Origin of the sequence: Bradyrhizobium sp. HKCCYLS1011, assembly GCF_051167795.1 — a bacterium.
Classification (GTDB): domain Bacteria; phylum Pseudomonadota; class Alphaproteobacteria; order Rhizobiales; family Xanthobacteraceae; genus Bradyrhizobium.
The window spans coordinates 57,672-112,697 of record NZ_JBNPTT010000009.1 but is presented as its reverse complement, the minus strand read 5'-3'; the positions used below and the strand labels follow the sequence as shown (position 1 = coordinate 112,697).

Here is a 55,026-nt window from a genome sequence, read left to right as displayed (position 1 = left end):
CGTCGACGGGTTCCTTGGTGAACTGCCGGTGCTCTAGAGCACGGGGCACGCCGATGCTTCAGCTATTCCACGATCTCCTGAGGGACATTGCCGCAAGGAGGAAACTCATTGTTGCAAGCCCTTCGATTGCTTTGAGGAACGCAAAGCGATCGAGCTGCAATATCACCGCACCAGCGCAACTGCCGTCTTCAATGCCGACTCGAGCGCCTGATCGGCGGCAGGGCCATCGGGCATGGCGCGTGAGATCGCGATGGCGCCGACCATCATGGCAATGATGCTCCACGCGCGCTTCTCGCGGTCCGGCGCTTCGCCATCCATGACATTCGCCATCTTGCGGACGAGCTCCAGCATCTTGCGCTCATAGGCGGCACGGACCTGCGGGTTGGCACGCCCGACATCCGCGCTCAAAGTGGGCATCACGCAGCCGGATGCCGGGTCTGCGCGATGCGCGGCACTGATATACATCGCCAACCAATCTCGGAGACGGTCCTGCCGTTCGGCGCGGCTCCCGCTTTCGGAGTCGATGAACGGTTCGCCCACGCAGGTCTCGATGACCTGTTCCAGCAGAGCCTCCTTGTTTGCGAAGTTCGAATAGAAGGCGCCGGAGGTGACACCGGCGGATGCGGCCAAGCCGTCAACTCCAATTCCATTAAAGCCGTTGGTCCTTAAGGCGCGGGCGCCGCTCTGCAGGATGGCCGCCTTGGCCTTTGCTTTCTGGTCGGACGGATATCTCATCACGAGCCTCTGACGATCTCTTGATTGCCGCTTGTCCATAGAATAACGAACGATATATAACGATCGTTATTCTATCGGCAACCTCTCGCGATTGTGTCTAAGGTCGCGACAAACCAAGAGAAAATCGATGAACACCAGCTTCGTCAATGCAGTGACCAAATCGGTTGATGTGAACGGCACCGCGTTCGTTTATCGGCAGGTGGGCAAGACGGACGGCATTCCTGTGGTATTTCTGCACCATCTAACAGCGGTGTTGGAGGACTGGGACCCGCGGGTGGTGGACGGTTTGGCGGCGAAGCACCGGGTCATCCTGTTCGACAATCGCGGGGTCGGCAGATCCGGCGGCTCGACCCCAAAGACGGTCGAGGCGATGGCCCAGGATGCCGTCGCCTTCATTCGCGCCCTGGACTTGAGCAAAGTCGATCTGTTGGGTTTCTCGCTCGGCGGCTTCGTCGCTCAGGTCATTGCGCAGCAGCACCCCGGTCTGGTGCGCAAGATCATTCTCGCGGGCACCGGGCCGGCCGGTGGCGAGGGGAAGGCGAATGTTGGTCCTGTCCTCCAGGACGCGTTCGCCAAGGCAGCCGCCAGCAACAAGCATCCGAAACAGTTTCTGTTCTTTACTCAGACTGCCAACGGCCAGGCGGCCGCCGAGGACTTTCTGCAGCGTCTGAAAGAGCGCACCAAGGATCTCGACCCGCCCGCCAGCAACGACACCATTCAGGCGCAGATTGCGGCGATCCAGGCCTGGGGGCAGGGCGATGCCACCGCGCTGGGGACAGTTCAGCACCCGGTCCTGGTCGCCAATGGCGATCACGATGTGATGGTGCCGTCGGTCAAATCGTTCGAACTGGCGCGCAGGTTGCCGAATGCGCAGTTGAGCATTTTCCCGGACGCAGGGCACGGCGGCATCTTCCAGTACCACGCCGCCTTCGTCGTGCAGGCCCTGACCTTCCTCGCACAGTAAGCAGGCCGAGCATCATGGTCCGGCGCAACGCAGGCGCCGGACCGCGATGCGGACTCTTCGGACGAGGTCATTTGACCTGCCAGAGCCCTGCGGCTCGCTGTGATCACCACAAGAAAAGGCGCCCCGCAAAGGAGCGCCTCTAATAGTGCGATGATCGGCCGATCTTTCGCTCAGGCTTGGCCCGAATAGTACATGTCGAAGCGTCGGTGCTGAATCTCGACCGATGCTTACAAAATCAGTTGCCGCCGAGTTCAAATCGGCCATTCTTCTCGGCATCCGGTTCGCAAGGACGTGCGATCAGGGATCCCGACCAGTTATTTCCACCCTGACGCTCAGGAAAGACGATATTCCAACAAAGATCGTTGCTGGAGCGGATGGTCTTGTTGTCCTTGTCGTAGATCCATCTGATGGCAATGCGTGCGCAATCTTCGACGACGAGCCTCATATCCTTCCCGCCGGCTGCCGATTTCGCGTCGATGCAAAGCTCTGGCTTGCCATCAACTGTGAGATGATTCTCTGTGAGCCGGAATACGTGCTGGCGCACGCCCCAGAAATAGTCGCATCGATCAATCGCCAGGGTCGCGCCTGGCACAAATCGATAGCCGGCCGTGGAAACGCAGGCGTAGTCCATATATTCCGGTGAGATGAGGAATCCTTTCGCGCGGCGGCCCATGATTGCGTCAAGTCGAGTCGCTTCTATGGTGAGCGCGCAGATCCGGACACGCGAACCTTCCCAGCATCCTCCAGCCTGGTGAACCCCGCCAAGAGCAGCTTGGGCGTGGGTGGCGCCAGGCATCGCATTCCAGAACGCCTCACCTCTCCCGTTCTCGACGTTCACCATGGCCCAGTACCTGTCGCCGTATATGGAGAACGAGCCGCCTTTGTCCCGAGAAAATTCGCAGACGCCGGCAATATAGGACTTACCATCCACAGTCAGCGTGCAATCCACCGGATGTGTCGCAGCCAGAGCGGGGCACAGCGTCCCCAGGGCGAAAGCGATAGAGATAATTGCGAGACGTAGGAACATGCGTTGTCTTCCGTCGTCAGTTCGCGGCAAAAAAGGCGCCCGCGAGGGGCGCCTTTCGTCGTTGCATTGATCCGCCGATTTTCGTTCGAGCTTAGCCCGAATAGTACATGTCGAACTCGACCGGGTGCGGGGTCATTTCGAAGCGCTCGACCTCGGTCATCTTCAGCGCGATGTAGCTGTCGATGAAGTCGTCGTCGAACACGCCGCCGGCCTTGAGGAAGGCGCGGTCCTTGTCGAGATTCTCCAGCGCCTCACGCAAGCTACCGCAGACGGTCGGGATCTGCTTCAGCTCTTCCTTCGGCAGGTCGTAAAGGTCCTTGTCCATCGCCGGGCCGGGATCGAGCTTGTTCTTCACGCCGTCGAGGCCCGCCATCAGCATCGCGGCAAAGCCGAGATACGGATTGGCGAGCGGATCGGGGAAGCGCACCTCGACGCGCTTGGCCTTCGGCGAGGCGGTGTAGGGGATGCGGCAGGAGGCCGAGCGGTTGCGCGCGGAATAGGCGAGCAGCACCGGCGCCTCATAGCCCGGGACCAGCCGCTTGTAGGAGTTGGTCGAGGGGTTGGTGAAGGCGTTGATGGCCTTGGCGTGCTTGATGATGCCGGCGATGTAGGACAGACAGGTTTCCGACAGGTCGGAGTACTTGTTGCCCGCGAACACCGGCTTGCCGTCCTTCCAGATCGACTGGTGGACGTGCATGCCCGAGCCGTTGTCGCCGTAGACCGGCTTCGGCATGAAGGTGGCGGTCTTGCCGTAGATGTGCGCGACCTGGTGGATGCAATACTTGTAGATCTGCATCTGGTCGGCCATCAAAGTGAGCGTGTCGAACTTCATGCCGAGCTCGTGCTGGGCGGAAGCCACCTCGTGGTGATGCTTCTCGACCTTGACGCCCATCTTGGCCATGGCGCCGAGCATTTCCGAGCGCATGTCCTGCACCGAGTCCTGCGGCGGCACCGGGAAGTAGCCGGCCTTGGTGCGGATGCGGTGGCCGAGGTTGCCGCCCTCATATTCGGTGTCGGAGTTGGTCGGCAGCTCCGAGGAGTCGAGCTTGAAGCCGGTGTTGTAGGGGGTGGTCTGGAAGCGGACGTCGTCGAACACGAAGAACTCGGCCTCGGGGCCGACATAGACGGCGTCGCCCACGCCCATCGACTTCACCATCGCCTCCGCTTTCTTGGCGATGCCGCGGGGGTCGCGGTTGTACGGCTCGCCGGTGGTCGGCTCAAGCACGTCGCAGGTGATGATCATGGTGGTTTCGGCAAAGAACGGATCGATCGTCGCCGTGACCGGATCGGGCATCAGGCACATGTCGGACTCGTTGATCGCCTTCCAGCCGGCGATCGAGGAGCCGTCGAACATGAGGCCTTCGGCAAAGGTGTCTTCCTCGATCATGCTGACGTCGAAAGTCACATGCTGCCACTTGCCGCGCGGATCGGTGAAACGCAGGTCGACGTATTTGACGTCGTCATCCTTGATCGATTTCAGGACATCTTTGGCGGTCTTCATAAATACCCCTCTTGGCTAGAGCGTGATCCGGACGAGTGCCGAGCGGCTTTCCGAAAGGCCATGCAGTCAAAAATCGAGAGCGCGACGGCGTTCTCCCTGGCCGCATCGCGCCCTTTTTACTCTTGTCACGGCCCGGCCGCGGGACGGCGACTGCGGGTCATGCTCCATAGCGTTGGGCGGGGCGCAAGACAATATCGGAAACGCCAAAATGGCCGCCTGCAAGTGCCTCGCTGGGACACCTGTGCTGCCTGGCGAGCTGCTCGCATTGCAAATGTGCTCGAGGGGCGAAGGCCGCGCGGCCGTCCAAGCCCCTCTCTTGATCTCCGGCCAGCGACCTTAGATTGCGTCGAGCCCGGATTCGCCGGTCCGGATCCGGATGGCTTCCTCGATGTTGGATACGAAAATCTTGCCGTCGCCGATACGGCCGGTCTGTGCGGCGCGGCGGATCGCCTCGATCGCGCGCTCGACCAGATCGTCTCCGATCACGATCTCGATCTTCACCTTCGGCAGAAAGTCGACGATGTATTCGGCGCCACGATAGAGTTCGGCATGTCCCTTTTGCCGGCCGAATCCCTTGGCCTCCGTCACGGTGATGCCCTGCAATCCCACTTCCTGAAGCGCTTCCTTCACCTCGTCCAGCTTGAATGGCTTGATGATGGCTTCGATCTTCTTCACTGAGCGCCTCCCGGGCATTCCGATATAAAAACAGTAAGGTCATCGCCAGGCTGCGCGACGCAGCGCAGATCGTTTGATCACTCGGGTACCGGGCCTGACATGCTTCGGCGGAGGCTTGGTTCTTTACAGCCCGTCTTGCCAGCGCCGAAGTGGCTCCACAAAAGCAGGGTCTATGCCAAGTCGTTAACAGGCCCAAATCGAATGATAATCAGGCTCTTAGCATGAGCCTGACGACTCCCTCTTGGAAGAGCCAGAATACCGGAGCCTGCGAAATAGGCAAACAGGTGAAATGGTGTGCAGAAGCGGCTGCGGCGTCCGCAGTGCGGCCGAAATGCCTCAGGATAAGGCGGCGCGTTAACCGCCGCGCGCGATGCCTGCTTGGAACTTCGCCGCGGTCACGGCAATAGAGGCTGTGTAGATATCGGCTGGCGCCTTGGCCTGCGATATCGGCGCCGTGGGGGCGGCGAGACGGCATTGGGCTGGCGTGAGCGGGGACAAGAGCGGATGGAAGTTCTGACCACGAGCGAAATGGAGCGCGCTGATCGGCTGACCATTGCGGCCGGCACGCCCGGCTTCTCGCTGATGCTGAGCGCCGGTCAGGCCGTTGCCGAGGCGGCCATGGACCTGGTGGAGGAGGGGCCGATCCTGGTCATCTGCGGGCCCGGCAACAATGGCGGCGACGGCTTCGTGGCCGCCGCGGAGCTGGCCGCCCAAGGGCGCGAGGTCTCGGTCATCCTGATGTGCGAGCGCGACGCGCTGCAGGGAGATGCGGCATCCGCCGCCAAGGGCTGGAAATATCCGGTGCTGCCGTTCAATCCGCAGGCGATCGGCAAGCCGGCGCTCATCATCGATGCGCTGTTCGGCGCGGGCTTGAGCCGCGCGGTGAGCGGCGAGCCGCACGACATGATCGCGGCGATCAATGCCAACGGCGCCAAGGTGCTCGCGGTCGATCTGCCGAGCGGCATCAATGGCACCACGGCCGCGGTGATGGGCATCGCGGTGCGCGCCACCGAGACCGTGACCTTCTTCCGCAAGAAGCCCGCGCATCTGCTCCTGCCGGCGCGGATCAATTGCGGGCGGGTCCGCGTCGCCGATATCGGCATCGATCCGCAGGTGCTGGCCGAGATCAAGCCGCAGGCGTTCGAAAACGTGCCGGAGATCTGGCACAAGCAGTTTCCGGTGCCGCGCATCGACGGCCACAAATATGCGCGCGGCCATGTGCTTGCAGTGTCCGGCGACATCAGCGCAACGGGGGCTGCGCGGATGGCGGCACGCGCTGCGCTGCGGGCCGGAGCGGGGCTAGCCACGCTGGCCAGCCCGCGCGATGCGCTGGCTGTGAATGCCACGGCGCTGACGGCGGTGATGGTGCGCCCGGTCGACACGCCGATCGAATTCGGCGACCTGCTCGGCGACAGACGTTACAACACCTGCATCATCGGCCCTGGCGCCGGCATCGGCGAGCGCACCCGCGACTTCGTCCATACCGCGCTCGCAGCACAACGACACCTCGTGCTCGATGCCGACGCGCTGACGAGCTTTGCCGATGCGCCGGAGCGGCTGTTCGAGCAGATCAGGGGGACGACGGCGCCAGAGGTGGTGCTGACTCCGCATGAAGGCGAGTTTCCGCGGCTGTTCTCCGATCTCAGCAACAAGCATCCGGGGCGCTCCAAGCTCGAGCGCGTGCGGGATGCCGCCGCCCGTTGCGGCGCGGTCGTGCTCCTGAAGGGCGCCGACACCACGGTCGCCGCGCCCGACGGCCGTGCCACCATTGCTGCGAATGCACCGCCTTGGCTTGCCACCGCAGGGGCCGGTGACGTGCTGTCAGGCATCATCGCAGGCCTGTTGGCCCAGGGCGTGCCGGCGTTCGAAGCCGCCAGCATCGGCGTCTGGATGCACGGCGAAGCCGGTACCGAAGCGGGGCCGGGCCTGATCGCGGAAGATCTGACCGAGACGCTGCCGGCAGTGTTCCGGCGCATCTATGACGCGTTCGGGATCGCGTATTGAGCGCGGCCCTTCAACAGTCTCGGGCGCTCCTTCTGGGATAGCGCCGAATAGCAAAATCGTCATGCCCGCGCAGGCGGGCATCCAGTACGCCGCGGCCTTTCGTCCTGATCGCAGGCGTCTCGGAGTACTGGATCGCCCGGTCGAGCCGGGCGATGACAGTTGAATTTGAGGCGGCTGCAGAACGTCGATCGGGCTTAGTGTGCAATCGAGCCGGCGGGGGTCTCGCGAATGCAAAGGCTGCCGTTCACTGCACCTGGTACTTCGCCACCGCGCTCTCATTCCAGACGAGGCCGAGGCCGGGTCCGCGCGCTGTCAGCGTGCCGTCGATGATCTGAAGAGGCTCAGCCAGGATTGCGCCGGCGAAATCCAGCACCTCCAGCCAATGCGCGGTCGGCGTCACCGCCAGCACATGCGCGCTGGCTTCGGGCAGGATGTGGCTCGACATCGGGATCGAGGCGGCATCGGCTTGCCCCGCGACGTTGAGCCAGCCGGTGATGCCGCCGACCTTCAGCAGGTCGGGCATGATGAAGTCGGTCGCTCCCGCGGCGATCGCCTCGGCGAAGCCGCGCGGAAACCACCAATTCTCACCGGCCTGGATCGGAACGGTCGAGCGCTTGCGCACCTTGGCGTGGCCTGAGAGGTTCTCCTGCGGCACCGGCTCCTCGATCCAGGTGAGATCATAAGGGGCAAGGCGCGCAATGCGCCTGATGGCCTCAGCCGGATCTAGCGACTGGTTGAAATCGAGCATCAGCTCGACGTCCGGGCCGAGCAGGGCGCGCAGCCCCCTGACCATCTGCTCATCGGTCGAGAGATCGCCGTGGCCGCCCTTGGTCTTGATGGCGCGGAAACCCAATTCGACGATCGACTGGCGCAGCACGCGTTCGTCCGAGACGGGATCGAGTACGCCATAGCTGTCATAGGCGGGAACCGGGAGCGCCGTGCCGCCGAGCAGGTCGACCACCGGCTTGCCTGCGATCTGGCCCAGCGCATCCCAGAACGCCATGTCGAGGCCGGACACGGCCATGCCGACCAGGCCCTGCCAGCCAAGCAGGCGGAATTTGGCGTCCAGCATCCGCTGCAGCTCGAACGGCGCCACCGGCTTGCCGACCAGGTCGTCGCCGATCTCTTCGATCAGCAGCACCAGCGGCTTCAATGCCAGCCGCGTGTAGGCGAAGAGATAAGCGTGCCCAGTGACGCCTTGATCGGTCGTGACATCGATCAGCACCAGCGGGCCGGAGTCGATGACGCCGAATGCATTGCGCAAGGGACGCTTGAGTGGGGTGACGACGGCGCGCGCGGTCACGCCGGTGATGGCGGGAACGGTCATTGGTCTTGTCCCTGGGGCTTGTTGTCTCACCTGATCTCATACCATCGCACAAGCCGCGGTGCCGCCCAGTCGGTCCCCATGCTCTCGATCAGGAACCTGCCGGCGGTCTCGGCGGCAAACGCGATGCGCTGGGTCTGCCCGCTCTGCAGCGCGAGCGTATCCAGCCAATAAGGCTTCCAGCCATCGTCGAGCCGGTCAAGCAATCGGAACGGGTAGCCGTGGAGATGAAATGTCGCACCCGTCGGGCTGCGGTTGGTCAGCGCCAGCACCACGGTGCGTCCGGCCTTGGCCTGGAAGGCGGGGCGGCTTGCGGCCGTGAACCTCGGTGGGGCAAGCCATTCCGGCCCGTCCAGCGCCAGTTCGATCCGAACGGCAGTCTTGAGATCGAGTTGCTCCGGCAGGCCGTTGGATGGCAGCGGTGCCGCCGGCGGCAGCGGCGCGGCGCGCACCGGCGGTTGGTCGGACAGGACGATCTGGCCGATCGGTTGGGCGGCCGTGCCGTCATGCAGCAGGATCGGCAGCGGCGCCTTGGCCGCGGCCGGCATATCGATCAAGACATCGGCCCGTCCGCCCGGGGGCATCACCACGGCGCCGTTGCGGGCCAGGAATGGTTCGGCCGGCTGGCTGTCGATCGCCATCACGCGGACGTCGACGTCGGCGATTTTCACGGCGATCACAGCCCGCTGGCAGCCATTGATGAAGCGGAGCCTGATCCGTTCCTGCCCGCGTGCGCGAATCTCCGGCAGCCTCGCGCCGTTGACCGTCAAGGCGACCTGAGCCTGCTGCGGGTCGCGGCCCGGCGCCAGCGCGCTCCCGTCGGGCGTGAGGCGCCAGTCCTCGATCAGGAAAATCTCGTCGCGATCGACCGTTACGGGCTGAGCCTCATCGATAATGACAGGCAATACCCGCGCCGGCGCGGCGCCGTCCGCGAGCAGCCTGAGGTCCACGGTGCCGGTCCCGGCGCTGCTGGCCCCGATATCGAAGCGCGCGGTTGCCGCGGGTGCCAGCCCCGGTTGCGCGAGCAGGGGCTCGACTGTGGCGGCTGAGCCCGGGCCGCGAAAGGCCAGTGTGGTGGGCACCGGCAAGTCGTTGACCAAAGCCAAGGACAAGGTGCCACCTTGCCGGGTCCGGAGCGCGGCCTGAGGACCGACGAGGCCCCACGCCGAGGTCGCGGGCTGGCCGGCCAGCAGCGGCAGAGATTCGGCGCGGGCGCGCAGCTCAAGCGGCGGCGCTTCGGCTGCGCGCGCGAGACGAAGAGCGGGCACTCGCAGCAGGCCTGCCCCAAATCCGGCCAGGATGATCCGCCGGCTGAGTTTCTGACCGGGCGTCATGAACTCGCCATGATGAAAAAAGATTGAGCGCTGAGGGGGATGCGAGTCATCCTTGTCTCCCTATCTTGACTGCAATGCATTAACAGCCCGGCTGGGGCCAAAGCGCTGTTGACGGTCCATTTTTTTGCTGCGGCGAGGTTCGCGCGTGGTATAAGCCGCGCCGCCCGCGGCATCGCGGCCGGGCTTACGATGCAGTTCACGCGGGCGTGGCGGAACTGGTAGACGCGCTGGATTTAGGTTCCAGTGACGAAAGTTGTGGGGGTTCGAGTCCCTCCGCCCGCACCAAGCGCTATTCTGGCGTTTGCCCTGAGATTTACCGGCGAAGCCGTTCTCTCACCAGGAGAAAGCGGGGTCGCTGTCCACCGGCGCAAGGCCTCAAGGCCGCGCGTCGATCACAATTTAGATGGTCTGGCTCACGGATGAGCCGAAGCGGAAGAAGATTGACGCCATGCAGGTCACCGAAACCTTGTCGCAAGGGTTGAAGCACGAATTCCAGGTCAGCGTTCCCGCCGCCGATCTCGATGCCAAAGCGGACGCCAAGCTGTTCGACCTGAAGGACAAGGTGCGCATCAACGGTTTCCGTCCTGGCAAGGTGCCGGTCGCACACCTGAAGAAGATCTACGGCAAGTCGGTGATGGCCGAGACGGTCGACGAGACCATCCGCGACACCAACACCCAGATCTTCAGCGAGCGCGGCTTCCGCCTTGCGACTGAGCCCAAGGTGACGATGCCGACCGAGGAGAAGGACGTCGAGAGCATCCTCTCCGGCAAGTCGGACCTGACCTATACCGTCTCGGTCGAGGTGGTGCCGCAGATCGCGCTGGCCGATTTCAAGAGCTTCTCGGTCGAGAAGCCGGTTGCCGAGGTGACCGATGCTGATGTCGACGAGGCGATCAAGCGCCTGGCCGACAGCAACCGCAGCTACACGCCGAAGGCGGACGGCGCCAAGGCCGAGAACGGTGACCGCGTCACCGTCAACTTCACCGGCCGGATCGACGGCACGCCGTTCGAGGGCGGCACCGGCGAGGGCATCGATGTCGTCATCGGTTCCAACACCTTCATTCCCGGTTTCGAGGACCAGCTGGTGGGCATCGGCGCCGGCGAAACCCGTACGCTGAGGGTGACGTTCCCGGCGAACTATCTCAACGACAAGCTGGCCGGCAAGGCGGCGGAGTTCGAGACCACGGCGACCGCGATCTCCGCACCGCAGGAAACCACTGTCGACGACGAATTCGCCAAGACGCTCGGCCTCGAATCGCTCGACAAGCTGAAGCAGATGATGCGCGACCGGCTGGCGAGCGAGTTCAATGGTGCATCGCGCCAGCGGGTCAAGCGGGCGCTGCTCGACAAGCTCGACGAGGCGCACAAGTTCGAAGCGCCGCCGTCGCTGGTCGATGAAGAGTTCAACCTGATGTGGAACTCGATCAAGGCCGAGATGGCCTCCTCCGGCAAGACCTTCGCCGATGAGAACACGACCGAAGAGAAGGCGCGCGACGAATATCGCACCATCGCCGACCGCCGCGTGCGGCTCGGTCTCGTGCTGTCGGAGATCGGCGAGAAGAACAAGATCACCGTGACCGACGACGAGGTCAGCCGCGCCGTGATCGAGCGCGCTCGCTCGATGCCGGGTCGCGAAAAGGAGATCTGGGACTATTATCGCAACAATGCGCAGGCGCTGGCGCAGCTGCGCGCGCCGATCTACGAGGAGAAGGTCGTCGACTTCATCCTCGAGCTCGCCAACGTGACCGAGAAGAAGGTCGCCAAGGACGAGCTGTTCAAGGACGACGAGGACGAGAAGGCGGCCTGATCAGGCCGTCTTTCAGCCGCGCCTCGCGCGTAAGCCTGCAATTAAGGTTGACCGGCGAAACCGCCGGTCTTGCCGGTTCCGGCCGCTAGGCGGGGCTGCGGGAATCAGCTTCAACGTCATTGGCCTTGTTCGAAGACGACCTTCGTTGCCCGGTCTTGTCACCGGGAAATTGGTCTATATCTGTGGACGCGGTCTTTGAAGTTCTGCATCACGGGATGTCCGTCCGCCGCTTGCTCTCCACCCGCTGTTCTCGGCGCAGGAGTGATCCGTCAAAGCGGCAGGCAGTCGTCCCAAACGGCTGGTCCAACTCTTGGGTGAATCATGCGCGATCCCGTCGAAACCTATATGAACCTGGTGCCCATGGTGGTCGAACAGACCAACCGCGGTGAGCGCGCCTATGACATCTTCTCGCGCCTCTTGAAGGAGCGCATCATCTTCGTGACCGGTCCGGTCGAGGACGGCATGTCGACGCTGATCGTCGCGCAGCTGTTGTTCCTGGAAGCGGAGAATCCGAAGAAGGAAATCGCGATGTACATCAACTCGCCGGGCGGGGTGGTGACATCGGGCCTGGCGATCTATGACACCATGCAGTTCATCCGCCCGGCGGTGTCGACGCTCTGCACCGGGCAGGCGGCCTCGATGGGCTCGCTGCTGCTCGCGGCGGGTCACAAGGACATGCGCTTCTCGCTGCCGAACTCGCGGATCATGGTGCACCAGCCTTCCGGCGGGTTCCAGGGCCAGGCCACCGACATCATGCTGCACGCCCAGGAGATCCTGAACCTGAAGAAGCGGCTCAACGAGATCTACGTTAAGCATACCGGCCAGTCCTACAAATCGATCGAGGATGCGTTGGAACGCGACAAATTCCTCACCGCGGAAGCGGCCCAGGAATTTGGTCTGGTCGACAAGGTCATTGATAAGCGCCCTGAGGATCCGGCGCCGCTGGCCAAGTAGGCGCTGTCGGTCGGGCAGGACGGTATTATCGCACGGCGGGCTATGGCCGCCGGAGCCCTGCCTCTGGTGCAGGCCGCCGTGGCAAGGGCGCAACGATCGGCCGATTTCATGCGCTTTGACCGTGTCAAGCCCGAAAATCACGGTATTGTCACGGTCTAGGGTATGCCCTCCGATTAGCGAATTCTTGATAGTCGGATGACAGCATGGTTGGCTAGCATCAGTGGTTATGGTTCGTGGGGGATTCGCGTAGGCTGTGATTCACACGGCAGGCAAAAGGCAAGGGCTTAATTTTGGTACGAAATTTGCTCTTTCACCAGTCCGGCCCGGCGATTGCCGGTACGGTACGAATGAGCGGACAAGATCGAACCGCGGACGGAGACAGGAATGAGTAAGGTCGGCACGGGCGACTCCAAGAACACGCTATATTGCTCGTTCTGCGGCAAGAGCCAGCACGAAGTCCGCAAACTGATCGCGGGTCCCACCGTCTTCATCTGTGACGAATGCGTCGAACTCTGCATGGACATCATCCGTGAGGAGAACAAATCCTCACTGGTGAAGTCGCGTGACGGCATCCCGACCCCGAAGGAGATCTGCAAGGTTCTCGACGACTACGTCATCGGCCAGAGCCATGCGAAGAAGGTGCTCTCGGTCGCGGTGCACAACCACTACAAGCGGCTGAACCACCAGACCAAGCATTCCGACGTCGAGCTCGCAAAGTCGAACATCCTGCTGATCGGTCCCACCGGTTCGGGCAAGACGCTGCTCGCGCAGACGCTGGCCCGCATCCTCGACGTGCCCTTCACGATGGCGGATGCGACGACGCTGACTGAGGCCGGTTACGTCGGTGAGGATGTCGAGAACATCATCCTGAAGCTGCTGCAGGCCGCCGACTACAATGTCGAGCGCGCGCAGCGCGGCATCGTCTATATCGACGAGATCGACAAGATCAGTCGCAAGTCGGACAATCCCTCGATCACCCGCGACGTGTCGGGCGAGGGTGTCCAGCAGGCGCTGCTCAAGATCATGGAAGGCACGGTTGCTTCGGTGCCGCCGCAGGGTGGCCGCAAGCATCCACAGCAGGAGTTCCTGCAGGTCGACACCACCAACATCCTGTTCATCTGCGGTGGTGCGTTCTCGGGGCTCGAGAAGATCATCTCCGCGCGCGGCCGCTCGACCTCGATCGGCTTCGCGGCCCAGGTGCTGGCGCCGGAAGACCGCCGGACCGGCGAGATCTTCCGTCACGTCGAGCCTGAGGATCTCCTGAAGTACGGCCTGATCCCGGAATTCGTCGGCCGTCTGCCGGTGGTGGCGACGCTCGAGGATCTGGACGAGAACTCGCTGAAGAAGATCCTGACCGACCCGAAGAATGCGCTGGTGAAACAGTACCAGCGGCTGTTCGAGATGGAGAACATCGAGCTCACCTTCGCCGACGAGGCGCTGGGTGCGGTGGCCCGCAAGGCCATCGAGCGAAAGACCGGTGCACGCGGTCTGCGGTCGATCCTCGAGAGCATCCTGCTCGAGACGATGTTCGACCTGCCGGGTCTGGAAGGCGTCGAGGAAGTGGTGATCTCGCGCGAGGTGGTCGAAGGCACGGCACGCCCGCTCTACATCTACGCCGATCGATCGGATCGCGCCGTGGAAAGCAGCGCCAGCGCGTAATCCTGCGCTGGCCACTCGAAGCTACGGTCGCGATTTTTGCAAGTGACAGTCGCTGCGGAAGACCTTCCGCAGCGACCAAATTGTTTCAGCGTCCCGCTGCGTAAAGCCTTAATTGGCGGGTGTTTTCCGAGACTTGACACCCCCCGGGTCGATAGCCACCTTATGTGCGTGGCGGAAAAATTCTCGATCCAGGGATTCGCCTCAACAACGATCCGAAACAAACGGGCGATACCCACGCGTCAGTGAAGTCCGGATCAGATCGCACCTTGTGGCGGTCGCGCAAGCGAGCGGGCTGCGTGCAAGGGGGCTAAACAAAAGGAACAGGCCATGACGACCCCTAAACCTCGGCCAACCATTGTCTACGGCGAAAGCCACGCTTATCCGGTGCTTCCGCTCCGTGACATCGTCGTCTTTCCGCACAACATCGTGCCGCTGTTCGTTGGCCGCGAGAAGTCGATTCGCGCGCTCGAAGAGGTCATGAAGAACGACGCGCTGGTCATGCTGGCGACGCAGAAGAATGCGTCCGACGATGATCCGGCTGCGGACGCGATCTACGAGACCGGCACGCTTGCGAGCGTTCTGCAGCTGCTCAAGCTGCCCGACGGCACCGTGAAGGTGCTGGTCGAAGGCTTGGAGCGCGCGCGCGTCGAGAAGTACACCGATCGGGCCGACTACTACGAAGCCACTGCCGTTGCGCTGGCCGACACCGATGCCAAATCGGTCGAGGCGGAAGCGCTGGCGCGCTCGGTCGTGTCCGATTTCGAGAGCTATGTGAAGCTCAACAAGAAGATCTCGGCTGAGGTCGTCGGTGTCGTTCAGTCGATCACCGATTTCGGCAAGCTGGCCGACACGGTCGCCTCGCATCTCGCGGTCAAGATCGCCGATCGCCAGGGCATCCTGGAGACGCTGTCCGTCACCACGCGCCTGGAGAAGGTGCTGGGCCTGATGGAGAGCGAGATCTCGGTGTTGCAGGTCGAGAAGCGGATTCGTTCTCGTGTCAAACGACAAATGGAGAAGACCCAGCGCGAGTACTACCTGAATGAGCAGATGAAGGCCATTCAGAAGGAGCTGGGCGACGAGGACGGCCGCGACGAGCTCGCCGATCTGGAAGAGCGGATCAACAAGACCAAGCTCTCCAAGGAAGCGCGCGAGAAGGCGCAGCATGAGCTGAAGAAGCTGCGTCAGATGTCGCCGATGTCCGCGGAAGCGACCGTCGTGCGCAACTACCTGGATTGGCTGCTGTCGATCCCGTGGAACAAGAAGTCCAAGGTGAAGAAGGATCTGGAGGCCGCGCAGGCGGTTCTGGATGCGGATCACTATGGGCTGGAGAAGGTCAAGGACCGTATCGTCGAGTATCTGGCGGTGCAGTCGCGCGCCAATAAGCTGACCGGCCCGATCCTGTGCCTGGTCGGACCTCCCGGCGTCGGCAAGACCTCGCTCGGCAAGTCGATCGCGAAGGCCACGGGCCGCGAATTCGTGCGCGTCTCGCTCGGCGGCGTGCGCGACGAAGCGGAGATCCGCGGTCATCGCCGGACCTATATCGGTTCGATGCCTGGCAAGATCATCCAGTCGATGCGCAAGGCCAAGACCTCGAACCCGCTGTTCCTGTTGGACGAGATCGACAAGATGGGCTCGGACTTCCGGGGCGACCCGTCGTCCGCGCTGCTGGAGGTCCTGGACCCCGAGCAGAACACGACCTTCAACGACCACTATCTCGAGGTCGACTACGATCTGTCCAACGTGATGTTCATCACGACCGCGAATACGCTCAATATTCCGGGACCGCTGATGGACCGCATGGAGATCATCCGGATCGCGGGCTACACCGAGAACGAGAAGCTCGAGATCGCGCGCAAGCATCTGATCCCGAACGCGCTGTCCAAGCACGGTCTGGATTCGAAGGAATGGTCGATCGACGACGACGCGCTTCTGCACGTCATCCGGCGCTACACCCGCGAAGCGGGCGTGCGCAACCTGGAGCGTGAGATCTCCACTCTGGCCCGCAAGGCCGTGAAGGAGCTGATGATCTCGAAGAAGAAGTCGGTCAAGGTCACCGAGAAGACGGTCGAGGAATTCTTAGGGGTTCCGAAGTACCGCTTCGGCGAGATCGAGCAGGACGACCAGATTGGCATCGTGACGGGCTTGGCCTGGACCGATGTTGGTGGCGAGCTGTTGACCATCGAAGGCGTCATGATGCCCGGCAAGGGCAAGATGACGGTGACGGGCAACCTGCGCGACGTCATGAAGGAGTCGATCTCGGCTGCGGCATCTTTCGTTCGGTCGCGTGCGATCAACTACGGCATCGAGCCGCCGTTGTTCGACCGGCGCGACATCCACGTCCACGTGCCTGAGGGGGCGACCCCGAAGGACGGCCCCTCGGCCGGCGTGGCCATGGCGACGACGATCATCTCGGTGATGACCGGAATCCCGGTCCGCCATGATGTCGCGATGACCGGCGAGATCACGCTGCGGGGACGCGTGCTGCCGATCGGCGGCTTGAAGGAGAAGCTGCTGGCCGCGGCCCGCGGCGGCATCAAGACGGTGCTGATCCCCGAGGACAACGCCAAGGATCTTTCGGAGATTTCCGATGCCATCAAGGGCGGTATGGAGATTGTGCCCGTCGCCCGCCTCGACGACGTCGTCGCCCGCGCCCTGGTGCGTAAGCCGGTGCCGATCGTCTGGGAGGAGGATACCAAGGTCCCCGTCAGTTCGGCGGAGACCGAGGAAGCTGCCGGCGGTCTGACCGCGCACTAACAGCGACCGACTATCAAAACGAAGCGGCGTCCCGCCACCGGGGCGCCGCTTTTTTTGTGAGCGCGTGACGCTTGCGTTTCGGTCCGGCAGCCAGCCGGGACCTGCGCTCGTGGACCCGTTTCGTGCTACGCCGTTGCGGCCGTCCGGCGCGTTCGGATGTGTCAGTCGGTATCGGGGCAGCTGAGCATCCCTCGCCATGACGCCGCGTGGGGGCCGGTTGGGCTGTTCAGCTTCTTGAAGCTGTCGTGATCTGCAGAGATTTCGAGGGTGACCTGGCCGGCATTGGTCGGAAATTCATGGTCGGTGAGGGGAACATCGAGCCAGCCGCCGGTCAGAATGTTGCCCTTGATCTGGCCATGAAACACGTTTCTGACGCGCTGGTCAGCACTGTCGCCGCTCCACCAGACGTCATTGCCGATCTGCCTGACGTGGTAGATGCCACCGTCATTGGCCTTGTTGACGCCATAGAGCTGATCGCTGAATTGGGTGACGCAGATTGCCTGGGCCGAGCTCGAAGCGGCCAGCAACGCGATGAATGTTCCTGCTGCTAAAATCGATTTGGTCATATCTTGCTCCCTATGCGGTGTGCTCGTTCGAGGATCGCGCGGTCGGAAGGCTTTTGCGGCGCTGCCGACCTGTCGACGCACCCGCGGGAAGGTAGTTGTCATGGATGAATGCGTCTTTAAGTTGCTCTTACGTTTCGCTTAGCTTTGCCTTATCCTTCGAGCAAATGCGCGGCCCGGTTCGGAGGCTCCCCATGCAGATCGACGGTGGTTGCCATTGTGGGCGGGTGACATTTGTCGCCGAGATCGATCCGGAGCAGGTCTCGATCTGCCATTGCACGGACTGCCAATCCCTGACCGGCTCGCCGTTTCGGGTGACCGTGGTCTGCTCGGCCGAGCAGGTCCGGCTCACGGGCGGCACGCCCAAGCTCTATACCAAGCTCGGCGACAATGGCCGGCCGCGGCAGCAGCACTTCTGCGGCGATTGCGGTGCTCCGCTGTTCACGAGCGGCGAGGGCGCGCCGGGAGATTGGGGCATTCGCTGGGGCAGCATCCGCCAGCGCGACCAGCTCAAGCCTCGCCGCCAGAAATGGTGCCGCTCCGCCGTCCGCTGGATCGATGAGATAACCGGACTGCCGGCCCGTCCGGGCGATTGATTGGACGGCGGGCAAGGGGTAAAGAGGCGGCGTTCGGGCGGTTAGCTCAGCTGGTTAGAGCATCTCGTTTACACCGAGAGGGTCGGGAGTTCGAATCTCTCACCGCCTACCATTCCGTTGCCCGATGTTCCTCCCATTCCGTTGTTGGATTTCGATCGGTTGTCTGCGTGCGCGATACGGACGCCAGGCCAATATGGCTGCGTCCTTGGTGTAGGAGCCGCGCCCAGTTCGTCATGTGATGGTATTTGCCCCATGAGACAACGTGCGCGCAAATCGATGTCGGTCAGCTTCATCCGAACTGGCGAGCGCCGCTACCCGGTGCGGGCGACATTGGATGATGGGCGGGTGCTCGAGATGAATCCGGCGCCCGGCTTCGATCCCTGGATGCCGCATGATCTGCAGCACTTCATTGTCGAAAAATGCCTCGGGCTCTGAGGCGCCATTTTCGGGCGGCTCGCCATGGGCGGCACAGCCAGGACCTTTCATGCGGTTGCAGCGGACGCGTCCAGCCGTACCGCCTCGCGCTTGCAGCGGAAACATGCGGCGAAGGACCGTCGGCAGATGCCGGAGCAGACCGAGGATTATGGTCGATCCGAGCGGGCCACCTATGTGTGCTGGCACGACTGGCTGCAGCACGCGGATGATCCGGCGCTGCGCGCGCGTGCTGCGGCGATGGCCTCGTCCGCAAGCAGCATGCTGGCGCGGATGGGGCCGAGAGAGCGGGCGCAATTTACGCCGCAACGGCTTGCCGAGATTCGAACCGAGTTTCAGCGCCTGAGTCACCGCTGGGCTGCGCTTGGGGTCGGCGAAAGCATCTCCGAGCGTTGGTGACACGCGCCGAGACCTATCCTTGCCGCACCTTCATGGGTTTGGCACGCTCCAGAGCTTGCGAATTCCGCATTGTGATCGGGTTTTATTCAGCTAGGCTGATCGTTGCGTGACGGTCAGTTTGGACGAGCACATGAGCGAATTCCTGCGCCACTGCACGGGTGGAAGCGAGCGGACCATTCCGGCAGGCTCGGACCTGCTTCAGGAAGGCATCGGCACCGGACACCTCTACATTCTGCTGGAAGGCCGCCTGGAGGTGATCAAGGCTGGCGCAACGGTCGCGGTCGTCTCTGAGCCAGGTGCGCTGTTCGGTGAGATGTCGCTGCTGCTGGATCAACCGCACACGGCCACTGTCCGGGCCTGCACCGAATGCCGTGTCTACGAGGTCGTCGATGCCGGGCGCTTCTTGGCGGAAACGCCAGAACTCGCACTTTCGGTCGCTCGGATGCTGGCGCAGCGCCTGAACGTTGCAAACACCTATCTTGCCGACCTGAAGCGCCAATATGCCGGGCACGGGACCCACCTCGCAATGGTCGGCGAGGTCCTGCAGAGCATGATCAATCTGCCGCCGCAGCAGGTTTCACCAGGAACGGATCTGGAATCCGATCCACGGCTTTGAGCCAATCGGGTGGATCTGCGACCGGCCGCGCCGGCCTCTGCAACGGCGCGTTGAGATCGATCCACTCGGCTTGACCTGCAGCGAGCCAGTAGGCCCGACGAGCGGAAGGCTCGACGACGATGTAGGTCGGCGGACGCCCGGGCTGCCGGCCGGTATTGAACACCCATGTCGAACCCAGCCTGTCGAACCAGGAGCCCTCCTCGATGAAGGGTGACTGGTGGACATGACCCGAAATGACCATTGAGGGCTGATAGCGAGTGATCCAGTTCAGGAGCTCGGAATCGCCGAAAAAGCGCTTGCCGCCCCAGCTCACCGGCGAATTCGTCGGCGGAGCGTGATGCACCCAGACCCAGTTCGTCGCGCGCTCGGCGGTCGCGTCGCTGAGCTGTCGCTCGATCGAGGCCTTGACCAAGGGGCCATCCCACCAGGGACAGATGGTCAGGGTCAGATCGCCAAGCCGCAGCGTATCGCCATCGCAGGCGATCCCAAGCTCTCGGACCTCGCGTATCCAGCTTGCAATCTTTTCTCCCTCGGGGCTCCTGTTGTCGAGGTCGTGGTTGCCCGAGCAGAGGGCAACGCGGGTCCTGGCTGCGATGATCGACAGGTATTTTCGAACCACGACGATCTGAGCTCGGTAGTCAACGATCGAGCCGAGATCGAGCGCGTCGCCCGCGAAGATGACGAGATCGAAATGAACGGCGGCCGCTACCAGCCAGTCGAACTGCGGCAGTGTGTAATGAAGATCGGCAACGACGAGATATCGCATGAAGTCACTCGGGCTTGCTGCATCAGCAAGCAAGAGAGAGGCCATTTGCGCCAGCGTGGCGACCCGCGCTATTCGGCCGCGCGCTTCTCAAGGCTGATCGCGATCCGCTCCAGATGCGCGTTCATGCGCCTGCTTTCAATGATCTGCTGCTCGTAAAGCTGCACCAGCCTTGCGGCGGAGCCGGCTGACCATCGACGGCTGAGCCAAAGCCAGACACCGATCAGTATGATAAATGGAAGCCACGAGACGAACAGCTCCACCAGCCATCGATTTTGCACGCCAACCCCCGCAATCCCAAAGCGCTGTCATCGGTAGTATGAGAGGTATAGCGCAGCCCTGCAGCGGCATGTAGCTGCACCGCTTTGGTTCGTTAGGAGACGGTTTACAGTCCCTTCAGCAACCGTTGCGCACCTGCCGGGGAGCCGCAGATTGCCAGTCTCTGCAATAGGCGGAAGCGGGAACATCTATGACGGGCCTGCGTTATGGGGTCATTTCGGCTGGGGCTTTGTTTTACTTATGCTGTTGATGTCAGACGGCGCCGGGGTCTCCTTTCGGCCGCCGGCGCCGGTGCCGCCGGCAGCCCGGTTGGGGCTATTCAGGTTGTTGTCCACGCTCAAGCGCAATCCGCTGGAGTGCTGGAGCGCAGATTTTTTCGAGCTGCCGATCGCGCGGGTGACGCTGCCCTTTGCCGATGCGGTGCTGGTCCACGAACCCGCCGCGATCAAGCACGTGCTGGTCGACAACGCCGCCAATTACCGCAAGGACCCGATCCAGCGCCGCATCCTGGCGGTCGGTCTCGGCGACGGACTCTTGAGCGTGGAGGGCGAGCGCTGGGAGGTGCAGCGGCGCACGCTGGCGCCGGTGTTCGCGCGCAGGACGGTGATCGGGCTCACCGCCGCGATGCTGTCGGCCGGGCAAGGGCTGGTCGAGCGATGGCGCCGATTTGCGCCGAGCGACGTCGTCGATGTCGCGACCGAGATGACGCTGCTCACTCTCAACGTGCTGGCGCTCACCATCTTCTCGGACGGCGTGGCCAGCGATCTCGACGAATTCCGCCTGGCCATGAACGCCTATTTCGCCACCATCGGTAGGATCGGAGCGCTGGATCTGTTCGGCGTCCCGGAGATCGTGCCGCGACCGGGGCGGAGGCGGCTCAAGCAGACCATGAGCTATTTCGAGGGCGTCATCGACCGGATCATCGCCGCCCGGCAGCGGCGCCTTGGCGCCTGTCCACAGTCAGAACCGGCAACCGACCTGCTGACCCTGCTGCTGCGCGCGCTCGATCCCTCGACCGGCCGGCCGATGAGCCTCACCGAGGTCCGCTCGAATATTCTGACCTTCCTGTCCGCAGGCCATGAGACCACCGCCAATACGCTGGCCTGGTCGCTCTTCCTGTTGTCGCAGGCGCCGGAATGGGCCAAGCGGGTGCGAGACGAGGCGGATCGCGAATTGGCCGGCTCGCATGAGGGGCTCGTTGAGCGGCTGGTCGTGACGCGCGCGGTGGTCGAGGAGGCGTTGCGGCTCTATCCGCCAATTGCCGCGCTCAGCCGGTCGGCCGAACGGGTCGATGAAGTCGGAGGAGTTACGATCCGGCCGCGGGCGCTGATCGTGGTCGCGCCTTACGTGCTGCATCGCCACCGCACCTTGTGGGACCGGCCGGACGAATTCGATCCCACGCGCTTCATGCCGGGGGCACGCGCCAGGATCGCCCGCTACGCCTATCTGCCATTCGGTGCCGGTCCGCGCACCTGCATCGGTGCGTCCTTTGCGCTGCAGGAGGCCACCCTGGTCCTGGCGATGCTGATCCGACACTTCGACCTGACGCTCGCGCCAGGCGCCGAGGTCTGGCCGCAGCAGAAGATCACCTTGCGGCCGGTGAACGGCCTACCGATGCTGATCACGCCGCGCCGCGCGAATTGAAAATGCGTCAAAGCCTCGTGGCTTGACATCGGGGTCGCGCACGTGCGCGGATTGCGCCCTGTCATTGTCAGAAGCGCAGATCCCGCCATGCAAGTCACCTCAGGCCACGAACGAAATGCCGATCAGATCGCCTATTGGAACGGCCCCGGCGGCCAGCGCTGGTCAGACCGTGAGGCCGCACAGGAGATCCTGCTCGCACCGGTCTCGCAGATCCTGATCGAGCGGATCCAGGCCAGGCCGGGCGATCGCATCCTCGATGTCGGTTGCGGCTGTGGTGGCCTCGCGCTCGCGCTCGCCAAACAGGTGGCACCCGGCGGCTTCGTGCTCGGCGTCGACATTTCGGTCCCGATGCTGGCCCGCGCGCAAGCGGCCGCGACCGCCGAGCTCCCGGTGCAGTTCGAACTCGCGGATGCGACGGTCCACCCGTTCGAGCCTGCAAGTTTCGATCTTCTGGTGTCGCGCTTCGGCGTGATGTTCTTCGCCGAGCCCGTGGTCTCGTTTTCCAATCTGCGCCGGGCTCTCAAACCATCCGGCCGCGTTGTCTTTGCCTGCTGGCGTGAGCCCAAGCAAAATCCCTGGATGATGGCGCCGCTCCAGGCGGTGTATCGCCATGTGCCCAAAATGCCCGAAGTGGGGCCGGAAGAGCCAGGTCCGTTCGCGTTCGCGTCAGAGGAGCGGGTCAGGCGCATCCTGAGCGAGGCCGGCTTTGCTGACATCGCCATGGAGGCATGTGCGCTGTCGCTCGATGTCGCAATCGGCAAGGGGCTCGATGCGGCCGTGGACTCTGCGCTGGGGATCGGCCCGGCGAGCCGTGCCTTGCAGGGGCATCCTGAGGAACTGCGCGAGGCGGCGCGCCAGTCGATCCGCGAGATGCTGGCGCCGCATCTGCACGGCGACAGCGTGATCTTGCCGGGCTCGATCTGGCTGGTCACCGCCCGCGCCTGAGCTGCCTCGAGAGGCTTCAGCTCCGGTCAGGCTTGGTCGTGGACTGTCGTGCCGGCACATCGCCGGACTTAGTGGCCTCATGCGGATCGGGCCGCGGTGTCGGCTTCGGCACGCCGGCCTGGCCGCCATGCTTGCCGCCCATATCCGGCGGGCCTTCGAGATCGTTCTCTTTGGGCATCGTGTCCTCCGCCTGCTGTTAGCAGAAACGACGCAATACGAGGCGGGGGGTTCCCGGTTAATGGGGCTGTTCGACACTGCAGACCAGAGTGCTCCCAAGCAACTCGATCAGCGCGCTGCCGAGACCATCGGGTGCGTCGACGCGGGTGGAGACGGGAGAACTACCTTCTTCCGTCGGACCGATACCGATTGTGATGAGCCGAATGTCTCTGGCTGCGTTGATCGTCTCGACGACGCGCTGAAGATGATCAGCAAGATAGGTTGGACCGTTGGCCAGGAGGGTTGAATCGTCAACCGGAGCGCCGTCCGACAGGAAGATAAGGAACTTCCGGTGCTGTGGTAATCTTCGAAGTCGATCCGCGGCCCATAGAACGGCCTCGCCGTCGATATTCTCCTTCGGCAAGTCGGGCCTTAACATTTGTCGGAAGGCATGGTCGCCGCTGCTCGCACGCTGGTTTTTCGCGTCTTTATAAATGATGTGCAGAAGATCATTGAGGCGGCCGGGACGGCGCGGTCGGAGGTACCAGCGCCATTGTGCCCGCGAGCGTCCCCCGCGCCAACTGCTCGTGGTGAAGCCCAGCACCTCGCAGCTCATACCAAGGTTTGCAAGGAACTCCTGAGCAATGTCGGCGCTTGCAGCGGCGAATATCATCTTCTGACCACGCATCGAACCCGACTGGTCGACGAGCAGTGTCACGGTCGTATCGGCCCTTTCCTGCTCAGACAGACGGGCTCTGATTTCTGCGGCGATCTCAGCGGCACGAATATGCAGCCGTGTCCTCCACGGGAGCAGGTCGGTTTGAAACACGTGCCAAGCCTCGTCCAGCGCAGCACGATCCTTCTTACTCAACGGCCCGAGCACGTTGTCAATGCCGGCTGCGTCGACTTCCCGATCGAACCGCGTCGTATAGGCGCGGTATTCCGGCTGCGATCGATCCGCGGTTCGCGCCCCGAAGAGAAAAGGCCAAAGAAACGGCATTGTTCGGAGGCTAACCTGAGGCCCGCTCTTCCCAGATCATGGCGAGGTGCACGATGGTCTGCACCGCCTTCTCCATGTCCTGCACGCTGACCCATTCCTGGCGCGAGTGGAAGGCGTGCTCGCCGGCGAAGATGTTGGGGCAGGGCAGTCCCATGAAGGACAGCCGCGAGCCGTCGGTGCCGCCGCGGATCGACGTCCTGATCGGATCGAGCCCGGCGCGCCGGATCGCATCTTCGGCGTAGGTGACGATCTCCGGGTGGCGATCGATCACCTGTTTCATGTTGCGATATTGCTCCTTGATCTCCATGCGATAGCTGGAGTGCGGGTAGCCCTTCATCACGTCTTTGACGATCGCTTCGAGCAGCGCCTCCTTCTGCTTCAAGCCCGCTTCGGCGAAATCGCGCACGATGAAATCGAGCCGCGCCTGTTCGAGCGCGCCGGAGATGCCCACCGGATGCAGGAAGCCGTCCTTGCCCTCGGTCGTCTCGGGCGAGCAGCTGTCCTTCGGCAGGCGCTCGACAATCGCCGCGGCGATCTTGATGGCGTGCTCCATCCTGCCCTTGGCGAAGCCGGGATGAGCACTGACGCCGGTGATGGTGATGCTGGCGCCGTCCGCTGAGAAGGTCTCGTCCTCGATGTGACCGGCGGTCTCGCCATCCATCGTGTAGCCGAAATCGGCCCCGAGCTTCTTCAGGTCGACCTTGTCGACGCCACGGCCGATCTCCTCGTCCGGCGTGAACAGGATCTTGATGGTGCCGTGCTTGATCTGCGGGTTTCTTACGAGGAAATGGGCGGCATCCATGATCTCGGCGATGCCGGCCTTGTTGTCGGCCCCGAGCAGCGTGGTGCCGTCGGTCGTAATGATGTCGCTGCCGATCTGGTCCTTGAGGGCCGGATGGTCGGCGGCGCGGATCACCTGGGTCGGATCGCCCGGCAGCACGATGTCGCCGCCCTGGTAGTTGCGCACGATCTGCGGCTTGACGTTGGCGCCGGTGCAGTCCGGCGACGTGTCCATGTGCGAGCAGAAGCAGATGACGGGCACGCGCTTGTCGGTGGTGGCGGGAATCGTCGCGTAGACATAGCCGTGCTGGTCAAGATGCGCGTCGGTGAGCCCCATCGCCTGCAGTTCGGCGGCGAGCACGCGCCCAAGGTCCTTCTGCTTTTCCGTGGATGGGCAGGTCGACGAGTTCGGGTCCGACTGGGTGTCGATCACGACATAGCGCAGGAAACGCTCGGTCACGGTATGGGTGAAGGCGAGGGGAGATTTGAGCATGCTGGCCACGGCGGAATGGGGTGAAGCTGGGCCGACGGTATAACAGACGCGCGCCCGGCAGGGTTAGACCGGAACCGGCTTTGTGAAGGGCTGCGGCCGGCTGGGCCCGCTTGGACGGGTCGGGTGGCCCTGGGTCCGGTGCGGGAATTCGAGCCCGGCGAGGGGGGACAGACCGACTTCCCACAGGGCATCTCATTGTCCTTGACTTCGAAAGTTGGCCCCTTTAAGTCCCGGCTCTCCGCGGGTTTCGCGATCGCGCGGGAGTAGCTCAGTTGGTTAGAGCGCCGGCCTGTCACGCCGGAGGTCGCGGGTTCGAGCCCCGTCTCTCGCGCCATGTTTTCAATGGCTTAACATTCCATCCTCGATAGCGGCCGGTTCGGGCGCGCACGCTGCTTGGCGCGCCCTTTGGCGCGTTCCACTGTGTTCAGCACCTCCGGTCTGTCAGACACAAAAAAAGGCCGCCTAAGGGGCGGCCGCGGCTGGGCTGATGCCGTATGCCAGGAGGACTCAGCGGACCATCGGGGTGTCGGAACTGGTGACGACGACCGGCTTGCCGGCTTTGACCACGCGCGCGGATGCGGTCTGGCTGTCGTCAACGGAGGAGCGGGCGGCGATCCCAAAAGCGGCCACCGCGATACCGGCCACCAGCGCCACCACCAGGATCTTCAGGTGGGTCGCACGATCGGCGGAATGGAATGTGTGGTTCATCTCAGCCTCCCGGCGTCTCAGTGCGCCATTTGGTTGCCTGCACCATTAATCGGTGTTTGTTTCGAACCGGTTTCTTCGCTTCCTCGAAATGGTTTCGTTCGGTTGCAATATTCCTAACTTCAATCGGGCTGGAGGTGCCGGGCTGCCGGTCAGCCAAGCCGACGGTGATGACGCGCTCCGTGCGCGCCTCCTTCGGGGGCTGGAAGTCGTCCTGGACAGTTCCGAATTCCAGCGTCTCGCCCGGAGACATTGAAGCCGCCAAAGCCGGAGACGCGCACCGCCTGCTGCGGATTGTAGGTCACGATGACGGTCGCATGATCCTGCCGGAGCTCGACGATGGTCTGCTCGATCTTGGCGGACGAGATCGGATCGGCGCGGCGCGCAGGGCTCGCCCAAGAGCAGCACCTCGGGTTGGACCGCGACGGCGCGGGCCATGCCGCTGACCGGGACCTCGCCCTCGGCAGCGGGCCTCGGCGGGGCGGCTGCACCAAGTAGGATAGACGTTCAAGACGTCCATCGATCGAAGCGCGTGACATGGAGAAAACCTCGTGATCTCGCGGTTTGTGTTGAGGCGAATCAATCCCTAGATAGCGGATAGAGGCGAGGGGGTTGGCCAAGGCGACCTGGCTGCGCGCGAGCTCGCGGACCTATCGCGACAAGCGCAGGCGCCTCGAGGGTGGTGACGCCGCCGCTCGCTTTGTCATTGCTCAGATCCAACAGTGGTGGGGGGACTGCCGGCGCAGCACGCGACGCAGGTCGGATGCAGGCGCAATCCGGCTCTGTCGTCTGCGCAGGGCCAAGGTGTGTCGGGCGGACCGCAATGTGGGGAGGGCTGACGGCGTCAAGATAGCTTGTCTTGCGCGGCTTAGTGCGCTGCGCTAAGGCTCAGAACAATTCCAATGCAACGAGTCTGCGGCCCGGTCCCGAAAACCGCAGAAGAAAGTCACGCCGATGACCGGCATTCTCCAGAATTATCTTCCTCTTGTGGTGTTTATCGGTGTCGCGACCCTGATCGGGTTGGCGCTCTTGATCGCCCCCTTCCTGGTCGCCTACCAGCAGCCGGACCCCGAGAAACTGTCGGCCTATGAGTGCGGCTTCAATGCGTTTGATGACGCCCGGATGAAGTTCGACGTTCGCTTCTACCTGGTTGCCATCCTTTTCATCATCTTCGACCTCGAAGTGGCGTTCCTGTTTCCGTGGGCGGTGGCGTTCGGCAAGCTCGGCGCGGCCGGCTTCTGGTCGATGCTGGTGTTCCTGGCCGTGCTGACAGTCGGGTTTGCCTACGAATGGAAGAAAGGCGCGCTTGAATGGGATTGAGCCCGACCACGCCCGGAACCGGGCCGGCCATCGCTCCGGCTCCGAAGGGCATTCTCGATCCTGCGACCGGCAAGCCGATCGGTGCCAACGACCCGTATTTCCTCGAGGTCAACCACGAGCTGTCCGACAAGGGATTTTTCGTTGCTGCCGCTGACGACCTCATCACCTGGGCACGCACCGGCTCGCTGATGTGGATGACCTTCGGTCTGGCCTGCTGCGCAGTCGAGATGATGCAGGTCTCGATGCCGCGGTATGATGTGGAGCGCTTCGGCTTTGCGCCGCGCGCTTCGCCGCGCCAGTCAGACGTGATGATCGTCGCAGGCACTCTGACCAACAAGATGGCGCCGGCGCTGCGCAAGGTCTACGACCAGATGCCTGAGCCGCGCTACGTCATCTCGATGGGCTCCTGCGCCAATGGCGGCGGCTACTACCATTTTTCCTATTCGGTGGTCCGCGGCTGCGATCGCATCGTTCCCATCGATATCTACGTGCCCGGCTGCCCGCCGACCGCGGAAGCGCTGCTCTACGGTGTTCTGCTGCTGCAGAAGAAGATCCGGCGCACCGGCACGATCGAACGCTGAAGGTTTTTCGAATGGACGACGGCAAGCTCGACGCCCTTGGGCAGACGATCGTTGGCGCGCTTCCCGGCGCGGCGACAGGACATTCGGTGGCTTTCAATCAGCTCACGGTCCATGTTGAGCCGAGCCGGATCGTCGAGGTCGTGAAATATCTGCGCGACGATCCGGCCTGCCGCTTCATCAACTTCACCGACATCACGGCCGTCGACTATCCCGATCGCGGGAAGCGCTTCGATGTCGTCTATCACCTGCTGTCGCCGACACTGAACACGCGCATCCGGCTGAAGGCCGAGGCGGATGAGACGACCCAGGTGCCCTCGATCATCGAGGTGTTTCCGGGAGCCGACTGGTTCGAGCGGGAGACTTACGATCTCTATGGCGTGATCTTCACCGGCCATCCCGACATGCGCCGGCTGCTGACGGACTACGGCTTCGACGGCCATCCGCTGCGCAAGGACTTCCCGCTCACCGGCTTCGTCGAGGTCCGCTACGACGACGCCGAGAAGCGGGTGATCTACGAGCCCGTCCGGCTCAACCAGGAATTCCGCAAGTTCGATTTCCTGTCGCCCTGGGAAGGTGCGGACTATCCGCTGCCCGGCGACGAGAAGGCGAACAAGTGAGTGGGAGGTCCGAGCATGAATGAGCAAAGTCCCGCACTCCGCAACTTCACCATCAATTTCGGCCCGCAGCATCCGGCGGCGCACGGCGTGCTGCGTCTCGTGCTCGAGCTCGACGGCGAGGTGGTCGAGCGCGTCGATCCGCATATCGGGCTGCTGCATCGTGGCACCGAGAAGCTGATCGAGGCCAAGACCTATATGCAGGCGACTCCCTATTTCGATCGCCTCGACTACGTCGCCCCGATGAATCAGGAGCACGCCTTCTGCCTTGCGGCTGAGAAGCTGCTCGGCATCGAGGTGCCGCGGCGCGGGCAGCTGATCCGCGTGCTCTACTGCGAGATCGGCCGCATCCTGTCTCACCTGCTCAACGTCACGACGCAGGCTATGGACGTCGGCGCGCTGACGCCTCCCTTGTGGGGTTTCGAAGAGCGCGAGAAGCTGATGGTGTTCTATGAGCGCGCCTCGGGCTCGCGCATGCATGCCAATTACTTCCGCGTCGGCGGCGTGCATCAGGACCTGCCGTCGAAGCTGATCGACGACATCGACGCCTGGTGCGATCCCTTCCTGAAGGTGGTCGACGATCTCGACCGGCTCTTGACCGCGAACCGCATCTTCAAGCAGCGCAACGTCGATATCGGCGTGGTGACGCTGCAGCAGGCCTGGGCCTGGGGCTTCTCCGGCGTGATGGTGCGCGGCTCCGGCGCGGCCTGGGACCTGCGCAAGGCGCAGCCCTATGATTGCTATGCCGAGATGGAGTTCGACATCCCGATCGGCAAGAACGGCGACTGCTACGACCGCTATCTGATCCGCATGGAAGAGATGCGGCAGTCCGTGCGCATCATGAAGCAATGCATCGCCAAGCTGCGCGCGCCGGACGGGCAGGGGCCGGTGATGATCACCGACAACAAGATTTCGCCGCCGCGCCGCGGCGAGATGAAGCGTTCGATGGAAGCGCTGATCCATCACTTCAAGCTCTACACCGAAGGCGTGCACGTGCCGGCCGGCGAGGTCTATGTCGCAGTCGAAGCGCCGAAGGGTGAGTTCGGTGTGTTCCTGGTCTCGGACGGCAGCAACAAGCCGTACAAGTGCAAGATCCGTGCGCCGGGCTTTGCGCATCTGCAATCGATGGACTTCATCTGCCGCGGGCATCTGCTGGCCGACGTCTCGGCCATCCTCGGCTCGCTCGACATCGTGTTCGGGGAGGTCGATCGCTGATGGGGCTTGCGCCGATCCAGTTCGACCGTGCATCGGGGGCGCTCGAAGGAGCGAACCTGTGGGAACGCACGGCTGCGCTGGCGTTGGCGACCGGCTCGAAGATCTCCTCGCATTTCTCGCATCGCGGCTACAACCACTGCGCCAACCTGCTGCGTAAGACGCTGCCGCAGCGCGACATCGCCATCAAGCTCAACACGGATGCGGTGTTCGCGTTTCCCTACGGCGACGGCTATTGGAGCAAGCTGCTCAACCGCGCCTACACTTACGAAGACGAGCTCGAGCTGTTGTTTCTGGGTGCGGTCGACGTCGACTACACCTTCATCGATTGCGGCGCGAACTACGGTTATTGGTCGGTCCTGGTTTCGAGTGCGCCGTTCGGCGCGCATCGGGTGATCGCGATCGAGCCGTCGTCGCAGAACTTTGCCAAGCTCGCCAACAACGCCACCATCAATAGCGGCCGCTTCGAGGTGATGCAGTGCGCGATCGGCGCTGTGCGCGGCACCGCCAACCTCACCGGGACCAAGCACGAGGCTTTCAGCATCGCGGGCAGTGTCGAGGGCGGAGAGCAGGTGCCGGTCATCGCGCTCGATGACCTGATCGACGACGGCAAGATCGCTGCATCCGGCAAGTATCTGATCAAGCTCGACGTCGAAGGCGTCGAGGTCGAGGCGATCAAGGGCGGCACGCGGCTGCTTGCGACCGACAGCATGATCCTGTGCGAGGAGCACGGCCATGATCGCAACCATACGGTTTCGCGCTACATCCTCGATCAGACCCCGCTGCAATTGATCGTCTATGACCCCGCGAGCGGCCGGCTCGAGACTGTGAAGGAGCTCTCGATCCTCGACCGCATCAAGGTCTCCACCCACGTCGGCTACAACGTTTTCGGCACCGCGAGCGCCTTCTGGCAGGACCGCATCAATGCGCTCAATGCCGGTGGCACGCGCCGCATGCAATGAAAGACTGAAGAACCATGTCTGTCCGCCGTCTTGCCCCCAAGGAATTGCAGCCCGCGAGCTTCGCGTTCACGGACGAGAATCTTGCCTTCGCCAAGGCCCAGATCGCGAAATATCCGGAAGGCCGGCAGGCGTCGGCCGCGATTGCGATCCTGTGGCGGGCCCAGGAACAGAACGAGGGCTGGATCTCGGAAGCAGCGATCCGGGCCGTCGCCGACATGCTGCAGATGCCCTATATCCGCATGCTGGAGATCGCGACCTTCTACACGATGTTCCAGCTGCAGCCGGTCGGCAAGAAGGCCCATGTGCAGGTCTGCGGCACCACGCCGTGTCGGCTGCGCGGCGCCGAAGAGCTGATCGAAGTCTGCAAGCATCGTATCCATCACGACCCCTTCCATCTCTCCAAGGACGGTGATTTCAGCTGGGAGGAGGTCGAGTGCCTCGGCGCCTGCGTGAACGCGCCGATGGTGCAGGTCTGGAAGGACACCTACGAAGACCTGACGCCGGAGAGCTTCGGCAAGGTGCTGGACGGCTTCGCCACCGGCAATCCGCCCAAGCCAGGACCGCAGAACGGCCGCCAGTTCTCCGCGCCGTTGGCTGGTCCGACCACGTTGAAGGAGACGACATGAGCCGTCTTCCGACATCAGGCCCGGCCGGGGCGGCGAGGGGCGCGATGAAGAGCTGGCGCACCATCGCCCTGCACACGGGGGCCGCTGCCGTCTTCATGTTCGTGTTGCAGCGCCTTGCGCTCAACGCGTCGACTGAAACCAGCCTGTTGTGGGCGGTGGTGTTCGGTGGCTGCGCCGCCGGCCTCGCCTACATGCAGTCCAACCGTTGATACGCGAGGAAGCTGTCTGACCATGCTCGACGACAAGGACCGCATCTTCACCAACCTCTACGGCCTGCACGATTGGGGCCTTGAAGGCGCACGCCGCCGCGGCAGCTGGGACGGCACCAAGGCGCTGATCGACAAGGGACGCGACTGGATCCTGAGCGAGATGAAGGCATCGGGCCTGCGCGGGCGCGGCGGCGCCGGCTTCCCGACCGGGCTGAAATGGTCCTTCATGCCCAAGGAATCGACCGACGGCCGGCCGAGCTATCTGGTCGTCAATGCCGACGAGTCCGAGCCCGGCACTTGCAAGGACCGCGAGATCATGCGGCACGATCCGCATCATCTGGTCGAGGGCTGCCTGCTCGCGAGCTTCGCGATGGGCGCGCATGCCTGCTACATCTACGTGCGCGGCGAATTCATCCGCGAGCGCGAGCACCTGCAGGCGGCCATCGACCAGGCCTATGAGGCCAACCTGATCGGCAAGAACAATATTCACGGCTGGCCGTTCGACCTCTATGTCGCTCACGGCGCCGGCGCCTATATCTGCGGCGAGGAGACCGCGCTGCTGGAGAGCCTGGAGGGCAAGAAGGGCCAACCGCGGCTGAAACCGCCATTCCCGGCCAATGTCGGCCTGTATGGTTGCCCGACAACGGTGAACAATGTCGAGTCGATCGCGGTGGCCCCGGCCATCCTGCGGCGCGGCGCCGCCTGGTTCGCCGGCATCGGCCGTCCCAACAATGTCGGCACCAAGCTGTTCTGCATCTCCGGCCATGTCGAGCGGCCCTGCAACGTCGAAGAGGCGATGGGCATTCCGTTCCGCGAGCTGATCGAGAGGCATTGCGGCGGCATCCGCGGCGGCTGGGACAATCTCAAGGCGGTGATCCCCGGCGGCTCCTCGGTCCGCATGGTGCCGGCCGAGCAGATCATCGACACGCCAATGGACTTTGACAGCCTGGGCAAGCTGCGCTCGGGCCTCGGCACCGCAGCCGTCATCGTGATGGACAAGTCGACCGACCTGATCCGGGCGATCGCGCGCATCTCCTATTTCTACAAGCACGAGAGCTGCGGCCAGTGCACGCCGTGCCGCGAGGGTACGGGATGGATGTGGCGGGTGCTGACCCGCATGGCCGAGGGCCGCGCCCACAAGCGCGAGATCGACATGCTGCTGGAGGTCACCAAGCAGATCGAGGGCCATACGATCTGTGCGCTCGGCGACGCTGCGGCTTGGCCGATCCAGGGCCTGATTGCGCATTTCCGGCACGAGATCGAGGCGCGGATCGACCAGTATTCGCACAAGGCTGATATCGACGACGTCGGCGTGCGCGATCCCGTGCAGATGGTCGCGGCGGAGTAGGGGATGGCGCGCCATCCGACAACAGAACATTCATGCGCGCGTCGCGCCGATCGGGCGCTCGACGTGCGTACGCATTGAGAGAGATGTGAGGCGATGACCAAGATCATCATCGACGGCAAAGAGATCGATGTTCCGCCGGAGTACACGCTGCTTCAGGCGTGCGAGGCGGCCGGCGCTGAAATCCCGCGCTTCTGCTACCATGAGCGGCTGTCGATCGCCGGCAATTGCCGGATGTGCCTGGTCGAAGTGAAGGGCGGCCCGAAGCCGGTCGCCAGCTGCGCCTGGGGCGTGCGCGACTGCCGTCCGGGCCCGAAGGGCGAGCCGCCGGAGATCTCGACCCGGTCGCCGATGGTGAAGAAGGCACGCGAAGGCGTGATGGAATTCCTTCTCATCAACCATCCGCTGGACTGCCCGATCTGCGACCAGGGTGGCGAATGCGACCTGCAGGACCAGGCGATGGGCTATGGTGTCGACACCAGCCGCTTCGCTGAGAACAAGCGCGCGGTCGAGGACAAATATCTCGGTGCGCTGGTCAAGACCTCGATGAACCGCTGCATCCAGTGCACGCGCTGCGTCCGCTTCTCGGCGGAGGTCTGCGGCGTGCCGGAAATGGGCGCGATCGGCCGCGGCGAGGACATGGAGATCACGACCTATCTGGAGCAGGCGCTGAGCTCCGAGCTGCAGGGCAATCTGGTCGACATCTGCCCGGTGGGCGCGCTGACCTCGAAGCCCTATGCCTTCACCGCGCGCCCCTGGGAGCTCGGCAAGACCCAATCCATCGATGTGATGGACGGGCTCGGCTCGGCGATCCGGGTCGATACCCGCGGTCGCGAGGTCATGCGCATCCTGCCGCGCATCAATGACGCCGTGAACGAGGAATGGATCTCCGACAAGGCCCGCCATATCGTCGACGGCCTGCGTACGCAGCGGCTCGATCGCCCCTATGTCCGCGAGGGCGGCAGGCTGCGGGCGGCGTCCTGGCCGGAGGCGTTCAAGGCCATTGCGACCAAGCTTGGCCGCATCGACGGCAAGCGGATCGGCGCCATCGCCGGCGATCTCGCCGCGGTCGAAGAGATGTTCGCGCTGAAGGAGCTGCTCGCCAAGCTCGGCTCGACCAACGTCGCGGTGCAGGGTGGCGACAGCTTCGATCCGAAGGCTGGCCGCGCCTCCTACATTTTCAACCCGACGATTGCCGGCATCGAGCATGCCGACGCGATCCTGATCATCGGCGCCAATCCGCGCCGGGAAGCCGCGGTCTTGAATGCGCGCATCCGCAAGCGCTGGCGGTCAGGCCAGCTCAAGGTCGGCCTGGTCGGCCCGCGTGCCGATCTCACCTATCCTTACGAGCATATCGGCGCTGGTACGGATTCCCTGAGCGATCTCGCCGCCGGCAAGCACTCCTTCGCGTCTGTTTTCAAGGGCGCCAAGAACCCGATCGTTTTGGTCGGCGCCGGTGCGGCCGCGCGTCACGATGGCGTGGCGATCCTGTCGCTGGCGGCCAAGCTCGCGCTCGATGCCAACGGCATCAGGGACGACTGGAACGGCTTTGCCGTGCTGCATGACACCGCGTCGCGGGTCGGCGCGCTCGACATCGGCTTCGTCGGTACCGGTTTGACCGCCGCGCAGATGACGACGTTCGGCACCATGGACGTCCTGTTCCTGCTCGGGGCCGACGAGGTCGAGGTGCCCGAGGGCGTGTTCACGGTCTATATCGGCACCCATGGCGACCGCGGCGCGCATCGCGCCGACGTGATCCTGCCGGGGTCGGCCTACACCGAGAAGTCCGGCATCTACGTCAACACCGAGGGGCGCGCGCAGATGACGGGCCGCGCGTCGTTCCCGCCGGGTGAGGCGCGCGAGGACTGGGCGATCATCCGCGCGCTGTCGGACGTGCTGGGCAAGAAACTTCCTTATGACTCGCTGGCGGCTCTGCGCGCCGCGATCTTCAAGGCCGTGCCGCATCTTCAGCGCCTCGACCAGATTGCGCCCGGCGCGATCGGCGACCTCAAGGCGCTGGCGGGCAAGGGCGGCAGCCTGGAGAAGGCGCCGTTCAAGCCGCCGTTCGAAGACTTCTATCTCACCAACCCGGTCGCGCGTGCCTCGGCGGTGATGGCGGAATGTTCCCGCCTCGCCTCAGGGCGCGTGCTCGTGGCAGCGGAGTGAGCGTGACCTGATGGCTGATTTCTTCGCAAGCTCGTTCTGGACCGGCTTCCTGTGGCCGCTGATCATCATGGTCGCGGAAAGCGTGCTGCTGCTGGTCGTGCTGCTGGTCGCGATCGCCTACATCCTGTTGGCGGACCGCAAGATCTGGGCGGCGGTGCAGATCCGCCGCGGTCCGAATGTGGTCGGGCCGTTCGGTCTGCTGCAATCCTTCGCCGACCTGCTGAAATTCGTGCTCAAGGAGCCGATCATCCCGGCCGGCGCCAACAAGGGCGTGTTCCTGCTGGCACCGCTGGTCTCCTGCGTGCTGGCGCTGGCGGCCTGGGCGGTGATTCCGACCAATCTTGGGTGGGCGATTGCCGACATCAATGTCGGCATCCTCTTCATCTTCGCCATCTCGTCCTTGTCGATCTACGGCATCATCATGGCCGGCTGGTCGTCGAACTCGAAATACCCGTTCCTGGCGGCGCTGCGCTCGGCGGCGCAGATGGTGTCCTACGAGGTCTCGATCGGCTTCGTCATCATCACCGTGCTGCTCTGCGCCGGCACCTTGAACCTCTCGGCCGTGGTGGAGGCGCAGAATACGCGTGGGCTCGCCAGCCTGATCGGCCTGCCGCAGCTGACGATCCTGAACTGGTATGTCTGGCCGCTGTTCCCGATGTTCGTGGTGTTCTACGTCTCGGCGCTGGCCGAGACCAACCGCCCGCCGTTTGACCTGGTCGAAGCGGAATCGGAGCTGGTCGCCGGCTTCATGGTCGAATACGGCTCGACGCCGTATCTGCTGTTCATGCTCGGCGAATATGTCGCGATCACCACGATGTGCGCGCTGGCGACGATCCTGTTCTTGGGCGGCTGGCTGCCGCCGGTGGCGCTGCCGCCCTTCACCTGGATCCCCGGCGTGATCTGGTTCGCGCTGAAGCTGTTCTTCATGTTCTTCCTGTTTGCGATGGCGAAAGCGATCGTGCCGCGCTACCGCTACGACCAGTTGATGCGGCTGGGCTGGAAAGTGTTCCTGCCGCTCTCTTTGGCGATGGTGGTGCTGGTTGCGGGCGTGCTGCATTTCGCCGGCATCGCCCCACAATGAGGCTTCCATGAACATCAACGCCACCGCACGCTCGCTGTTGCTGTCGGAGTTCGTCTCGGCGTTCTTCCTCGCCATGCGCTACTTCTTCCAGGCCAAGCCGACCCTGAACTATCCGTTCGAGAAGGGGCCGATCTCGCCGCGCTTCCGCGGTGAGCATGCGCTGCGCCGCTATCCCAATGGCGAGGAACGCTGCATCGCCTGCAAGCTCTGCGAGGCGGTCTGTCCGGCGCAGGCGATCACCATCGAGGCCGGTCCGCGCCGCAACGACGGCACCCGCCGCACCGTGCGCTACGACATCGACATGGTGAAGTGCATCTATTGCGGCCTCTGCCAGGAGGCCTGCCCGGTGGATGCGATCGTCGAGGGGCCGAACTTCGAATTCGCGACCGAGACCCGCGAGGAGCTCTATTATGACAAGGCGAAGCTGCTCGCCAATGGCGACCGCTGGGAGCGCGAGATCTCCAAAGCCATCGCGCTCGACGCGCCGTATCGCTGAGGCCGTCCGATGATCCTGCCAGCGCTTTTCTTCTACCTGTTCGCGGCGGTCTGCGTGGCGTCCGCCGTGATGGTGATCGTCTCAAAGAACCCCGTGCACTCGGTGCTCTATCTGATCCTCGCCTTCGTCAATGCCTCCGGCCTGTTCGTGCTGATGGGCGCCGAATTCCTGGCGATGATCCTGGTCGTGGTCTATGTCGGCGCGGTCGCGGTGCTGTTCCTGTTCGTGATCATGATGCTGGACGTGGACTTCACCGAGCTGCGTGAGGGCTTCCTGCAGTACATGCCAATCGGCCTCGTGATCGGCGGCATCTTCCTGTTCGAGCTGCTGCTCACGGTCTCCTATTGGGTGATCGATCCCGCCAAGCCCAAAGCCATCACGTCAGCGATCCCGGCCAATGTGAGCAACACCGAGGCGCTCGGGCTCGTGCTCTATACGAAATATATCCACTACTTCCAGCTGGCCGGCATGGTGCTCCTGGTTGCCATGATCGGCGCGATCGTGCTGACGCTCCGCCACAAGGCGAACGTCAAGCGGCAGGACATCAACGTGCAGAATGCGCGCACGCCGGAGATGGCGATGGTCGTGCGCAAGGTCGCGGTCGGGCAGGGGCTGCAGGATGCGGACGCGGCGGAGTGGGTGAAATGACCATCGGGCTCGGACATTATCTCTCGGTCGCGGCGATGCTGTTCACGCTCGGCATCCTCGGCATCTTCCTCAACCGCAAGAACATCATCGTGATCCTGATGTCGGTCGAGCTGATCCTGCTCGCCGTCAACATCAACCTCGTGGCGTTCTCGACCTTCCTCGGCGACATCGTCGGGCAGGTGTTCGCGCTCCTGGTGCTGACCGTGGCCGCGGCGGAAGCCGCGATCGGTCTTGCGGTGCTGGTGGTCTATTTCCGCAACCGCGGCTCGATCGCGGTCGAAGACGTCAATCTGATGAAGGGCTAGCGCATGGTCCGCGAAGGTGGGGGCCGGTTCGCCGGCATGGTCATGCGTAAGGGAACGGACGAATGATTCAGGCCATTGTCTTTCTGCCGCTGCTCGGCGCGATCCTTGCCGGCCTGATCGCGCTGTTCGGGGCGCATGCGCGCAATCCGAGCGGCGACACGGTCGAGCATCATGATGACGGCCATCACCACGGCACGGCGGCGCATGTCGGCGGCGATGCGGCGCTGGTGCACGTCGCTCACGACGAGCCGCTCGCGCATGATGATCATGGCCATGGCCATGACGACCATCATGTCGTCGAGCCGCCGGCTGCGGGTTCGCGCGGCGCGGAGCTGATCACGACGGCGCTGTTGTTCGTGGCGGCTGCGCTGTCCTGGGCGACCCTGATTAATGTCGGTTTCTTGCACCACGACGCCGGCGTCCTGGAGCTGTTCCCCTGGATCAATTCCGGCGAGCTGCAGGTGTCCTGGGCGCTGCGCGTCGACACGCTAACGGCCGTCATGCTGGTGGTCGTCACCACCGTGTCCTCGCTCGTCCATCTTTATTCGATCGGCTACATGGACGAGGACCCGAACCGGCCGCGGTTCTTCGGATACCTTTCGCTGTTCACCTTCGCGATGCTGATGCTGGTGACCGCGAACAATCTGGTGCAGCTGTTCTTCGGTTGGGAAGGCGTCGGCCTCGCCAGCTATCTCCTGATCGGCTTCTGGTATCAGCGCCCCTCGGCCAATGCTGCCGCGATCAAGGCGTTCGTGGTCAACCGCGTCGGCGATTTCGGCTTCGCGCTCGGCATCTTCGCCGTGTTCTGGCTGACCAACTCGACCGATTTCGAGATCATCTTCCACGCAGCGCCGAGCCTGACGGGCAAGACCATCAACCTCCTCGGCTGGCACGCCGATGCGCTGACGTTGACCTGCCTGCTGCTGTTCATGGGCGCGATGGGCAAGTCGGCGCAGTTCCTGCTGCACACCTGGTTGCCGGACGCGATGGAAGGCCCGACCCCGGTCTCGGCGCTGATCCACGCCGCGACCATGGTCACCGCTGGCGTGTTCATGGTGGCGCGGTTGTCGCCTTTGTTCGAGCTCGCACCGAATGCGCAGGGCGTGGTGATGTTCGTCGGCGCCACCACCGCGTTCTTCGCGGCGACCGTCGGCCTGGTGCAGAACGACATCAAGCGCATCGTTGCCTATTCGACCTGTTCGCAGCTTGGCTACATGTTCGTGGCGATGGGGGCGGGCGCCTATTCCGTCGGCATGTTCCATCTGTTCACGCACGCCTTCTTCAAGGCGCTGTTGTTCTTGGGCTCCGGCTCGGTGATCTACGCGATGCATCACGAGCAGGACATCCGCAACATGGGCGGGCTGTGGCGCAAGATCCCCTACACCTTCGCAGTGATGTGCGTGGGCACGATGGCGCTGACCGGTGTGCCGGGTTTCGCGGGCTTCTTTTCCAAGGACGCCATCATCGAGTCGGCCTACGCCTCGCACAACCCGTTCGCGACCTACGCCTACTTCCTGACCGTGGTCGCGGCGGGCCTGACCTCGTTCTATTCCTGGCGCCTGATCTGGAAGACCTTCTTCGGCACGCCGCATGATCAGCATCATTATGATGCCGCGCATGAGAGCCCGATCTGGATGCTGATCCCGATCGGGGTGCTCGCCGCCGGCTCGATCCTCGCGGGTTTCCCGTTCAAGGAATTGTTCGTCGGCGAGCACGGCGTCGAGGAGTTCTTCCGCGAGTCCGTGAAGATGAACCCGCATATCCTGGCGGACATGGAGCACATGCCGTTCTGGCTCGGGCAGCTGCCGCTGTTCATGATGATCGGGGGCTTCGCGATCTCCTACTTCTTCTACATCAGCCGGCCGGACATTCCGGAGGAGCTCGCGAGCCAGCAGCCGCTGCTCTACAACTTCCTGCTCAACAAATGGTACTTCGATGAGCTGTATGACGTCATCTTCGTCCGTCCGGCGAAGTGGCTCGGCCGCTTCCTGTGGAAGAAGGGCGACGGCTTCGTCATCGACGGCTTCGGACCGGACGGCGTCTCGGCACGGGTGCTCGACATCACGCGCAACGTCGTCAAGATCCAAACCGGCTATCTCTATCATTACGCTTTCGCCATGCTGATCGGGGTCGCCGGCCTGATCACCTGGTTCATGTTCATGGGAGGCCAGCAATGACCACCTGGCCAATTCTGTCGGTCGTCACCTTCCTGCCGCTGGTCGGCGCGCTCCTGATCTATCTGGTCCCGGGCGAGGACGAGGCGGCGCGTCGTAACGCTCGCTGGATCGCGCTGTGGACCACGCTGATCACCTTCGCGATCTCGGTGATCCTGGTGCTGCGCTTCGATCCCGCGCAGTCGGACTTCCAGTTCGTCGAGAAGGCGAGCTGGCTTGCGAACGGGATCACCTATCACATGGGCGTCGACGGCATCTCGCTGCCGTTCGTGATCCTGACCACCGCCTTGCTGCCGTTCTGCATCATCGCGAGCTGGAAGTCGGTGACGGTCCGGGTGCGCGAATACATGATGGCGTTCCTGATCCTGGAAACGCTGATGGTCGGCACCTTCTCCGCGCTCGACCTCGTGCTGTTCTATCTGTTCTTCGAGGGCGGCCTGATCCCGATGTTCCTGATCATCGGGGTCTGGGGCGGCCCGCGCCGGGTCTATGCCTCCTTCAAGTTCTTCCTCTACACGCTGCTCGGCTCGGTGCTGATGCTGCTGGCCATCATGGCGCTGTACTGGAATGGCGGCACCACCGATATCCCGACCTTGATGCACACCGCCGTGCCGCGGTCGCTGCAGACCTGGGCATGGCTCGCCTTCTTCGCCTCTTTCGCGGTGAAGATGCCGATGTGGCCGGTGCACACCTGGCTGCCGGACGCCCACGTCGAAGCACCCACGGCGGGCTCGGTGATCCTGGCTGCGATCCTGCTGAAGATGGGTGGCTACGGCTTCCTGCGCTTCTCGCTGCCGATGTTCCCGCTGGCCTCGCACGACTTCGCGCCCCTGATCTGGACGCTGTCGGCGATTGCGATCATCTACACCTCGCTGGTCGCGCTGATGCAGGAGGATATGAAGAAGCTGATCGCGTACTCCTCGGTAGCGCATATGGGCTTCGTTACCATGGGCATCTTCGCCGGCACCATGCAGGGCGTCGCCGGCGGCGTATTCCAGATGATCTCGCACGGCATCGTGTCGGGTGCGCTGTTCCTCTGCGTCGGCATCGTCTACGACCGCATGCACACCCGGGAGATCGCGGCCTATGGCGGCCTGGTCAACCGGATGCCGCTCTACGCCTTCGTGTTCATGGTCTTCACCATGGCCAATGTCGGTCTGCCCGGCACCTCCGGCTTCATCGGCGAGTTCATGACCTTGCTCGGCACCTTCAAGGTGTCGACGCCGACGACGTTCTTCGCCACCTTCGGCGTGATCTTCTCGGCGTGCTATGCGCTCTGGCTCTATCGCAAGGTTGTGTTCGGCGCGCTGGTGAAGCCGTCGCTGATGACCATCAAGGATCTGACCGCACGCGAGTGCCTGACGCTGTTTCCGCTGGTCGCGTTGACGATCCTGTTCGGCGTTTATCCGAAGCCGGTGCTCGACATGTCGGCAGCCTCGGTGCAGCAGCTCGTCAGCAACTACAATACAGCCGTGTCGGCCGTGAAGGCGGCCGCGCTGCTGCAATAGACCTCAAGAGGTCGGGACAAGGACGATGATCGAGAATCTTGGGGCTTACCTTGGGGTCGTGCTGCCGGAGCTGGTGCTGGCCGTCGGCGCCATGGTGCTGTTGATGCTGGGCGCATTCCGCGGGCAGGGAACGACGGCCCTCGTTACCGGCCTTGCCGCGTGTCTGCTGGTCGTGGTCGGTCTGCTGGAGCTGCGCCAGCCGACGGGCCAAGCCTTCGGCGGCAGCTTCATCGTCGATGACTACGCCCGCTTCCTGAAAATCCTGGCGCTGATCGGCTCGCTGGCGACCCTCGTGATGTCGACCGAGTTCTTGTCGGCCCCCGATCGGCGGATCTTCGAATACGCCATCCTGGTCCTGCTCTCGACGCTCGGCATGATGGTGCTGATCTCGGCCGGTGACCTGATCTTGCTCTATCTCGGCCTCGAGCTGATGTCGCTCGCGCTCTACGTGGTGGCGTCGAGCCATCGCGATAATGTCAAGTCGACCGAAGCTGGCCTGAAATATTTCGTCCTCGGCGCGCTGTCCTCGGGCATGCTGCTCTATGGCGCCTCGTTGATCTATGGCTTCACCGGCACGGTCAGCTTCGCCGGCATCGCGACCGCCGCCAAGGCCGGCAGCGTCGGCGTGATCTTCGGCCTGGTGTTCCTGTTCGCCGGGCTCTGCTTCAAGGTCTCGGCAGTGCCGTTCCACATGTGGACGCCTGATGTCTACGAGGGCGCGCCGACGCCGGTGACCGCGTTCTTCGCGTCCGCGCCGAAGGTCGCCGCACTCGCCGTGTTCACGCGCGTGGCGCTGACCGCATTTCCCGGCATCACCTTCCAGTGGCAGCAGATCGTCGTATTCGTCTCGATCGCCTCGATGGCGCTCGGCTCCTTCGCCGCGATCGGCCAAACCAACATCAAGCGCCTGATGGCCTATTCCTCGATCGGCCATATGGGCTTTGCGCTGGTCGGCCTTGCGGCCGGCACGGTGGAAGGCGCGCAGGGTGTCTTGATGTATATCGCGATCTATGTCGCGATGACGCTCGGCTCCTTTGCCGTGATCATGGCGATCAAGCGCAACGGGCAGTCGTTCGAGAAGATCAGCGACTTCGCCGGCCTGTCGCGCACCAACCCGCTGCTCGCCTTCTTCTTCGCGATGCTGCTGTTCTCGCTGGCCGGCATTCCGCCGCTCGCGGGCTTCTTCGCCAAGTGGTACGTGTTCGTCGCCGCGATCAAGGCTGGCCTGTTCACTCTCTCGGTGATCGGCGTGCTGACCAGCGTGGTCGGCGCCTACTACTATCTGATCATCGTCAAGACGATGTATTTCGACGAGCCGCTGCCGACGGTGGATCCGGTCAGGATCGAGCTGCGCACCGTGCTCGCCGTGTCCGGCCTCTTCAACATCCTGTTCTTCGCCTATCCCGGTCCGCTGGTCAGCGCGGCCACCGCGGCGGCGAAGTCGCTCTTCTAGATGCCGTTTGCTCTCGGCTCGCGCGCGGCACAGGCCGGTTATCGGCTCGTTGCGTTCGACCAGACCGGCTCGACCAATGCGGAGGCTCTCGCGCACGCCCGTCAAGGTGAGCGGGGACCGTGCTGGTTTGTGACAACGGAGCAGACCGCCGGTCGCGGCCGCCGCAACCGGCCTTGGATTGCACCACGGGGCAATCTCGCTTCGAGTGTCCTCGAACTCCTGGATGTCGCGCCAGCAGTGGCGGCGACACTCGGCTTTGCCGCAGGGCTTTCGATCGAGAGCGCGCTGCGGCAGGTTAGCCTGGAGGCTGCGCTGCGCGCGGGGGGCCGCGGCCAATTTACGTTCGCCCTGAAATGGCCCAACGACGTGCTCGCCAATGGCCAGAAGCTGTGCGGTATCCTGCTGGAGGCCGAGCAGGTCCAGGCTGGTCTCGCAGTCGTCGTTGGGATCGGCACCAATGTTATCGCGGCGCCTACGGGCACGCCGACGCCTGCGACGTCGTTGAAGACGCTCGGGATCGACATCGCAGCGGAAGATCTGTTCAGCGCACTTTCGGACAGCTGGACCGAATTTCGCGGCATCTGGAACAACGGCCAGGGTTTTGGCGATATTCGCAGGCTCTGGCTCGAGCGGGCGGCCGGTCTCGGCGAGGCGGTCGCCATCAGGTCCGGACATGCTATCATCGAGGGAACTTTCGACACCATCGACGAGCAAGGTTGCATGGTGGTCCGGACGAGGGAGGGACGATTGGTGCCGATCACGGCGGGGGATGTTCATTTCGGCTCGGCTGCCTCGGCGGGGGCAGTGTAGATGGCCCGACCCGATGAACTGACCTTTGCGCCGCTCGGCGGCGTCGGCGAGATCGGCATGAACCTGTCGATCTATGGCCTCGGCAACCGCCACCAGCGCTCCTGGCTCGCGGTCGATCTCGGCGTCTCCTTTGGTGATGAGGAGCATCTGCCGGGCATCGACCTGATCATGCCCAACATCGGCTTCCTCGAAAAGGAGCGCAACAACCTGGTCGGCCTGGTGCTGACCCACGCCCATGAGGACCATTTCGGCGCCATCATCGATCTCTGGCCACGGCTGCAATGCCCGATCTACGCGACCAAATTCAGCGCCGCGCTGTTCGAGGCCAAATGCGAGGCCGAGCGCAATCCGCCAAAGATCCCGGTGACCGTGATTCCATCGGGCGGCCGCGTCGATATCGGGCCGTTCAATGTCGAGTTCATTCCGGTCGCGCACTCGATTCCGGAATCGCACGCGCTTGCGATCCACACCGAGGTCGGCACAGTCCTGCACACCGGCGACTGGAAGCTCGATCCGACGCCGATCCTCGGGCCGCCGACCGATGAGAAGCGCCTGCGCGAGCTCGGCGATGCCGGACTGCTGGCGCTGATCGGCGACTCCACCAATGCGGTGCGCGAGGGGCGCTCGCCCTCCGAGGCCGAGGTCGCCAAGACCATCGCCGAACTGGTGAAGGGCGCGAAAGGCCGAGTGGCGGTGACCACCTTCGCCTCGAACGTCGCGCGCATCCGTGCGGTCGCGGACGCTGCGCGCGAGGCCGACCGCGAAGTCGTGGTGGTCGGCCGCGCCATGGACCGCGTCGTGCAGGTAGCGCGCGAGACCGGCTATCTCGAGGGCGTGCAGAATTTCCGCGGCATGGACCTGTATGGCCATTTCCCGGCAGACAAGGTGCTGGCGCTGTGCACCGGCAGCCAGGGCGAGCCGCGGGCGGCGCTGGCACGGATCGCCAATGATGACCATCCGCTGGTCACGCTGAACCGCGGCGACACCGTGATCTTCTCGTCGCGGACCATTCCCGGCAACGAGAAGGCGGTCGGCGCCATCATCAACGGGCTGGTCGAGCAGGGCGTCGAGATCATCACGGATCGCGACCATCTGGTCCATGTCTCCGGCCATCCCCGCCGCGACGAGCTGCGCGACATGATCGCCTGGACGCGGCCGCAGCTGCTCATTCCCGTCCATGGCGAGGCGCTGCACCTGCATGAGCATGCGCGGCTGGCGCGCGCCTGCGGCGTGCCGAAGGTGATCACCTGCCGCAACGGCGATCTCGTCAAGCTCGGCCCGGGCGAGCCCGGAATCATCGACCAGCTGCCCGCGGGCCGCTTCTATAAGGACGGCACCATCATCGAGGATGCCAAGTCGCGCGCGGTGATCGAGCGGCGCAAGATGGCCTTTGCCGGCTGCATCTTCGTCGCGCTCGCGATCACCGAAAAGGGCGAGCTTGCGGACGATCCGGAAGTGGATCTGGTCGGCATCCCCGAGAAGAACACCGCCGGCGAAGAGATCGACGACATCGTATTCGACACGGTGGTCTCGACCTTCGAGAGCCTGCCGCGGGCGCGGCGGCGCGATCCCGACGCGATGGCGGAGTCGGTGCGCCGCGCGGTGCGCGCGGTCGTCAACGAGCACTGGGGCAAGAAGCCGATCTGCCTCGTGCATGTGCTAGAAGTGTAGCGGCGCCTGCCTGACAGGACGGTCGCGCCAATACAAGAGCGGAGGGAGCAATGCTGGGCCGGCTCAATCATGTCGCCATCGCGGTCAAGGACGCCGAGAAGGCCGCGAAGATCTATGGGGCAGCGTTCGGCGCGGACATCTCCTCCCCAGTGGCGCTGCCAGAGCACGGCGTCATCACCGTGTTCGTGACCTTGCCGAACACCAAGATCGAATTCATCCAGCCGCTCGGCGACGCTTCGCCGATCGCCAAATTCCTCGAGCGCAATGCCGATGGCGGCATCCATCACGTTTGCTACGAGGTGTCCGATATCATCGCCTCGCGCGACACCTTGATCAAGGAGGGCGCGCGGGTGCTCGGCGACGGCCAGCCCAAGATCGGCGCCCACGGCAAGCCGGTGCTGTTTCTGCATCCGAAGGATTTTTCCGGTGCGCTGGTCGAGATCGAGCAGGCCTGAGAGGCGGGGCGGGCGATGGCTTATACGATTTCGACCTGGCTTGCGATCTACTTCGTGCTGTGGTGGGTCACGCTGTTCGTGACCCTGCCGTTCGGCGTGCGCAGCCAGCATGAGGAGGGCGGCGGCGCGCCCGGCACCGATCCCGGCGCGCCGACCGTGAGCCTGATGGGACGCCGGCTGCTTTGGACGACGCTGCTCTCGGCCGTGATATTCGCGCTCGCCCTGGCCGCCTACCGCGCCGGCTATCTCAGCATCGAGTGGCTGTCGAAGCTGATGGGCGTGCCGTATTAAACCAGTTTGCGCTGCAACACTTTCCTCTGGAGCCGACACGCGGACGCGAGTCGGCTTTTTTGCTATGAGAGGCTCATAAACAAGATCAGCAGGGGAGGTTGCGCATGACAGCGGTCCAAGTGCGGCAGCAGGCGTCGTCGGGCTATCGCATTTTGAGGGAAGCCGATCTGCGCGATTATCTCGCCGGCGTGCCCGCGGTCACGGCCGGGCTCGGCGGCTCACCGCAATCATGGACCATCAGCGAAGTCGGCGACGGCAATCTGAACCTCGTCTTCATCGTTCGGGGAACGACCGGCGGCGTCGCTGTCAAGCAGGCGCTGCCCTATGTGCGGCTGGTCGGCGAGAGCTGGCCACTGCCGCTGTCGCGCGCGCATTACGAACATCTGGCGCTGACGCATCAGGCGCGGCTCGCGCCGGGGCTGGTGCCGGCAGTGCTGCATCACGACGAGACGCTCGCGCTCACCGCCATGGAGCTGCTGGAGCCGCATATCATCATGCGCAAGGGGCTGGTCGCAGGGACGATCTATCCTGATTTCGTCGGTCACATCACCACCTTCCTGGCGCGCACGCTGTTCTTCTCCTCCGACCTGGCGCTGCCGGCCGCTGTGAAGAAGGAGGGGATTGCGGCTTTCGCCGGCAATCACGCGCTCTGCAAGATCACCGAGGACCTGATCTTCACCGATCCCTATCGGCTGGCCGAGCAGAACCGCTGGACCTCGCCGTGGTTAGACGCGACCGCAGCCGACATCCGCGCCGATCTCGATCTTCATGTCGCGATCTCCAGGTTGAAGCTGAAATTCCTGAGCAGCGCGGAGGCGCTGGTCCATGGCGATCTGCACACGGGATCCATCATGGTGACCGAGCGCGAGAGCAAGGTGATCGATCCAGAATTCGCCTTCTATGGTCCGATGGGCTTCGATATCGGCGCGGTCATTGCCAATCTGCTGATGGCTTATTTTGCGTCTGTCGGCCATGAGCGCGAGCCTGGGGCGCGAGCCGCCTTCGAGGCGTGGCTGCTGATGACGGTCGAACAGGTCTGGATCGAGTTCGCGCGCAAGTTCGGAGAGCTGTGGCGCGAGGCGGCGGCTGGCGATGCCTATCCGACCGCGCTGTTCGAGGGGCAAGCGGGCGCGGCGCGGCTGGAGATCGAGCGCCAAGCCTATATGGCCAGGTTGTTTCAGGATACGATCGGCTTTGCCGCCGCCAAGATCATCCGCCGCATCCTCGGGCTCGCCCACAACATCGATTTCGAACTGATCGAGGATACGAAGATCCGCGCGACCTGCGAGGCGCGCAGCCTGCGGCTGGCGCGCATGATGATGGTGGAGACGGGGTCATTTCCGACGATCAGCACTGTGACGGACGCCGCGCGCCGCATCCGCGACTGGCAGCCGGAGTTCTGAGGCTGTTGTGATCAGTGCGTAGGGTGGGCAAAGGCGCGTCCAACGCTGTTGCACCGTTCGCGGTCGCAGGTGCGCCGTGCCCACCGTCTATGCGCCTCTGCAGCTGAGCGGTGGCACGCTTCCGCCTTCGCCCTTCGGGCTCCGGCGGACAAGTCGCTTTATCACCGTACAGAGACTAGAGCTGCGACCTCAATCCGCCGCCTTGGCGCGCAGCCGCTGCGCATAGACGTTGATCACGAGCGCGGCGAGCAGGATCAGGCCGCGGATCAGGATCTTCAGGAAGCTGTCGATATTGACGTGGTCGAGGCCGTTGTTGAGGACGCCGAGCACGAACAGGCCGATGATGGTGTTGCCGATGCCGCCGCGGCCGCCGAACAGGCTGGTGCCGCCGACCACGACGGCGGCAATCGAGTCGAGCAGATAGGTGTCGAACTCGTTCTGCTGCGCGCTGCCGAAATGGGCCACCCCGAGCATGCCGCCGATCCCAGAGCAGACGGCCGAGATCACCATCACGCTGCCGAGGATCAGCTTGACGTTCAGCCCGGAATATTCGGCCGCCTCGCGATTGCCGCCGACCATATACACGTAGCGGCCGAAGCGGGTGTAGGTCAGCACCAGATGGCCGGCGAGCAGCATCAGGGCGGCCACGATCACGATCCAGGGCACGCCGGTGATCGAATTCGAGCCGAGCGTCGCGATCAGGTCCGGCACCTTGTAGGCGATCTGGCCGCGCACCAACAGCGCCGAGATGCCGGCGGCGATCTGCATCATGGCCAGGGTCATGATGAAGGAGGGAATGCCGATCACCGTCAGGCCAAAGGCGTTCACCAGACCGAGCAGCGCGCACAGCGCAAGCGCGAGCAGGATCGCGGCCCATCCGGGCAGCGGCAGGTTGGCGATGTTGACGTAAGATTCCTGCATCGTGAAATAGGCGACTGCGATGCCCGTCACGTTGGCGATGCTGGCGATCGAGAGGTCGATTTCGGCGCACAGGATCACGAAGGTCAGCCCGACGGCGATGATGCCGGTCACCGAGACCTGGGTCAGGATGTTGCCGACATTGTCGAGCGTCGCGAATGATGGGCTTGCAACGGCAAAAAAGGCGCTGAGGAAGATCAAGGTGAGGAACGGTGCGATGTTGCGCATCTGCGAGCGCAGCAACGCGACGGCGCCGCCGCCATGACGCACAGGGGCCTCGGACATCGGGACGCCTTCACTCGCCATCGCGGTCTCTCCTCACGCCGCCTCGAGCAGGCGGTCTTTGCTGATGGTCTCGCCGGCAAATTCGCGTACGACTTCGCCGCGTTTGAGCACGATGATGCGGTCGGCAAGCGACAGCACGGTTTCCGGCTCGGTCGAGAGCACGATGACGGCGATGCCGCGGTTGCGCAGCTGACGGACGATCTGGATCACGTCGCTCTTGGCGCCGACATCCATGCCGCGCGTGGGTTCGCAGAGCACTAGCAGCCGCGGCGGATGACTGAGCCATTTCGCCAGCGCGACCTTCTGCTGGTTGCCGCCGGACAGCAGGCCGAGATCGATTTCGACGTCAGCGGGGCGAATCTGCAGCTGCTCGACCTGGGCTTGCGCGATCGTCCGTTCACGCGCAGGCTTGAGGAGCACCGCACTGATGCGGTCGAGAATGCTCACCGAGACGTTCTTGTAGACCGGCTCCTGGTGGAACAGCATGTCGCGGCGGCTTTCCGGCACGAAGGCGATGCCGGCACGGCGCGCATGCGCCGTGTTGCGGAAGGTCTGGCGATTCCCCGTGACGCGCAGCTCGCCGGCATCGGGCGCCAGCTTGCCGAACAGAATCCGCGCCAGCTCCAATTGCCCGCATCCCATGAAGCCGTAGACGCCGAGCACTTCGCCCGCACGCACCGCGAACGACACGTGCTTGAGGCTGCGCGCCAAAGACAGGCCCTCGGCCTCGACCACGACCGGCTTCTCCATCGCCGGGGACGGCAGGGTGATGTCGTGGGTGTAGGTTTCCTCCAGCGCGTCGCGCCCTTTGCCGATCATGGCCTCAATCAGGGCCGCCTTGCTGGTGTCCGCGGCGCTCGTCTGCATCACCTTGCGGCCGTTGCGGAACACCGTGACCTCGTCGGAGATCAAGAGAATGTCTTCGATGAAGTGCGAGATGAAGATGATGCCGGTGCCCTGGCTGCGAAGCCGGCGCAGCGCCGCAAACAGGCGTTCGACCTCGGGCGGCGACAGTGCCGAGGTCGGCTCGTCCAGGATGATGATGCGGGCGCCGGAGAACAGGACGCGGGCGATCTCGATCAGCTGCTGTACGCCGATCGGCAGGTCGCCCAGCCGCGCCATCGGGTCGGCATCGATGCCGAGCTTCTTGAGCTGTTCGGCGGCATCGCGCGCCATGCGCCGCCATTGCACGAGGCCAAAGCGGTTGGTCGGCTGCGTGCCGAAGAACACGTTCTCCGCCACGGTAAGGTCCGGTGCGACCGAAAGCTCCTGATGCACCATGGCAATGCCGGCCGCCCGCGCGTCACGCGCGGAGCGGAAGTGCACGTCGCGGCCGTCGAGCAGGAAACGGCCGGAGAATTCCGGGTGCACGCCGGCGATGATCTTCATCAGCGTGCTTTTGCCGGCACCGTTCTCGCCGACGAGACCATGGATCTCGCCGGGGAGAAGCGTGAAATCCACGCCGCGCAGCGCGGTGACGCCCCCGAACGACTTGGTGATGTCCTGCAATTCGAGCAGGGGCGGGCGGCTGTCCGACATTGGATGTCACTCACTCAGATCAGGAAGTGATCCTCCATCCATTGCATCCCCGCCGCATTGTTCTTTGTCACCACCGGGCCATCGGTCACGACGCTCTTGGGGATGCCCTGGCCGCTCTTCTCGCCCGCGGTGACCGCCGCAACGCCGGCCACGATGGCGCCGCCATGGATGCGGCAGGACGGATTGCGCACGGTCGCGAACATCCGGCCCTCGCTGACGGCCTGGATCGCGGGCGGCATCGCGTCGACGCCACCGATCAGGATGTTGGTGCGGTTATGCGCCTTCATGATGTTGTAGGCGGCGAGCGCCATGTCGTCATTGTGGAAAAACGCCGCGTCGATCTGCGGATATTTGGTGAGATAGGTCTCCCACAGCCGCGCCGTCTTGGAGACGTCCCAGTCCGCCGGCTGAGTATCGAGCACCTCGATCCCGGGATACTGCTTGACGACGGACTCGAAGCCCTTGGCGCGGCCCTGCGCGCCGGTATGGCCAAGCGCGCCCTGCGTCATGATGATCTTGCCCTTGCCGTTCAGCTTATTGACCAGCGCCTGCGTCACGGACGCGCCCATGAACTCGTTGTCCGGGGCCAGGAAGGAGTGCACGTTGATCTGATCCAGCGGCGCGATCAGCGTGTCCATGTCGATCACGGGAATGCCGGCATCGATCATCTTCTGAACCGGCTGGGTCAGGGTTCCGATGCCGAAAGCCTGGATCGCGACGAAGTCCCATTTTTGCGACGCCATATTGTCGATCGCAGCGCGCTGCTTGACCGCGTCGAGCTGGCCATCGAACCAGGTGACCTCGACATTGAACAGCTTGCCCCACCATTCGGCCGCCTGTTTGCCTTGCGCGCACCAAGTGGCCTGCAGGCCGGCATTGGAGAAGGCGGCCTTCAGCGGCTTTTCCGAGCGTCCCATTTCCGCGGCCAGAGCCGGATCGATGCCGAAACCGGCAAACAACGCCGCCGCTGAGCCCGCAGCCGCGGCTGCCTGCAGAAGATCGCGTCTGGTCGTGGAGGATTTTGCAGTTACGGACATCACTCACTCCCTGTCATCTTGTTGCTGAGCAGCGTCATTGATCGCGCTGCCAGAGCGAGAGTGTTTCACAACCCTGCGCATCCCGCCACAGCCGGATGTTGTGCAGTGCGTTCGCGACTTGTCGCAACGCAGGTCGCGCGACGGCGATCGCTGTGATGCGACCTTCGCTCAGACGACGTCTCTCACTTCGTCCATCCCCGATCACGGCACACAGGCCGCTCGGTCATTCGTGATCGAGAGTGATGTTGTGTGCGGGCGAGTCGCGCACGAGCGAGTCGCACGCCCGCGACGCACGGCGTGCGATTTTGGGTATTGGCGCGGAAGAGTGCACAAGCTGTCGCAGCAGGGAGGCCGTGCATTCAGCCTGCGTTCATGCGCGGTAGCTTACTTGCTTGAAGCCGCAACGCTGCTCAAAAGACCTGCTCAAAAAAAAGAGCAGGGCAGCGGGCCCTGCTCGGAATTGTGTCGACCCTTTCATATCCCGCAAATTCAGATTTGATCTTATTTGGCGGGGTGACGCTGCTTGTTGCGCGCCAGGGCTCCTCCCGAGACTTGGACCACCAGACTTCCATAAGCGTCAGCCTGAGCCCGAATTCGTAGACGATCTTTTGACGTTTGTCATCCTTTTCGGCAACGATTGTTCAAATTTCGCGCATTTGACGAAATGATCGCGAACTAGCCCGGAGCGGATTGTTTCAGCTGTCATACGACTTACGTAAAGGTAGTATCGTAAGGAGAGATCGCCAGCGTCAGGCAGGGAATAATTTTGAGGCAGAGGGCGTCTCCTCGCGTGGCCGCCCTGCACCAGTCACAGGGCAAACAACGGGGAGGCGAGACACGACCTCGACTTGCTGTGGCTGCAGGCGTACGAAAGCGTGTTGATTTGGTGGACTTTAGATGCGGCAGCGGCTGCACGGATTTTTTCCGCTCCTGCTGATCGCGCTGGTGGTGCAGATCCTGGCACCGATCGGCGCGACCTGGACGGCTGCGCTTGCTGCGTCCGACCCGCTGCGCGGGATCGAGATCTGCCACAGCGACTCAAGCGGCGCCCCCGCGAGCGACGATCAGAGCGGACAGCACGTCCATGACGCCTGCGCCTTGTGCTGCGCCGCGCAGGCCGGCGCGGCACTGGATACGCCGCAGCCCGTCGTCTTCGCCGCTCCCATTCTCGAAGCCCGTCGCGTCGCCTGGCGTGATAGCGCATTCGTGCTTGCGGCGTCGCGCACCGGCTCGAATGCGAAGGCCCGCGCCCCGCCTGTGTCAGCGTGAAGCGTGGCGGCTTGCGGCCGCAATCGTCTTTTCACGTTGGATGGATCCGCGGAGATCATCATGTTCATCAGCCAGTGGCGTACGGGCCTGTCCGGGCTCGTGATCGCGCTCGTGCCATTTGCGCCGAGCCTTGCGCACGAAATCGTCGGCAATCGCTTTTTTCCGGCGACGCTCGGCATCGACGACCCCGGCGTCAACGACGAACTGTCAGTTCCGACCGTTGACAGCTTCAAGACCGGCGACGTTCCGCCGGTCCGCCAGCACAATGTCTCCGGCGAGATCTCGAAGCGCATCACCGAGGATTTCGCGATCGCGCTCGGCGCGACCTACACATTTCTCAATCCGACCGACCCCACCGTCGCCGGCGCCAACGGGTTCCAGAACCTGGAGACCACGTTCAAGTACCGGCTGTTCAAGGACCCGGCGCATGAATTCGTGGTGTCGGTCGGGCTCAGCGTCGAGTGGGGCGGGACCGGTGCGGCCAATGTCGGCGCCGATCCGTTCAACACCTACACGCCGACGCTCTATTTCGGCAAAGGCCTTGGCGATCTGCCGGACACGGTGTCATGGCTGCGTCCGATCGCGGTCACCGGACAGATCGGCTATGCCATTCCCGGCCGCACCTCGACGACCACCTTCGGCATCGATCCTGACAGCGGCGCGCTCACGGCCGATACCGAATTCCATCCGAAGGTCCTGAACTGGGGCGCGACGATCCAGTACAGCATGCCCTACCTGAAGGCCTCGGTGATCGATCTCGGGCTGCCGGAATTCGTCAACCGGATGGTTCCCCTGATCGAGGCCAATCTGCAGACGCCGGTTGCGAATACCCTGACATCGGGAACCCGGACGACCGGGACCATCAATCCCGGCGTGATCTGGGTCGGCAACCAGTATCAGATCGGTGTGGAGGCCCTGATTCCGATCAACCGGCAGAGTGGCAGCAATGTCGGCGTGATCGCCCAACTGCATTTCTATCTCGACGATATCGATCCGCGCGGCATCGGCAGGCCGCTGTTCGGCAACATCACGGCGCCCGCAAACCCGGCACGGGGGAACTGATCATGCGCCGTCCTTCATTGCTTGTCCTCGCCATGCTCCCGCTGCTGTCCACCGTCGGCAAGGCCGATGCGCATGCCGAGCTTGACCATGCCGAACCACGTGTCGGCAACAAGGTCGCGACGCCGCCACGCGAGGTGACCTTGTGGTTTACGCAGAAGCTCGAGCCCGCCTTCAGCAGGATCACCGTCACCAATGCGGCCGGAGCGCGCGTCGACAGCGGCAAGACCCGGGTCAGTGGGGAGCAGATGTCGGTGTCGCTGCGCGGCGGTGGTGCCGGTCTCTATCACGTCAACTGGCATGTGTTGTCGGTCGACACCCATACGACCGAGGGCAACTTCACCTTCCAGGTCGGGGAATGAAGGCGCAAGCCGCGATGAGTTGGTTTGGCGTCGAGATTGATGGTCCCTTGGTCGCAGCGCGCGCGACGCATTTTGCCGCGAGCGCGATCGTGGCGGGCGTCATGATCTTTCGCACCGCGATTTTTGCGCCGGCGTTGCGATCGACGCCGCGGGCAATGCCGATCGACCGAAAGCTCCGCATCATTGTCTGGCTTGGGCTTGCGGCAGCAATCGTGAGCGGTCTGGTCTGGCTGGTGCTGGAGGCCGCATCGATGAGCGGGCTTTCGGTCGATGAGGCGATTACGCCGGAGACGTTGTCGACGGTGCTGACTGCTACTCAGTTCGGGAGCGTCATGCAGCTGCGTTCGATCTGCGTCGTCGTACTGGCCGCCTCTCTGGTCCAGGAGCGCACAGCATTGCTGCGCTGGCTCGGCCTTGCCGCCGCGCTCGGCCTTGTCGGAGCCATTGCCTGGACCGGGCACGCCGGTTCGACCGCGGGCAATGCGGGCATCCTGCATCTTGCTGCCGATGTCCTCCACCTCTGGGCCGCCTCGGCCTGGAGCGGTGGCTTGCTCGCGCTGGTGCTGCTGCTGGCCGCGCCGCGACAGCTATCGGGTGCGGCGACGCTGCAGACCATGGTGGTGCGGCGCTTCTCGACCCTCGGCATCATCGCCGTCGCTGTCTTGATCGTGTCGGGCGCGATCCAGACCTGGCTTCTGGTCGGCTCGATCCAGGCGATGGCTGTCACGGCGTACGGACGGCTGCTCACGGTCAAGATCGTCGTGTTTACGGCGATGCTGCTGTTGGCGGCGATCAATCGAATCTGGCTGACGCCGCATCTCGCAACGGCCGCGGCGGAGCGCGCCACGGCGATGCTGAGGCGCACCGCAGCCGCAGAGCTGATGCTTGCGCTTGTCGTTTTTGGGCTGGTTGGGGCGCTCGGCACCCTGCATCCGGCCGCTCATTTCATGATCTGACTGCATGAGAACCGAAGAAAGGATTTGGACATGCAACCTCTCACTCTGACGATCCGCTCGCTCGGCGCCGCTGTGTGCGGCGTGCTGCTGCTCTTGAGCGCAACCGCGCGCGCCGATGACATCAAGGCCGGCGATCTCGTGATCAGCCAGGCCTGGAGCCGG

At 63.7% G+C, this 55,026-nt stretch carries 56 protein-coding genes and 3 tRNA genes (2 of these 59 running past the window's edge); 42 read left to right on the top strand and 17 right to left on the bottom strand.

Annotated elements, in window-relative coordinates:
- A protein-coding gene (locus ACQR1W_RS28040; RefSeq protein ID WP_434853832.1) for an alpha/beta hydrolase crosses the window boundary here: on the top strand, positions 1-37 show its 3' end. Its footprint begins 935 nt before the window's first position; the window shows 37 of its 972 coding nt (coding positions 936-972); its start codon lies off the left edge, out of view; it ends in the stop codon at positions 35-37.
- Positions 38-162: 125 nt separating this feature from the next.
- Here ACQR1W_RS28040 and ACQR1W_RS28035 read toward each other — a convergent pair whose 3' ends face one another.
- The gene (locus ACQR1W_RS28035) at positions 163-735 is read right to left on the bottom strand and encodes a TetR/AcrR family transcriptional regulator (RefSeq protein ID WP_434853831.1); all 573 of its coding nucleotides are present in this window, start codon (positions 733-735) and stop codon (positions 163-165) included.
- Positions 736-862: 127 nt separating this feature from the next.
- Here ACQR1W_RS28035 and ACQR1W_RS28030 point away from each other — a divergent pair, with 127 nt between their 5' ends.
- A complete protein-coding gene (locus ACQR1W_RS28030) occupies positions 863-1,699 on the top strand; it encodes an alpha/beta fold hydrolase (protein WP_434853830.1) in 837 nt (278 codons plus the stop codon).
- 235 nt (positions 1,700-1,934) lie between these two features.
- Here ACQR1W_RS28030 and ACQR1W_RS28025 read toward each other — a convergent pair whose 3' ends face one another.
- The 3 genes from ACQR1W_RS28025 to ACQR1W_RS28015 all read right to left on the bottom strand — a co-directional run bounded on the left by ACQR1W_RS28025 (position 1,935) and on the right by ACQR1W_RS28015 (position 4,902).
- Positions 1,935-2,726, bottom strand: coding sequence for a hypothetical protein (locus ACQR1W_RS28025; protein ID WP_434853829.1), 792 nt, complete (start codon positions 2,724-2,726; stop codon positions 1,935-1,937).
- Between the two features lie 91 nt (positions 2,727-2,817).
- Positions 2,818-4,227 carry a type I glutamate--ammonia ligase gene (glnA, locus tag ACQR1W_RS28020; protein WP_008970027.1) on the bottom strand — a complete coding sequence of 470 codons (1,410 nt, stop codon included), beginning with the start codon at positions 4,225-4,227 and terminating at the stop codon, positions 2,818-2,820.
- Between the two features lie 336 nt (positions 4,228-4,563).
- On the bottom strand, positions 4,564-4,902 hold the full coding sequence (locus ACQR1W_RS28015; RefSeq protein WP_009027873.1) for a P-II family nitrogen regulator: 339 nt from the start codon (positions 4,900-4,902) through the stop codon (positions 4,564-4,566).
- A 504-nt stretch (positions 4,903-5,406) separates the two neighbouring features.
- Between ACQR1W_RS28015 and ACQR1W_RS28010 the strand changes: the two genes are divergently transcribed.
- Complete coding sequence (locus ACQR1W_RS28010; protein WP_434853828.1) at positions 5,407-6,906, top strand: NAD(P)H-hydrate dehydratase; 1,500 nt, start codon at positions 5,407-5,409, stop codon at positions 6,904-6,906.
- 244 nt (positions 6,907-7,150) lie between these two features.
- On the opposite strand, the gene ACQR1W_RS28005 is transcribed toward ACQR1W_RS28010, so the two are convergent.
- A complete protein-coding gene (locus ACQR1W_RS28005) occupies positions 7,151-8,233 on the bottom strand; it encodes an enolase C-terminal domain-like protein (RefSeq protein WP_434853827.1) in 1,083 nt (360 codons plus the stop codon).
- Positions 8,234-8,259: 26 nt separating this feature from the next.
- A complete protein-coding gene (locus ACQR1W_RS28000; RefSeq protein WP_434853826.1) occupies positions 8,260-9,564 on the bottom strand; it encodes a multicopper oxidase family protein in 1,305 nt (434 codons plus the stop codon).
- Between the two features lie 200 nt (positions 9,565-9,764).
- Between ACQR1W_RS28000 and ACQR1W_RS27995 the strand changes: the two genes are divergently transcribed.
- From ACQR1W_RS27995 to lon, 5 genes are all read left to right on the top strand, one after another.
- Positions 9,765-9,849, top strand: a tRNA-Leu gene (locus ACQR1W_RS27995).
- Positions 9,850-10,012: 163 nt separating this feature from the next.
- Positions 10,013-11,371: a trigger factor gene (tig, locus tag ACQR1W_RS27990; RefSeq protein WP_434853825.1), complete on the top strand. Its 1,359-nt coding sequence runs from the start codon at positions 10,013-10,015 to the stop codon at positions 11,369-11,371.
- A 321-nt stretch (positions 11,372-11,692) separates the two neighbouring features.
- Positions 11,693-12,325, top strand: coding sequence for an ATP-dependent Clp protease proteolytic subunit (locus ACQR1W_RS27985; RefSeq protein WP_434853824.1), 633 nt, complete (start codon positions 11,693-11,695; stop codon positions 12,323-12,325).
- A gap of 384 nt (positions 12,326-12,709) precedes the next feature.
- Entirely contained in the window at positions 12,710-13,984 is a 1,275-nt protein-coding gene (gene clpX / locus ACQR1W_RS27980) for an ATP-dependent Clp protease ATP-binding subunit ClpX (protein WP_008968477.1), read from the top strand.
- A 327-nt stretch (positions 13,985-14,311) separates the two neighbouring features.
- Positions 14,312-16,738, top strand: a complete 2,427-nt coding sequence (lon, locus tag ACQR1W_RS27975) for an endopeptidase La (RefSeq protein ID WP_434853823.1) — start codon at positions 14,312-14,314, stop codon at positions 16,736-16,738.
- A 161-nt stretch (positions 16,739-16,899) separates the two neighbouring features.
- Here the strand turns inward: lon and ACQR1W_RS27970 are convergent, their stop codons facing one another.
- Positions 16,900-17,304, bottom strand: coding sequence for a hypothetical protein (locus tag ACQR1W_RS27970; protein ID WP_434853822.1), 405 nt, complete (start codon positions 17,302-17,304; stop codon positions 16,900-16,902).
- 191 nt (positions 17,305-17,495) lie between these two features.
- Here ACQR1W_RS27970 and ACQR1W_RS27965 point away from each other — a divergent pair, with 191 nt between their 5' ends.
- The 5 genes from ACQR1W_RS27965 to ACQR1W_RS27945 all read left to right on the top strand — a co-directional run bounded on the left by ACQR1W_RS27965 (position 17,496) and on the right by ACQR1W_RS27945 (position 19,344).
- A complete protein-coding gene (locus tag ACQR1W_RS27965; protein ID WP_434853821.1) occupies positions 17,496-17,897 on the top strand; it encodes a GFA family protein in 402 nt (133 codons plus the stop codon).
- A 35-nt stretch (positions 17,898-17,932) separates the two neighbouring features.
- A tRNA-Val gene (locus ACQR1W_RS27960) sits at positions 17,933-18,009 on the top strand.
- A gap of 140 nt (positions 18,010-18,149) precedes the next feature.
- Entirely contained in the window at positions 18,150-18,332 is a 183-nt protein-coding gene (locus ACQR1W_RS27955; protein WP_434853820.1) for a hypothetical protein, read from the top strand.
- A gap of 126 nt (positions 18,333-18,458) precedes the next feature.
- Positions 18,459-18,728, top strand: a complete 270-nt coding sequence (locus ACQR1W_RS27950) for a hypothetical protein (protein WP_434853819.1) — start codon at positions 18,459-18,461, stop codon at positions 18,726-18,728.
- A 130-nt stretch (positions 18,729-18,858) separates the two neighbouring features.
- Positions 18,859-19,344: a Crp/Fnr family transcriptional regulator gene (locus ACQR1W_RS27945; protein WP_434853818.1), complete on the top strand. Its 486-nt coding sequence runs from the start codon at positions 18,859-18,861 to the stop codon at positions 19,342-19,344.
- On the opposite strand, the gene ACQR1W_RS27940 is transcribed toward ACQR1W_RS27945, so the two are convergent.
- Entirely contained in the window at positions 19,283-20,110 is an 828-nt protein-coding gene (locus ACQR1W_RS27940) for a metallophosphoesterase family protein (RefSeq protein WP_434853817.1), read from the bottom strand. The genes ACQR1W_RS27945 and ACQR1W_RS27940 overlap by 62 nt on opposite strands.
- Positions 20,111-20,178: 68 nt before the next feature.
- Positions 20,179-20,370, bottom strand: coding sequence for a hypothetical protein (locus ACQR1W_RS27935; RefSeq protein ID WP_434853816.1), 192 nt, complete (start codon positions 20,368-20,370; stop codon positions 20,179-20,181).
- Positions 20,371-20,710: 340 nt separating this feature from the next.
- Here ACQR1W_RS27935 and ACQR1W_RS27930 point away from each other — a divergent pair, with 340 nt between their 5' ends.
- Positions 20,711-22,030 carry a cytochrome P450 gene (locus ACQR1W_RS27930; RefSeq protein ID WP_434853815.1) on the top strand — a complete coding sequence of 440 codons (1,320 nt, stop codon included), beginning with the start codon at positions 20,711-20,713 and terminating at the stop codon, positions 22,028-22,030.
- Between the two features lie 87 nt (positions 22,031-22,117).
- Positions 22,118-22,975, top strand: a complete 858-nt coding sequence (locus tag ACQR1W_RS27925) for a class I SAM-dependent methyltransferase (protein ID WP_434853814.1) — start codon at positions 22,118-22,120, stop codon at positions 22,973-22,975.
- A 16-nt stretch (positions 22,976-22,991) separates the two neighbouring features.
- Here the strand turns inward: ACQR1W_RS27925 and ACQR1W_RS27920 are convergent, their stop codons facing one another.
- Genes ACQR1W_RS27920 through pepT form a run of 3 tightly spaced genes read right to left on the bottom strand, consistent with a single transcriptional unit; the run spans position 22,992 to position 25,404 of the window.
- Positions 22,992-23,153 (bottom strand): hypothetical protein, encoded by a 162-nt coding sequence (locus tag ACQR1W_RS27920; protein WP_434853813.1) that lies wholly within the window; start codon positions 23,151-23,153, stop codon positions 22,992-22,994.
- A gap of 57 nt (positions 23,154-23,210) precedes the next feature.
- Positions 23,211-24,131, bottom strand: coding sequence for a cobaltochelatase CobT-related protein (locus tag ACQR1W_RS27915; protein ID WP_434853812.1), 921 nt, complete (start codon positions 24,129-24,131; stop codon positions 23,211-23,213).
- A gap of 10 nt (positions 24,132-24,141) precedes the next feature.
- On the bottom strand, positions 24,142-25,404 hold the full coding sequence (gene pepT, locus ACQR1W_RS27910; RefSeq protein ID WP_434853811.1) for a peptidase T: 1,263 nt from the start codon (positions 25,402-25,404) through the stop codon (positions 24,142-24,144).
- A gap of 257 nt (positions 25,405-25,661) precedes the next feature.
- On the opposite strand from pepT, the gene ACQR1W_RS27905 reads away from it, so the two are divergent.
- Positions 25,662-25,738 (top strand) — tRNA-Asp (locus ACQR1W_RS27905).
- A gap of 173 nt (positions 25,739-25,911) precedes the next feature.
- On the opposite strand, the gene ACQR1W_RS27900 is transcribed toward ACQR1W_RS27905, so the two are convergent.
- Positions 25,912-26,112, bottom strand: a complete 201-nt coding sequence (locus ACQR1W_RS27900; protein WP_008968465.1) for a hypothetical protein — start codon at positions 26,110-26,112, stop codon at positions 25,912-25,914.
- Between the two features lies 1 nt (position 26,113).
- Positions 26,114-26,362 carry a hypothetical protein gene (locus tag ACQR1W_RS27895; protein ID WP_434853810.1) on the bottom strand — a complete coding sequence of 83 codons (249 nt, stop codon included), beginning with the start codon at positions 26,360-26,362 and terminating at the stop codon, positions 26,114-26,116.
- Between the two features lie 701 nt (positions 26,363-27,063).
- Here ACQR1W_RS27895 and ACQR1W_RS27890 point away from each other — a divergent pair.
- From ACQR1W_RS27890 to mtnK, 21 genes are all read left to right on the top strand, one after another.
- A complete protein-coding gene (locus ACQR1W_RS27890) occupies positions 27,064-27,429 on the top strand; it encodes an NADH-quinone oxidoreductase subunit A (RefSeq protein ID WP_008968462.1) in 366 nt (121 codons plus the stop codon).
- The gene (locus tag ACQR1W_RS27885) at positions 27,420-28,010 is read left to right on the top strand and encodes a NuoB/complex I 20 kDa subunit family protein (RefSeq protein ID WP_434853809.1); all 591 of its coding nucleotides are present in this window, start codon (positions 27,420-27,422) and stop codon (positions 28,008-28,010) included. The genes ACQR1W_RS27890 and ACQR1W_RS27885 overlap by 10 nt, the downstream gene beginning before the upstream one ends.
- Positions 28,011-28,021: 11 nt before the next feature.
- The gene (locus ACQR1W_RS27880) at positions 28,022-28,627 is read left to right on the top strand and encodes an NADH-quinone oxidoreductase subunit C (protein ID WP_008968460.1); all 606 of its coding nucleotides are present in this window, start codon (positions 28,022-28,024) and stop codon (positions 28,625-28,627) included.
- Positions 28,628-28,642: 15 nt separating this feature from the next.
- A complete protein-coding gene (locus ACQR1W_RS27875) occupies positions 28,643-29,839 on the top strand; it encodes an NADH-quinone oxidoreductase subunit D (RefSeq protein ID WP_434853808.1) in 1,197 nt (398 codons plus the stop codon).
- Entirely contained in the window at positions 29,839-30,798 is a 960-nt protein-coding gene (locus ACQR1W_RS27870) for an FkbM family methyltransferase (RefSeq protein ID WP_434853807.1), read from the top strand. Before ACQR1W_RS27875 ends, ACQR1W_RS27870 begins: the two co-directional genes overlap by 1 nt.
- 14 nt (positions 30,799-30,812) lie before the next feature.
- Positions 30,813-31,424, top strand: a complete 612-nt coding sequence (gene nuoE / locus ACQR1W_RS27865) for an NADH-quinone oxidoreductase subunit NuoE (RefSeq protein WP_434853806.1) — start codon at positions 30,813-30,815, stop codon at positions 31,422-31,424.
- Positions 31,421-31,633 carry a hypothetical protein gene (locus ACQR1W_RS27860; protein WP_434853805.1) on the top strand — a complete coding sequence of 71 codons (213 nt, stop codon included), beginning with the start codon at positions 31,421-31,423 and terminating at the stop codon, positions 31,631-31,633. The genes nuoE and ACQR1W_RS27860 overlap by 4 nt, the downstream gene beginning before the upstream one ends.
- 22 nt (positions 31,634-31,655) lie before the next feature.
- Complete coding sequence (gene nuoF, locus ACQR1W_RS27855; protein ID WP_434853804.1) at positions 31,656-32,981, top strand: NADH-quinone oxidoreductase subunit NuoF; 1,326 nt, start codon at positions 31,656-31,658, stop codon at positions 32,979-32,981.
- Between the two features lie 93 nt (positions 32,982-33,074).
- Positions 33,075-35,144 carry an NADH-quinone oxidoreductase subunit NuoG gene (gene nuoG, locus ACQR1W_RS27850; protein WP_434853803.1) on the top strand — a complete coding sequence of 690 codons (2,070 nt, stop codon included), beginning with the start codon at positions 33,075-33,077 and terminating at the stop codon, positions 35,142-35,144.
- Between the two features lie 10 nt (positions 35,145-35,154).
- Positions 35,155-36,225 (top strand): NADH-quinone oxidoreductase subunit NuoH, encoded by a 1,071-nt coding sequence (nuoH, locus tag ACQR1W_RS27845; RefSeq protein ID WP_434853802.1) that lies wholly within the window; start codon positions 35,155-35,157, stop codon positions 36,223-36,225.
- Between the two features lie 7 nt (positions 36,226-36,232).
- A complete protein-coding gene (gene nuoI / locus ACQR1W_RS27840) occupies positions 36,233-36,721 on the top strand; it encodes an NADH-quinone oxidoreductase subunit NuoI (protein WP_008968452.1) in 489 nt (162 codons plus the stop codon).
- A 9-nt stretch (positions 36,722-36,730) separates the two neighbouring features.
- Positions 36,731-37,369, top strand: a complete 639-nt coding sequence (locus tag ACQR1W_RS27835) for an NADH-quinone oxidoreductase subunit J (RefSeq protein WP_434853801.1) — start codon at positions 36,731-36,733, stop codon at positions 37,367-37,369.
- Positions 37,366-37,674: an NADH-quinone oxidoreductase subunit NuoK gene (gene nuoK, locus ACQR1W_RS27830; RefSeq protein WP_008968450.1), complete on the top strand. Its 309-nt coding sequence runs from the start codon at positions 37,366-37,368 to the stop codon at positions 37,672-37,674. The genes ACQR1W_RS27835 and nuoK overlap by 4 nt, the downstream gene beginning before the upstream one ends.
- A gap of 62 nt (positions 37,675-37,736) precedes the next feature.
- A complete protein-coding gene (gene nuoL / locus ACQR1W_RS27825; protein ID WP_434853800.1) occupies positions 37,737-39,851 on the top strand; it encodes an NADH-quinone oxidoreductase subunit L in 2,115 nt (704 codons plus the stop codon).
- The gene (locus tag ACQR1W_RS27820; RefSeq protein WP_434853799.1) at positions 39,848-41,356 is read left to right on the top strand and encodes an NADH-quinone oxidoreductase subunit M; all 1,509 of its coding nucleotides are present in this window, start codon (positions 39,848-39,850) and stop codon (positions 41,354-41,356) included. The genes nuoL and ACQR1W_RS27820 overlap by 4 nt, the downstream gene beginning before the upstream one ends.
- A gap of 25 nt (positions 41,357-41,381) precedes the next feature.
- Positions 41,382-42,809, top strand: a complete 1,428-nt coding sequence (nuoN, locus tag ACQR1W_RS27815) for an NADH-quinone oxidoreductase subunit NuoN (RefSeq protein ID WP_434853798.1) — start codon at positions 41,382-41,384, stop codon at positions 42,807-42,809.
- Positions 42,810-43,619: a biotin--[acetyl-CoA-carboxylase] ligase gene (locus tag ACQR1W_RS27810; protein WP_434853797.1), complete on the top strand. Its 810-nt coding sequence runs from the start codon at positions 42,810-42,812 to the stop codon at positions 43,617-43,619.
- A complete protein-coding gene (locus tag ACQR1W_RS27805; protein ID WP_434853796.1) occupies positions 43,620-45,290 on the top strand; it encodes a ribonuclease J in 1,671 nt (556 codons plus the stop codon).
- A 50-nt stretch (positions 45,291-45,340) separates the two neighbouring features.
- Complete coding sequence (mce, locus tag ACQR1W_RS27800) at positions 45,341-45,745, top strand: methylmalonyl-CoA epimerase (RefSeq protein ID WP_434853795.1); 405 nt, start codon at positions 45,341-45,343, stop codon at positions 45,743-45,745.
- A gap of 15 nt (positions 45,746-45,760) precedes the next feature.
- Positions 45,761-46,036: a DUF1467 family protein gene (locus ACQR1W_RS27795; RefSeq protein WP_008968443.1), complete on the top strand. Its 276-nt coding sequence runs from the start codon at positions 45,761-45,763 to the stop codon at positions 46,034-46,036.
- 104 nt (positions 46,037-46,140) lie between these two features.
- Positions 46,141-47,439 (top strand): S-methyl-5-thioribose kinase, encoded by a 1,299-nt coding sequence (gene mtnK, locus ACQR1W_RS27790; protein WP_434853794.1) that lies wholly within the window; start codon positions 46,141-46,143, stop codon positions 47,437-47,439.
- 189 nt (positions 47,440-47,628) lie between these two features.
- On the opposite strand, the gene ACQR1W_RS27785 is transcribed toward mtnK, so the two are convergent.
- From ACQR1W_RS27785 to ACQR1W_RS27775, 3 genes are read right to left on the bottom strand one after another with little or no spacing between them, the layout of a single operon-like run.
- Positions 47,629-48,663 (bottom strand): ABC transporter permease, encoded by a 1,035-nt coding sequence (locus tag ACQR1W_RS27785; RefSeq protein ID WP_434853793.1) that lies wholly within the window; start codon positions 48,661-48,663, stop codon positions 47,629-47,631.
- A 12-nt stretch (positions 48,664-48,675) separates the two neighbouring features.
- Positions 48,676-50,181 (bottom strand): sugar ABC transporter ATP-binding protein, encoded by a 1,506-nt coding sequence (locus ACQR1W_RS27780; RefSeq protein ID WP_434853792.1) that lies wholly within the window; start codon positions 50,179-50,181, stop codon positions 48,676-48,678.
- Positions 50,182-50,195: 14 nt separating this feature from the next.
- Complete coding sequence (locus tag ACQR1W_RS27775; RefSeq protein WP_434853791.1) at positions 50,196-51,218, bottom strand: sugar ABC transporter substrate-binding protein; 1,023 nt, start codon at positions 51,216-51,218, stop codon at positions 50,196-50,198.
- Between the two features lie 897 nt (positions 51,219-52,115).
- Here ACQR1W_RS27775 and ACQR1W_RS27770 point away from each other — a divergent pair.
- The 5 genes in view from ACQR1W_RS27770 to ACQR1W_RS27750 are tightly spaced (at most 60 nt apart) and all read left to right on the top strand, a layout consistent with a single transcriptional unit that may run on beyond the window.
- Positions 52,116-52,487: a DUF2946 family protein gene (locus tag ACQR1W_RS27770; RefSeq protein WP_434853790.1), complete on the top strand. Its 372-nt coding sequence runs from the start codon at positions 52,116-52,118 to the stop codon at positions 52,485-52,487.
- A gap of 60 nt (positions 52,488-52,547) precedes the next feature.
- Positions 52,548-53,549 (top strand): hypothetical protein, encoded by a 1,002-nt coding sequence (locus tag ACQR1W_RS27765; RefSeq protein ID WP_434853789.1) that lies wholly within the window; start codon positions 52,548-52,550, stop codon positions 53,547-53,549.
- 2 nt (positions 53,550-53,551) lie between these two features.
- Positions 53,552-53,908, top strand: a complete 357-nt coding sequence (locus ACQR1W_RS27760) for a copper resistance CopC family protein (protein WP_434853788.1) — start codon at positions 53,552-53,554, stop codon at positions 53,906-53,908.
- Positions 53,909-53,922: 14 nt separating this feature from the next.
- A complete protein-coding gene (copD, locus tag ACQR1W_RS27755) occupies positions 53,923-54,864 on the top strand; it encodes a copper homeostasis membrane protein CopD (RefSeq protein WP_434853787.1) in 942 nt (313 codons plus the stop codon).
- A gap of 30 nt (positions 54,865-54,894) precedes the next feature.
- Positions 54,895-55,026: the 5' portion of a copper chaperone PCu(A)C gene (locus ACQR1W_RS27750; RefSeq protein WP_434853786.1), read on the top strand. It continues 411 nt past the right edge of the window; the window shows 132 of its 543 coding nt (coding positions 1-132); its start codon is at positions 54,895-54,897; the stop codon falls past the right edge of the window.

Bases quoted from the DNA above. Each gene is read 5' to 3' on its own strand.
- ACQR1W_RS27760 (WP_434853788.1), top strand. From the start codon at position 53,552: ATGCGCCGTCCTTCATTGCTTGTCCTCGCCATGCTCCCGCTGCTGTCC.
- mce (WP_434853795.1), top strand. From the start codon at position 45,341: ATGCTGGGCCGGCTCAATCATGTCGCCATCGCGGTCAAGGACGCCGAG.
- ACQR1W_RS27955 (WP_434853820.1), top strand. From the start codon at position 18,150: ATGAGACAACGTGCGCGCAAATCGATGTCGGTCAGCTTCATCCGAACT.
- nuoK (WP_008968450.1), top strand. From the start codon at position 37,366: ATGACCATCGGGCTCGGACATTATCTCTCGGTCGCGGCGATGCTGTTC.
- tig (WP_434853825.1), top strand. From the start codon at position 10,013: ATGCAGGTCACCGAAACCTTGTCGCAAGGGTTGAAGCACGAATTCCAG.
- clpX (WP_008968477.1), top strand. From the start codon at position 12,710: ATGAGTAAGGTCGGCACGGGCGACTCCAAGAACACGCTATATTGCTCG.
- ACQR1W_RS27820 (WP_434853799.1), top strand. From the start codon at position 39,848: ATGACCACCTGGCCAATTCTGTCGGTCGTCACCTTCCTGCCGCTGGTC.
- ACQR1W_RS27860 (WP_434853805.1), top strand. From the start codon at position 31,421: ATGAGCCGTCTTCCGACATCAGGCCCGGCCGGGGCGGCGAGGGGCGCG.
- ACQR1W_RS27870 (WP_434853807.1), top strand. From the start codon at position 29,839: ATGGGGCTTGCGCCGATCCAGTTCGACCGTGCATCGGGGGCGCTCGAA.
- ACQR1W_RS28030 (WP_434853830.1), top strand. From the start codon at position 863: ATGAACACCAGCTTCGTCAATGCAGTGACCAAATCGGTTGATGTGAAC.
- ACQR1W_RS27785 (WP_434853793.1), bottom strand. From the start codon at position 48,663: ATGGCGAGTGAAGGCGTCCCGATGTCCGAGGCCCCTGTGCGTCATGGC.
- ACQR1W_RS27810 (WP_434853797.1), top strand. From the start codon at position 42,810: ATGCCGTTTGCTCTCGGCTCGCGCGCGGCACAGGCCGGTTATCGGCTC.
- nuoG (WP_434853803.1), top strand. From the start codon at position 33,075: ATGACCAAGATCATCATCGACGGCAAAGAGATCGATGTTCCGCCGGAG.
- nuoH (WP_434853802.1), top strand. From the start codon at position 35,155: ATGGCTGATTTCTTCGCAAGCTCGTTCTGGACCGGCTTCCTGTGGCCG.
- ACQR1W_RS28025 (WP_434853829.1), bottom strand. From the start codon at position 2,726: ATGTTCCTACGTCTCGCAATTATCTCTATCGCTTTCGCCCTGGGGACG.
- ACQR1W_RS28000 (WP_434853826.1), bottom strand. From the start codon at position 9,564: ATGACGCCCGGTCAGAAACTCAGCCGGCGGATCATCCTGGCCGGATTT.
- mtnK (WP_434853794.1), top strand. From the start codon at position 46,141: ATGACAGCGGTCCAAGTGCGGCAGCAGGCGTCGTCGGGCTATCGCATT.
- ACQR1W_RS27805 (WP_434853796.1), top strand. From the start codon at position 43,620: ATGGCCCGACCCGATGAACTGACCTTTGCGCCGCTCGGCGGCGTCGGC.
- ACQR1W_RS27885 (WP_434853809.1), top strand. From the start codon at position 27,420: ATGGGATTGAGCCCGACCACGCCCGGAACCGGGCCGGCCATCGCTCCG.
- ACQR1W_RS27965 (WP_434853821.1), top strand. From the start codon at position 17,496: ATGCAGATCGACGGTGGTTGCCATTGTGGGCGGGTGACATTTGTCGCC.
- ACQR1W_RS28035 (WP_434853831.1), bottom strand. From the start codon at position 735: ATGAGATATCCGTCCGACCAGAAAGCAAAGGCCAAGGCGGCCATCCTG.
- ACQR1W_RS27775 (WP_434853791.1), bottom strand. From the start codon at position 51,218: ATGTCCGTAACTGCAAAATCCTCCACGACCAGACGCGATCTTCTGCAG.
- ACQR1W_RS27940 (WP_434853817.1), bottom strand. From the start codon at position 20,110: ATGCGATATCTCGTCGTTGCCGATCTTCATTACACACTGCCGCAGTTC.
- nuoL (WP_434853800.1), top strand. From the start codon at position 37,737: ATGATTCAGGCCATTGTCTTTCTGCCGCTGCTCGGCGCGATCCTTGCC.
- copD (WP_434853787.1), top strand. From the start codon at position 53,923: ATGAGTTGGTTTGGCGTCGAGATTGATGGTCCCTTGGTCGCAGCGCGC.
- ACQR1W_RS27900 (WP_008968465.1), bottom strand. From the start codon at position 26,112: ATGAACCACACATTCCATTCCGCCGATCGTGCGACCCACCTGAAGATC.
- nuoI (WP_008968452.1), top strand. From the start codon at position 36,233: ATGAACATCAACGCCACCGCACGCTCGCTGTTGCTGTCGGAGTTCGTC.
- ACQR1W_RS27970 (WP_434853822.1), bottom strand. From the start codon at position 17,304: ATGACCAAATCGATTTTAGCAGCAGGAACATTCATCGCGTTGCTGGCC.
- ACQR1W_RS27875 (WP_434853808.1), top strand. From the start codon at position 28,643: ATGAATGAGCAAAGTCCCGCACTCCGCAACTTCACCATCAATTTCGGC.
- ACQR1W_RS27985 (WP_434853824.1), top strand. From the start codon at position 11,693: ATGCGCGATCCCGTCGAAACCTATATGAACCTGGTGCCCATGGTGGTC.
- ACQR1W_RS27925 (WP_434853814.1), top strand. From the start codon at position 22,118: ATGCAAGTCACCTCAGGCCACGAACGAAATGCCGATCAGATCGCCTAT.
- ACQR1W_RS27945 (WP_434853818.1), top strand. From the start codon at position 18,859: ATGAGCGAATTCCTGCGCCACTGCACGGGTGGAAGCGAGCGGACCATT.
- glnA (WP_008970027.1), bottom strand. From the start codon at position 4,227: ATGAAGACCGCCAAAGATGTCCTGAAATCGATCAAGGATGACGACGTC.
- nuoF (WP_434853804.1), top strand. From the start codon at position 31,656: ATGCTCGACGACAAGGACCGCATCTTCACCAACCTCTACGGCCTGCAC.
- ACQR1W_RS27915 (WP_434853812.1), bottom strand. From the start codon at position 24,131: ATGCCGTTTCTTTGGCCTTTTCTCTTCGGGGCGCGAACCGCGGATCGA.
- ACQR1W_RS27880 (WP_008968460.1), top strand. From the start codon at position 28,022: ATGGACGACGGCAAGCTCGACGCCCTTGGGCAGACGATCGTTGGCGCG.
- ACQR1W_RS27770 (WP_434853790.1), top strand. From the start codon at position 52,116: ATGCGGCAGCGGCTGCACGGATTTTTTCCGCTCCTGCTGATCGCGCTG.
- pepT (WP_434853811.1), bottom strand. From the start codon at position 25,404: ATGCTCAAATCTCCCCTCGCCTTCACCCATACCGTGACCGAGCGTTTC.
- ACQR1W_RS27950 (WP_434853819.1), top strand. From the start codon at position 18,459: ATGCCGGAGCAGACCGAGGATTATGGTCGATCCGAGCGGGCCACCTAT.
- nuoN (WP_434853798.1), top strand. From the start codon at position 41,382: ATGATCGAGAATCTTGGGGCTTACCTTGGGGTCGTGCTGCCGGAGCTG.
- ACQR1W_RS27890 (WP_008968462.1), top strand. From the start codon at position 27,064: ATGACCGGCATTCTCCAGAATTATCTTCCTCTTGTGGTGTTTATCGGT.
- ACQR1W_RS27780 (WP_434853792.1), bottom strand. From the start codon at position 50,181: ATGTCGGACAGCCGCCCGCCCCTGCTCGAATTGCAGGACATCACCAAG.
- lon (WP_434853823.1), top strand. From the start codon at position 14,312: ATGACGACCCCTAAACCTCGGCCAACCATTGTCTACGGCGAAAGCCAC.
- ACQR1W_RS27835 (WP_434853801.1), top strand. From the start codon at position 36,731: ATGATCCTGCCAGCGCTTTTCTTCTACCTGTTCGCGGCGGTCTGCGTG.
- ACQR1W_RS27765 (WP_434853789.1), top strand. From the start codon at position 52,548: ATGTTCATCAGCCAGTGGCGTACGGGCCTGTCCGGGCTCGTGATCGCG.
- ACQR1W_RS28005 (WP_434853827.1), bottom strand. From the start codon at position 8,233: ATGACCGTTCCCGCCATCACCGGCGTGACCGCGCGCGCCGTCGTCACC.
- ACQR1W_RS27920 (WP_434853813.1), bottom strand. From the start codon at position 23,153: ATGCCCAAAGAGAACGATCTCGAAGGCCCGCCGGATATGGGCGGCAAG.
- ACQR1W_RS27895 (WP_434853810.1), bottom strand. From the start codon at position 26,362: ATGTCTCCGGGCGAGACGCTGGAATTCGGAACTGTCCAGGACGACTTC.
- ACQR1W_RS27795 (WP_008968443.1), top strand. From the start codon at position 45,761: ATGGCTTATACGATTTCGACCTGGCTTGCGATCTACTTCGTGCTGTGG.
- ACQR1W_RS28010 (WP_434853828.1), top strand. From the start codon at position 5,407: ATGGAAGTTCTGACCACGAGCGAAATGGAGCGCGCTGATCGGCTGACC.
- nuoE (WP_434853806.1), top strand. From the start codon at position 30,813: ATGTCTGTCCGCCGTCTTGCCCCCAAGGAATTGCAGCCCGCGAGCTTC.